This is a genomic window from Streptomyces sp. NPDC005761 (assembly GCF_040630635.1).
In the GTDB taxonomy this organism is placed as follows: domain Bacteria; phylum Actinomycetota; class Actinomycetes; order Streptomycetales; family Streptomycetaceae; genus Streptomyces.
Map to the genome: position 1 here is coordinate 1 of NZ_JBEXXX010000019.1, position 57,671 is coordinate 57,671.

General features: G+C 71.1%; 30 protein-coding genes (1 of these 30 running past the window's edge). 15 read left to right on the forward strand and 15 right to left on the reverse strand.

Annotated features, from left to right (window positions below; genetic code table 11):
• Positions 1-164: 164 nt before the first annotated feature.
• Together ABZ434_RS18955 and ABZ434_RS18960 are read right to left on the reverse strand one after the other, a co-directional pair.
• Entirely contained in the window at positions 165-488 is a 324-nt protein-coding gene (locus tag ABZ434_RS18955; protein WP_359137689.1) for a plasmid stabilization protein, read from the reverse strand.
• Positions 489-564: 76 nt separating this feature from the next.
• On the reverse strand, positions 565-1,680 hold the full coding sequence (locus ABZ434_RS18960) for a chemotaxis protein (RefSeq protein WP_359137692.1): 1,116 nt from the start codon (positions 1,678-1,680) through the stop codon (positions 565-567).
• A 122-nt stretch (positions 1,681-1,802) separates the two neighbouring features.
• On the opposite strand from ABZ434_RS18960, the gene ABZ434_RS18965 reads away from it, so the two are divergent.
• From ABZ434_RS18965 to glsA, 3 genes are all read left to right on the forward strand, one after another.
• Positions 1,803-2,297: a DUF1269 domain-containing protein gene (locus tag ABZ434_RS18965; protein ID WP_359137695.1), complete on the forward strand. Its 495-nt coding sequence runs from the start codon at positions 1,803-1,805 to the stop codon at positions 2,295-2,297.
• A gap of 82 nt (positions 2,298-2,379) precedes the next feature.
• Positions 2,380-2,946, forward strand: a complete 567-nt coding sequence (locus ABZ434_RS18970; RefSeq protein ID WP_359137698.1) for a hypothetical protein — start codon at positions 2,380-2,382, stop codon at positions 2,944-2,946.
• 14 nt (positions 2,947-2,960) lie between these two features.
• Positions 2,961-4,298: a glutaminase A gene (glsA, locus tag ABZ434_RS18975; protein WP_359137701.1), complete on the forward strand. Its 1,338-nt coding sequence runs from the start codon at positions 2,961-2,963 to the stop codon at positions 4,296-4,298.
• A gap of 6 nt (positions 4,299-4,304) precedes the next feature.
• On the opposite strand, the gene ABZ434_RS18980 is transcribed toward glsA, so the two are convergent.
• The 4 genes from ABZ434_RS18980 to ABZ434_RS18995 all read right to left on the reverse strand — a co-directional run bounded on the left by ABZ434_RS18980 (position 4,305) and on the right by ABZ434_RS18995 (position 10,230).
• Positions 4,305-6,113 (reverse strand): SLC13 family permease, encoded by a 1,809-nt coding sequence (locus ABZ434_RS18980; protein ID WP_359137703.1) that lies wholly within the window; start codon positions 6,111-6,113, stop codon positions 4,305-4,307.
• Positions 6,114-6,118: 5 nt separating this feature from the next.
• Positions 6,119-7,771: an AbgT family transporter gene (locus ABZ434_RS18985; protein WP_359137706.1), complete on the reverse strand. Its 1,653-nt coding sequence runs from the start codon at positions 7,769-7,771 to the stop codon at positions 6,119-6,121.
• Between the two features lies 1 nt (position 7,772).
• Positions 7,773-9,284 (reverse strand): leucyl aminopeptidase, encoded by a 1,512-nt coding sequence (locus ABZ434_RS18990; protein ID WP_359137709.1) that lies wholly within the window; start codon positions 9,282-9,284, stop codon positions 7,773-7,775.
• Between the two features lie 121 nt (positions 9,285-9,405).
• Positions 9,406-10,230 (reverse strand): endonuclease, encoded by an 825-nt coding sequence (locus ABZ434_RS18995; protein ID WP_359137712.1) that lies wholly within the window; start codon positions 10,228-10,230, stop codon positions 9,406-9,408.
• Positions 10,231-10,461: 231 nt separating this feature from the next.
• Here ABZ434_RS18995 and ABZ434_RS19000 point away from each other — a divergent pair, with 231 nt between their 5' ends.
• The 12 genes from ABZ434_RS19000 (at position 10,462) to ABZ434_RS19055 (ending at position 46,652) form a co-directional block, all read left to right on the forward strand.
• A complete protein-coding gene (locus ABZ434_RS19000) occupies positions 10,462-10,659 on the forward strand; it encodes a hypothetical protein (protein WP_352124544.1) in 198 nt (65 codons plus the stop codon).
• A gap of 143 nt (positions 10,660-10,802) precedes the next feature.
• Positions 10,803-11,960, forward strand: coding sequence for a methyltransferase (locus ABZ434_RS19005; protein ID WP_359137716.1), 1,158 nt, complete (start codon positions 10,803-10,805; stop codon positions 11,958-11,960).
• A 106-nt stretch (positions 11,961-12,066) separates the two neighbouring features.
• Positions 12,067-13,245 carry an acyl-CoA dehydrogenase family protein gene (locus ABZ434_RS19010; RefSeq protein WP_359137719.1) on the forward strand — a complete coding sequence of 393 codons (1,179 nt, stop codon included), beginning with the start codon at positions 12,067-12,069 and terminating at the stop codon, positions 13,243-13,245.
• A gap of 472 nt (positions 13,246-13,717) precedes the next feature.
• Positions 13,718-24,442, forward strand: a complete 10,725-nt coding sequence (locus ABZ434_RS19015) for an amino acid adenylation domain-containing protein (protein WP_359137722.1) — start codon at positions 13,718-13,720, stop codon at positions 24,440-24,442.
• 24 nt (positions 24,443-24,466) lie between these two features.
• Positions 24,467-28,891: a beta-ketoacyl synthase N-terminal-like domain-containing protein gene (locus tag ABZ434_RS19020; RefSeq protein ID WP_359137725.1), complete on the forward strand. Its 4,425-nt coding sequence runs from the start codon at positions 24,467-24,469 to the stop codon at positions 28,889-28,891.
• Entirely contained in the window at positions 28,884-37,253 is an 8,370-nt protein-coding gene (locus ABZ434_RS19025; RefSeq protein WP_359137728.1) for a type I polyketide synthase, read from the forward strand. The genes ABZ434_RS19020 and ABZ434_RS19025 overlap by 8 nt, the downstream gene beginning before the upstream one ends.
• Positions 37,250-38,314: a ketoacyl-ACP synthase III family protein gene (locus ABZ434_RS19030; RefSeq protein WP_359137731.1), complete on the forward strand. Its 1,065-nt coding sequence runs from the start codon at positions 37,250-37,252 to the stop codon at positions 38,312-38,314. Before ABZ434_RS19025 ends, ABZ434_RS19030 begins: the two co-directional genes overlap by 4 nt.
• A complete protein-coding gene (gene fabD, locus ABZ434_RS19035) occupies positions 38,314-39,561 on the forward strand; it encodes an ACP S-malonyltransferase (protein WP_359137734.1) in 1,248 nt (415 codons plus the stop codon). The genes ABZ434_RS19030 and fabD overlap by 1 nt, the downstream gene beginning before the upstream one ends.
• Positions 39,562-39,902: 341 nt before the next feature.
• Positions 39,903-41,555, forward strand: a complete 1,653-nt coding sequence (locus tag ABZ434_RS19040; RefSeq protein WP_359137737.1) for a sigma-70 family RNA polymerase sigma factor — start codon at positions 39,903-39,905, stop codon at positions 41,553-41,555.
• A gap of 291 nt (positions 41,556-41,846) precedes the next feature.
• Entirely contained in the window at positions 41,847-42,737 is an 891-nt protein-coding gene (locus ABZ434_RS19045) for an oxygenase MpaB family protein (RefSeq protein ID WP_359137740.1), read from the forward strand.
• A gap of 26 nt (positions 42,738-42,763) precedes the next feature.
• Entirely contained in the window at positions 42,764-45,007 is a 2,244-nt protein-coding gene (locus tag ABZ434_RS19050; protein WP_359137743.1) for a serine/threonine-protein kinase, read from the forward strand.
• A gap of 100 nt (positions 45,008-45,107) precedes the next feature.
• Positions 45,108-46,652, forward strand: a complete 1,545-nt coding sequence (locus tag ABZ434_RS19055) for an NAD(P)/FAD-dependent oxidoreductase (RefSeq protein ID WP_359137747.1) — start codon at positions 45,108-45,110, stop codon at positions 46,650-46,652.
• Between the two features lie 10 nt (positions 46,653-46,662).
• On the opposite strand, the gene ABZ434_RS19060 is transcribed toward ABZ434_RS19055, so the two are convergent.
• The 9 genes in view from ABZ434_RS19060 to ABZ434_RS19100 are tightly spaced (at most 45 nt apart) and all read right to left on the reverse strand, a layout consistent with a single transcriptional unit that may run on beyond the window.
• Entirely contained in the window at positions 46,663-47,637 is a 975-nt protein-coding gene (locus ABZ434_RS19060; RefSeq protein WP_359137750.1) for an acetylxylan esterase, read from the reverse strand.
• Between the two features lie 4 nt (positions 47,638-47,641).
• Positions 47,642-50,056, reverse strand: a complete 2,415-nt coding sequence (locus tag ABZ434_RS19065) for a polysaccharide lyase 8 family protein (protein WP_359137753.1) — start codon at positions 50,054-50,056, stop codon at positions 47,642-47,644.
• A gap of 10 nt (positions 50,057-50,066) precedes the next feature.
• Complete coding sequence (locus tag ABZ434_RS19070; protein WP_359137756.1) at positions 50,067-51,218, reverse strand: SGNH/GDSL hydrolase family protein; 1,152 nt, start codon at positions 51,216-51,218, stop codon at positions 50,067-50,069.
• Positions 51,215-52,294: a right-handed parallel beta-helix repeat-containing protein gene (locus ABZ434_RS19075; RefSeq protein WP_359137759.1), complete on the reverse strand. Its 1,080-nt coding sequence runs from the start codon at positions 52,292-52,294 to the stop codon at positions 51,215-51,217. Before ABZ434_RS19075 ends, ABZ434_RS19070 begins: the two co-directional genes overlap by 4 nt.
• The gene (locus ABZ434_RS19080) at positions 52,291-52,893 is read right to left on the reverse strand and encodes a hypothetical protein (protein WP_359137762.1); all 603 of its coding nucleotides are present in this window, start codon (positions 52,891-52,893) and stop codon (positions 52,291-52,293) included. The genes ABZ434_RS19075 and ABZ434_RS19080 overlap by 4 nt, the downstream gene beginning before the upstream one ends.
• A 2-nt stretch (positions 52,894-52,895) precedes the next feature.
• Complete coding sequence (locus ABZ434_RS19085) at positions 52,896-54,875, reverse strand: hypothetical protein (protein ID WP_359137764.1); 1,980 nt, start codon at positions 54,873-54,875, stop codon at positions 52,896-52,898.
• A 3-nt stretch (positions 54,876-54,878) separates the two neighbouring features.
• Entirely contained in the window at positions 54,879-56,666 is a 1,788-nt protein-coding gene (locus tag ABZ434_RS19090; protein ID WP_359137767.1) for a heparinase II/III family protein, read from the reverse strand.
• Positions 56,654-57,418, reverse strand: coding sequence for an SDR family NAD(P)-dependent oxidoreductase (locus tag ABZ434_RS19095; protein WP_219575394.1), 765 nt, complete (start codon positions 57,416-57,418; stop codon positions 56,654-56,656). The genes ABZ434_RS19090 and ABZ434_RS19095 overlap by 13 nt, the downstream gene beginning before the upstream one ends.
• Before the next feature lie 45 nt (positions 57,419-57,463).
• Positions 57,464-57,671: the end of a carbohydrate ABC transporter permease gene (locus ABZ434_RS19100; protein WP_359137770.1), read on the reverse strand. Its footprint extends 716 nt past the window's final position; only the last 208 of its 924 coding nucleotides appear in the window; the start codon falls outside the window, past its right edge — the gene reads right to left on this strand; the stop codon is at positions 57,464-57,466.

Consider the following 57,671-nt stretch of genomic DNA (forward strand, 5'->3'; position numbering starts at 1 on the left):
CGCCCGCGAGGTCTACCGCGCTCTGACCGTCACACCAACAGAACAAGTCACCCAAAACGACCTTGCTCCTGCAGCTTGACGTCTATAGGAGCATCCTGGGAGGGGTGAGCGCGCGCAGTGCGAAGGCCCGGACGGATCACCGTCCGGGCCTGTGTCGTCCGGGGTCAGCGGCCGACCGCTCGGGCCAGTTCGGCCTTGGTCATGGACGAACGCCCCTTGACGTTCTTGTTCTTCGCCTCTTCGTAGAGCTGGTCGCGGGTGGGGCCCGCGGCGCCGCTGTGCGAGCGCAGCCCGCCACGCCGCGAGGACGAGATGTCCTGGAGCGACGTACGGCTCGCGGTCCGCGACTCACCGGCGCGGGCGCGCTCCTTGTTGACCGTCCGGGCGGCGATCTCCTCGGCACGGTCCTCGCCGACGCCGCGCTCCTGGGCGCTCTCCTTGATGTGCTCGTACTGGCGTTCCCGCTTCGGATTCGATCCGCGTGGCATGATGCGTTCTCCTCTCGGAGGCTGCGGCCCGGGACCCCTCCAGTGTGACAAATGAGGCCGGGCCGGAGCCATCCGCTCAGTAGCGCAGTGCCGCGGCGATCCGGCCGTGCTCCTTGAGTGAATCGTCCGCGACGAAGACGACCTCGGCGCCGCTGTCCAGGGCCGCTTCGACCAACTCGTCGACGATGTCCTCACGGACGTTCCCGTCGGCCAGGTCCGCCGCGCCGCCGCTCACCGGTACCAGGTGCTCCTGGTCGACCCGGGCCGTCTGCTGATGGTGCTCCTCCACCGCCACCAGGCCGGCGCGTCCCTCCCGCACGGCGGCCCACACCTCGTCGAGGCCGCCGGCGAACGCACGCCGTCCGCGGGCCTCGTCCAGCTTGCCGTCGATCTCCGCGGCGAACCGCTTCTGCCGGGCGTCCAGCGCGGGCCGCAGTTCCGTCAGCAGATCGCTGGGCGAGGTGTCGGCGGGGGCGCCCTTGGTGACCCGGCCGACCGCGTCCTTGGCGACCTCGCCCACCTCGTCGAGCAGCGCGAGCGCGGGGGCGAGACCCACCAGGTAGAGCGGGCGCGGATCGGTGGCCAGCACCGCGCGCAGCCTCTCGTCCACCGTGCGCATGAACTGCCGGGTCTCCTCGTCGGTGAACGTGCTCGGTGTGTCGCCGATCCGCTCCTCGCGCTGCGGGTTGGGCGCCTCGTGCGGAGCCGTCAGCGGGAAACCGCCGATGTGCTCCTCGTGCGCCGCGTCGGACGTGCCGCTGAACAGGGCGGCGTGGTCCGCCGACACGGTGAGCGCCCAGAACGGCTGTGCCTGCGCCTTCGCGGCGACCAGGTTGCGGGTCAGGTAGGTGTCGCTGAGCACCACCCGTTCGGGTGCGGTGCGGGGCAGCTGCCAGATCTGGAACTCGTCCGCCGTCGCGAGAATCACCAGCGCGTCCAGGGCGCGGCGCGGATCGATCTCGTCGACCGCGCGGTCGAGCTGCTGCTTGACGGCCGTGCGCGCCTCACGGCTGACGTCGGGGTCGGCGTCGAGCCGGCTGCCGGCCGCGGACACCAGGTTCCGCAGGCGTACGGCGTCCTGGGCGTTGTCCGGGGCACGCCGGTGTGTCGGCATGGTCAGGGAAAGGGCCGGATAGGGCTTGGCCGCGCGGAGCTCTTGCAACAGACCGGCCGTCAGGGCATCCGTGTCCATCAGTTCCCTCCCGGGGGACTTGCGCGCACTGCCGTGCGGAGCGGGTGATTCGACGAGTCAATTCATACCTTTTGATCCTAATATGAGCGAGTTGGTCATTCCAGGTTCGGGAGGTATGCGCGATGTCCACGCTCACCGTGTGGAAGTTCCAGTCGGCCGAAGGCGCGGAGGACGTGGAGACGGCGCTGAAGTCCCTTCAGAAGGAGGGACTGATCAAGATCCTCGACGCCGCCGTCGTGAGCTGGCCCGCCGACCGTGCCAAGCCGCGCACGAAGCAGTTGCTCAACCTCGTCGGCGCGGGCGCCCTGAGCGGCACCTTCTGGGGCATGCTCTTCGGGCTGATCTTCCTGATGCCGCTGCTGGGCGCAGCCATCGGGGCGGCCGCCGGGGCGCTCGGCGGCAAGCTGGCCGACGTCGGCATCGACGACGACTTCATCGCCGAGGTCAAGGAGAAGATCACGCCCGGCACTTCGGCCCTGTTCCTGCTCACCATGAACGAGGTGCCCGACCGGATCAGCGAGGCTCTTCCCGGCGGCGGCGCCGAACTGCTCCACAGCAACCTGGACACCCGGAGCGAGGAGCGGCTCCGTGACATCTTCGGCGAGGACGCGGCGTGACCCTCCGGAAACCGGCCCCGCAGCCGGCCGCCACCTCACCGGCCCCCACTTCCCCTGGCACTTCCGAGCAGACGGAGCGTCCGTGAACCAGACCAGCCCCGCGCGGCGCGCCCTCGGCCGCCGCGCAGCCCGCAGCCTGACCCCCGCCGTGCTCGCCGCGGTGATCGTCGCCGGCACCGCGGCCTGCGACAGCGACGACAGCTCGACGCAGGGCACCGCCAGAAGCACCCGTACGGTGTCTCCGGAGCCGGCTGCGTCAGCCACCGCCACCGAGAGCCCGCGTACCCAGGAGGACTTCGCGGCCTCCGTCTCCGCCGATGTGGAACGCAACCGTCAAAAGGCGGCGGCGACGCTCGAGAATGTCGGGGGCAAGGGCAACGCCGTCGACGACGTCTCCGTCAACGGCCTCCCGGTCGCGGCGTCCGAACAGTTCCGCAGCGCTCTCGTACGAGTGACCAACCGCACCGACAAGGCCGCCTTCTACGCGGTGCGGGTGGAGTTCGTGGCCGCGTCCGGCAAGGTCCTCGACTCCGTGGTGCTCGGCTTCGCCGACGCGCCGCCGAACCGGACGGTCAGCCAGCACGCCAACAGCCGTAAGGCCGCCGGCGTCAAGTCGTTCCCCCGGATCGCCCAGGCCGAGCGCGGCTGACGGCCCGAAGCACGGTGAGCGCCGCCACCGGTGCCGTCACGGACGCACTGCGAGAACTGCACACCAGGTACGCCGGGGTCGACGAGGGTGAACTCGCCGAGTACATCCCAAAACTGGCCCACGCCGACCCGGGCGCCTTCGGACTGGCCCTGATCAGCATGGACGGCCACCGGTACAGCACGGGCGAGGCCGATGTGCCGTTCACCGTCCAGTCCGTGTCGAAGCCCTTCGTCTACGCCCTGGCCCTGTCCCTCCTCGGCCTCGACGAGGTGTCCAGATGGGTGAACGCCGAACCCAGTGGCGAGGCGTTCAACGCCATCAGCCTGGAACGGCTCACCGGGCGCCCGGCCAACGCCATGGTCAACGCCGGCGCCATCGTCACCACCGCCCTCATCCCCGACACCCCGGTGGCGCCCAGGTTCGGACTCATCCTCGACTGTCTCAGCCGGTTCGCCGGCCGGAGACTCGACGTGGACGAGGAGGTGTATGCCTCCGAGGCGGCGACCGGGGACCGCAACAGGGCCCTCGCCTACCTCATCCGCAGTACCGGGCCCCTGCCCATGGACCCGGTGGCGGCGGTGGAGACGTACTTCCGCCAGTGCGCAGTACGGGTCACCGCCCTGGATCTTGCCGCGATGGCGGCGACCCTGGCGCACGGCGGGGTCAATCCGCTCACGGGTGACACGGTGGTGTCCGAGCCGGTCGCCGCCCAGGTGCTCGCCGTGATGGCGACCTGCGGCATGTACGACGCCTCGGGCGACTGGCTGCTCAGAGTGGGGCTGCCGGCCAAGAGCGGGGTGTCCGGCGGCCTGATCGCCGCCGGACCCGCGCGGTTCGGACTGGCGACGTACAGCCCGCTGCTCGACCCCGTCGGCACCTCCGTGCGAGGACACCTGGCGATCGGGACGCTCTCGCACCGGCTCGGTCTGCATCTCATGTACAACCCCGCACTGGCGGGATCCACCGTCACCCTGGTCTCGAGCGCCGACGAGCTGCCCGCTGCGCCGGCTGGTAAGCGGGAGCGCGCCCGCCGCGAACGGGTGGCGGTCGCCGCCGCCCAGGGCGCTCTGGACTTCACAGCGGCGGAGCGGGTGCTGTACGCCCTGGACGAGGCCGCATCCGGAGAGACCGGCGCCGTGGTGCTCGACCTGGTGCGGGTGACGGCCGTCGACACCGTGGCCCGGGCGATGCTGCGCAGCGGGCTGGCCCGGCTCACCGCGGACGGCCTGCGCACCGCCGTGGCCGACCCGGACGGCCGTCTCCGGGAGCCGGGCGAAGAGGCCGGGGCCGCACGCTCCTTCGCTTCCCGCGAGGAGGCCGTCGCATGGTGCACGGAGGCGGCCGCCGGCTGAGCCGTCCTACAGGGGCCAGACGAGCGGCACCACGAGCAGAGCCACCGCCATGAACCAGACCAGCACGGGCAGCCCGAACTTCCAGTAGTCGCCGAAGTGGTAGCCGCCCGGACCCATCACCATCAGATTGGCGGGCGTCGCCACCGGTGTGAGCAGTGCGGCCGCCGCGGCGACGGCGACGCACATCAGCACCGGTCGCACGGAGATCCCGACGTCGGCCGCCGCGGAGACGGCGATCGGGATCACGATCAGCGCGGTCGCCATGTTGCTGATCAGCTGCCCGAGCACCGCGGTCACCAGGAACACCCCGGCGAGCAGCGCGTAGCCGTTGCCGCCGGCGGCCGACACCACGAGGTCGGCGATGCGGTCGGCGGCGCCGGACTGCTGGATCGCCGCAGACATCGGGAACATGCCGCCCGCGATGACGAGTGTGGTCCAGGCGACGCCGTCGTACGCGTCCGCCAACGACAGCACCCGCATGAGGATCATGGCGCCGCCCGCGAGCAGCGCCGCCACCGCCGGCGGCACCGCCCCCGACGCCAGGAGCCCCACCATCGCGACGAGCGAGAGGATCGCACGCCGGCCGTCCGCGCCCAGCATCGGCACCTGGCGCCTCATCTCCGCGGGGGAGTCGACCACCAGCACGTCCGAAGACAGCTCGGTGCGGCGCTTCAGCGCCTGCCACGGGCCGCGCAGCAGCAGCGTGTCCCCGGCGGCGAGCACGCACGGTTCCGGCCCGAGGTCGTGACCCTTGCGCTGGACGGCGAGGATGACGAGGTCTCCGCTGTCGGTGGCCATCCCGGGGAAGACTTCCGCGCCGATGAGTGCGGAGCGCGGGCTGATGACCGTCTCCGCCACGCCCAGCTCCTGGTCGACCAGGGCCCCGACCAGATACGGGCGGACGGGACCGGCCAGCGGGTGCAGCCCGAACCGCTCGCCGAACGCTTCGACGGCCTCCGGCGGACCGTGTGCGATCAGCACGTCGTCGGCCCGCAGCGGCACCCCGCCGCGCGGGGAGCCGGAGGCGGTGACCACGCCGACGATGGTCAGCTTCTGAGGTGCGGCCACCGCCAGGGCGTCCGCCGTACTTCCCAGCGCCGGGGACCCGGGGGGCACGAGCAGCCGGACCGCGTCCTGGTCCAGACCGTAGTGACTCACCATCGTCCGGGCGTGCCTGCTGAGGTCGGGCGGCAGACTGCTGGGCGTACGCCGGGGCAGCAGCCGGTCGCCGAACAGGACGGCGACGGCGACCGTGCCCGCCACCAGGGGCACCCCGACCAGGGCGAAGGAGAAGAACCCGAACGCCGCGGCCCCCGCGTCCACCGCCGCCTCCGAGACGAGCACGTTGATCGGCGTCCCCGTCAGGACCAGCAGCGATCCCGCATGGGCGGCGAACGCCAGCGGCATCACCAGGCGGGACGGCGGCACCTTGCTCCGTACCGCGAGCATCACCACCATCGGCAGCAGCGCCGCGACCGCTCCGTTGACCGTGATCAGGGCGGCGATGGCGGCGGACAGCACCATGGTGAGGAGCAGCAGCCGCCGGGGCCCGCTCCCCGCCCGGGCCGCAAGCTGCTGCCCGGCCCAGGTGGTCACCCCGGCCGCCGTCAGCCCCGTACTGACGACGAACAGGCCGGCGATGAACAGCACGACGGGGTCACCGAAGCCGGAGAAGACCTGCTCGGCCGAGATGACCCCGGTCGCGTACAGCGCGATCGCCGAGCCGAGCGCGACGACCTCGACGGGCAGCCGGTTCCACACGAACAGGACGATCACCGCACCCAGGACCGTCAGGGACAGGGTGGCATCGCTCATTCCCGTCAGGTCTCCACCGGCGCGCCCGGCCCCAGCGGAATTCCGAGCAGGTACCAGGCGACGAAGAACAGGATCCAGGCGACGGCGACGATCAGCGTGTACGGCAGCATCAGCGACACCACCGTGCCGATACCGGCCTCCTTCTTGTACTTCTGCACCAGCAGCACGATGAACGGCAGGTACACCATGAGCGGGGTGACGACGTTGACGGGGGAGTCACCGACCCGGTAGGCGGCGAGGACCGTCTGCGGCGCCACGTCGAGCCGGATGAACAGGGGCACGAACACCGGGGCGAAGATGGCCCACTTGGGGATCACGCCCGGAATGATGATGTCGAGTACGAGGGTCACGGCGATCAGCCCGACCAGCAGCCACAGCGGCCCGACGTTCGCGCCCTCCAGCGCGTCGGACATCTTCACGGCCGCGACGGTCGCCATGTTGCTGTAATTGAAGTACGAGATGAACTGGGCGATGATCAACAGCAGGAAGATCAGTCCGCCCAGACCGGAGAAGGTCTTGGTGATGGCTTCCATCGCGGCTGCGCTGCCCCGCAGGGTCCCGGCTCCGTAGCCGTAGCAGAGGCCGGCCACCAGGAAGATCAGCATGATGATGAAGATCAGGCTGTCCATGAACGGCGAGTCGTCGAAGACGCTGCCGGTGTCGGGGTTGCGCAACGGCGCGTCCGGCAGTGCGGTCAGCAGCACGATCAGCAGGGCCACGGCGAAGAAGCCGAGTGCGGCGAACCGCAGTCCCCTGGCCTCGCCCTCCGGGCCACCGTCCGTCGCCTGGGTGTGCTCCTGCTCCACCGTGCCCTCGAACCTGCCGAGCCGGGGTTCGATGATCCTGTCGGAGACGAAGGTGATCACCAGCGCGAGGAAGACCGACGAGCCGATCCCGAAGTAGAGGTTGGCCGTGAGGTCGATCGAGAGATCGGGGTCGATCAGGTGGATGGCCTCGTTGGTGACCTCGGTGACGATGCCGTCGGTCGGGGTGATGAGGAAGTTGACTCCGAAGGTGGCACCGACACCCGCGAAGGCGGCGGCGAGGCCGGCGAGCGGATGCCTGCCCACACTCATGAACGCCACCGCGCCCAGCGGGATGAGCACGAGGTAGCCGGCGTCCGACGCGATGCTGGAGATGATGCCGAGCAGCACGATGATGAAGGTCAGGGCACCCGCGGGGGCCACCTTCACCAGCTTGCGGATCAGCGCGCCGATCAGTCCCGCCTCCTCGGCGAGGCCCACACCGACCATGGCGACGAGGATGACCGCGACCACACCGAAGTTGTTGAAGTTGTCGACGGCCGACGTGAAGATGAACCGGATCCCGTCACCCGTCAGCAGGGATTCGATGCCGGTCGTCTCCGTCTTGACGCTGTAGTCGTGGACGTACAGCTCCGAGGGCGGGTACTCGATCGCCGGCTCGCTCGTCCCGCCGTTGTACGTCTCCTCCGCGACGATCGGTTCCGGGGTGGTGGTCTCGTAGGTGACGGAGACGTCCAGGGCGGACAGGATCGCCGAGAGGACGATGATCAGACCGCACAGGACGAGGAAGATGACGGCCGGGTGCGGGACCTTGTTGCCGACGCGTTCGATGCCGTCGAGGATGCGCTGCGAGCGGGTCCGCTCGACGGCGTCGTGGCCGGAGGCAGTGCTCATGTCAGCTGTTCCTCACCGGGCGGAAGTTGAGCGCCAGCTCGGTGAGCAGCCGCGCGCCGAAGCCGGTGCAGCCGCGGGGCCGCCAGGAGGCCGCCTTGTCGTTCTGCGCGGGACCGGCGATGTCGATGTGGGCCCAGGGGACACCGGCCACGAAGTCCTCCAGGAAGAGGGCCGCGTGGATGGCCGCGCCGTTGGGGCCGCTCATGTTCTTGATGTCGGCGACGTCCGAGTCGAGTTCGGCGCGGTAACGGCGGGCGAGCGGCAGCTGCCAGGCCGGTTCGCCGGTGTCGCGGGCGGCGGCGAGTACCTGGGTCACCAGCGGCTGGTCGTTGCCGAAGACGCCGGCGATCTCGGCGCCCAGGGCTCGCAGGCAGGCTCCCGTCAGGGTGGCGATGTCGACGATGGCATCGGTCGGCTCCTCGGTGGCGAGCACCAGGGCGTCCGCCATCACCAGACGGCCCTCGGCATCGGTGTTGAGCACCTCCACCGTCGTGCCTCCGCGGATGGACAGCACGTCGCCGAGCTTCGTCGCCGTGCCGGACGGCATGTTGTCCGTGCACATCAGATATGCGGTCACGGCCGTGGGGCAGGCCAGCTCGGGCAGGGCGGTCATCGCGGCCAGGATCGCGCCCGCACCCGACATGTCGTTCTTCATCGTTGCGTGAACCGCGTCGCTGGGTTTGAGGCTGATGCCGCCGGAGTCGTACATGATTCCCTTGCCGACCAGCGTCAGACGTGGGGCGTCGGAGTTCGCGGGTGCATAGCTCAGCTTGATCATGCGGGGCGGCTCGCTGCTGCCCGCGTTGACCCCGAGGAGGCCGCCGCAGCCAAGGCCGGTGAGCGCCTCCTCGTCGAACACCTCGATCCCGAATCCGGCCTCGGCGGCCAGGCGGGCCGCGCACTCGGCCATACCGGCGGCGGTGAGCATGTTGGGCGGGGCGTTGGCCAGGTCCCGGGCCAGGGCGGTGGCGCGGGCATAGACGAGGCCCCGCTCCGCTCCCCGCTGCGCAGCTTCGACGGACGCGGCGTCCACCAGCAGTCGCAGGGAACCGACAGGCGTCACGGAGGGCGTGGCCTTGAGCGGCTCGTACCCGTAGCGGGCCAGCAGGACGCCCTCGACGGCGGCCTGCGCCGCCGCTTCGGCCGTGAGCAGCGGCCCCTCGGGCAGCACCAGTTCAAGCCGTGCGGCGTGGGCGGCCTGCGCGTACGCGGCCGCCGCATCGCGCAGGGCGGAGGCGTCCAGCGCGCCCGGGTCGCCGACTCCGTACAGGACGACGGGAGAGCCGGAGGGGTCGGCGCAGACCAGGGTCCGGCCCACCGCTCCGGTCATTCCGAGGGACTGCGCCGTCTGCGCGCCGATGGCCACGTCGTCGGGGAACTCGCCCGACGACGTGACGGGGACTCCGGTCGCAGTCCCGTTTCCGGCCTGTGGCGTGGCCGGCCGCTCCGTCACCTCGATGTCAGGGCGTTGCTGCCTGGACGGTACGGGTGACGGCAGGGCGGAAGGACTCATCTGAAACACGCTCCCCAACGCAGTAGGCAAGACGTTGCGCAGTAAAGCACCCGTTTTGGTGCAACTGTGCAGTTATTGCCGGAGTGTCGGATTTTTGGGGAGCTGTCTCAGAAGGGGCCGTTCACCAGATGGCTTCCACCCACTCGGGGTGGTCTATGAACGGGTTCCGGTTGTGCTGGAACCGGTCGAATATGACGTCGTTGCGCCGTTGTTCGAAGGTGTCCGGCGGGTCCTGCTCGCTCCACGTCTTCAGTACGGAGAGCCGGCCGATGTTCGGTGCGGAGCCGTTCGAGACGCTGTCGTTGGGTTCGAGGTCGGCGAAGGAGTCGTCGCCCTCGTAGCGCACGGCCATGTAGAGGATCATGCGGGCCACGTCGCCCTTGACCGCGTCGCGCGGCTCGAAGGAGTCGCCGTCGGTGTAGTTGCCGGGTGCGTCGCCGAGCTCGGTGCCGCCGTTGTCGAAGTCCTTGTTGCCGCGTGTGGAGTTGACCGAGACGTCCGCCGGGCGCAGATGGTGGATGTCGGTGCCGGGCCCCGTGGCCGTGCCGAAGTCGCCGTGGGACTTGGCCCAGACATGCTCCCGGTTCCACTGGCCGACGTTGCCGCCGTTGTCGCTCTTGGCCTGGGAGCGGCCGGTGTAGAGGAGGATCACGTTCGAGGAGTTGGCCGGGTCCTCGTCGGTGGCCTTGAGTGCGTCCCAGACCTGGCTGTAGCTGAGCTTGGACTGGTCGCTGATGATCGTGTGCAGAGCGCCCTCGAGTGCGGTGCCGGTCTTGCCGAGCGCGTCCTGGTAGTACGTGTCGTCCAGGGCGCCGGGCGGGGCGGCGGATGGCGCCGGGGTCTGTGGGGTCGTGGCCGGTGCGGTGGCGGCGGTGCCGCCGAGCACCGCGAAGGCGGCGAGGGTGGCCAGCAGGGGGCGCCGTTGGAGCAGGTGGCGACGGGACATGTGGGGTGTCCTCTCCGGAAATACGGGCACCGCGGCGCCGCCACGGGGTGGGGGGCGGTTCCGCGGTGGTCGTGTCGCTTGGTGGTCAGCGGGAGCCTTCCACACGCACCGTGACTGACGTGTGAACGCTGCGTACCTATCATGTGCAGGTCAAGTGAGGGCCGCGGTGGGCATCGGATGCGCCCCCGTCGGCGGGGGGCGAGAATTGCCGCAAGGACGAGGAGGCACGGCATGAGCGACGAGCCCGAATCCGTATCCGTGCGGGGCGTGACCCCCGACAGCCTTTTGCACACCGGTGCCAGCGACAATCCGTCGGCGGAGGACGTGGTGCTCGCCTCCGGGCGTGACCTGACACCCCGGAATCTCGAGTGGGCGGAGCGCAGGCTGGCCAGGGAGGGCAGGGCGGCCATCGACAAGCAGCTGCCGTAGTGATCCGCGGCCCCGGCCCGTCGTGGCCACCGGCGCAGAGCCGGTGCTGCGGGGGCGGCGGGCCGCACCGGGAGCGGCCCGCCGCCCCCGGCCACCGCTGTGCGTGCGGGCTTACGGCGCTGCTCGGTTAGCCTGAACGCAATATGAACCGTTTGACGACGTCAGGGGCTGGTTACGACCTCGCCCGATTCCCCGAGAACCCCCGCGACCCGTTCCGAGCCTGGGACGCGGCCGACGAGTACCTGCTGCGGCACCTGGAGGGGGTCGACGGGGCCGAGCCGGTCGGCCTCCACGGACGCGTCGTGATCGTCGGTGACCGCTGGGGCGCGTTGAGTACGGCGCTGGCCGCCCACCGCCCCGTACAGATCACCGATTCCTACCTCGCGCAGCGGGCCACGGCGGCGAACCTGGAACGCAACGGTGCCGACCCCGATGCCGTTCAGCTGCTGTCCGCCCGCGAGGCGCCGCCGGACCGGATCGACGTCCTGCTCGTCCGGGTGCCCAAGAGCCTCGCGCTCCTGGAGGACCAGCTGCACCGGCTCGCCCCGGCCGTCCACGCCGGCACGGTCGTCATCGGTACCGGAATGGTGAAGGAGATCCACACCTCCACCCTCAAACTGTTCGAGCGGATCATCGGCCCCACCCGCACCTCGCTCGCCGTCAAGAAGGCCCGGCTCATCCACTGCACGCCGGACCCCTCCCTCGCCCGCACCCCCAGCCCCTGGCCCTACCACTACGAGCTGCCCGACGACGTCGGGGCCGTCGCCGGCCGCACCGTGGTCAACCACGCCGGGATCTTCTGCGCGGAGCGGCTCGACATCGGCACCCGCTTCTTCCTGAAGCACCTGCCGGTGCGCAGCGGCCCCGACCGGGTCGTCGACCTCGGCTGCGGGAACGGCGTCCTCGGCCTGGCCGCCGCACTGGCCAACCCCGAGGCCGCGCTCACCTTCGTCGACGAGTCCTACCAGGCACTCGCCTCGGCCGAGGCGACCTTCCGGGCCAACGCCGGGCCGGAAGCCGAGGCCCGCTTCGTCGTCGGCGACGGGCTGGCCGGCGCCGAGCCCGGGGGAGCGGACCTCGTCCTCAACAACCCGCCGTTCCACTCGCACCAGGCCACCACGGACGCGACCGCCCGGAACATGTTCCACGGGGCCCGTACCGCGCTGCGTCAAGGCGGCGAACTGTGGGTGGTGGGCAACCGGCATCTCGGCTATCACACGCAGCTGCGCCGGATCTTCGGCAACTGCACGACGGTGGCCGGCGACCCCAAATTCGTCGTGCTGCGCGCCGTCAGACGCTGACGGCCACGACCCTCGGACGCTCGGGCCCCTTCCGGATTCTTGCAACACGTTCTACTGTGTGCGCCGCCGCACACGGGCGACGCGAAGCGAGACTCCTGGAGGGGCCGTGCACCTCGAATACACGCCTGCACAGCAGCAGTTGCGCGCCGAACTGCATACGTACTTCGCCGCCCTGGTCCCCGACAACGCCTATGCGCGCTACGCCGACCCGGCCGCCCAGAAGCGCTTCTACCGCGAGACGATCCGCCGCCTGGGTACCGACGGCTGGCTCGGCGTCGGCTGGCCCACGCGGTACGGCGGACGCGGTCTGTCGCCCATGGAGCAGTTCATCTTCTTCGACGAGGCGGCGCAGGCGGGCGTACCGCTGCCGCTGATGGCGCTCAACACCGTCGGCCCGACGATCATGCAGTTCGGCACCGACGAGCAGAAGGCGTACTTCCTGCCGAAGGTCCTCGCCGGGGAGATCGACTTCGCGATCGGTTACAGCGAACCGGACGCGGGCACCGACCTCGCCGCCCTCAGGACCCGGGCGGTGCGTGAGGGCGACACGTACGTCGTCAACGGGCAGAAGATCTGGACGACCAACGGCGACACCGCCGACTGGGTCTGGCTCGCCGCCCGCACCGATCCGGACGCCCCGCCGCACAAGGGCATCACCATGCTCCTCGTCCCGACGTCCGACCCCGGATACTCCTGCACCCTGATCAACACCCTCGCCTCGCACGACACGACGGCCAGCTACTACGAGGACATCCGCGTCCCCGTCTCCCGCAGGGTCGGTGAGGAGAACAAGGGCTGGCGGCTCATCACCAACCAGCTCAACCACGAACGCGTCACCCTCGCCGCCCACGGCACCATGGCCATCCGCGCCCTGCACAACGTCCGTCGCTGGGCGGCCGGCACGCGCCTCGCCGACGGCCGCCGCGTCATCGACCTCGGCTGGGTGCGTGCCCGCCTCGCGCGCACGCACACCCGGCTCGACGCCATGAAGCTCCTCAACTGGCAGATGGTGTCCGCCGTCCAGAACCACACCCTCACCCCCCAGGATGCCTCCGCCGTCAAGGTCTACGGCTCCGAGGCACGACGTGACGCCTACGCCTGGCTCATGGAGGTCGTCGGCTCGGCCGGGCCCCTCAAGGAGGGCTCCGCGGGCGCCGTACTGCACGGCGAACTCGAACGCGGCTACCGGTCCGCCGTGATCTTCACCTTCGGCGGCGGCAACAACGAGATCCAGCGGGAAATCATCTCCTGGATCGGCCTCGGGATGCCGCGCGTGCGTCGCTGAGCCCCTGTGACGAGTACCGAGCGATCCTCGCCCGACCCCAGGGCATCCTTCATCGCATTTCGCCAGGGGCTCCAAGTGACGTGCCCCACAGCGGAACGAACCTGAAACCACTCAGAGGTCTGCCGGTCATACTGACTGTCATGACACCGACGGCCACATCCGTGTCGTTCGACACCACCGGGTGGGGCCCGGTCGAGGGGCTGTACGTCGGATCACGACACCAAGTGCTCTTCGGCACCCTGAACCCGGAGCCGCTACCGCTGCGGGAGCCGCTCGGGGACGCGGCCTGGTGCAGGGACGCGACGTTCGACCATGATGACCAAGGAACGGTCGTAGTCGGCGGGGTCCACGAGTGGGAGTCGGAAGGCAACTGCAAGCCCGCTCCGTGCGGGCTCGGGCAGAGTCCTTGCGTTTGCTCGCGATCTTCTGCCGCGGCGTCATGCCCGGGTGGTGTGGCAGGAAGGAGTCCGTCATGAACCTTCGTGCGCTCGCCCGCATGTATGCCGACGGCGAGATGTCGACGACGGGGGCCATGGCCGAGCTCGACAGACGCGTGGACATTCCTTTGTCCGAGGGACAGCGCGGCCTGTGGGCGCTTGCCAAGATGGAGCCGGAGACGTACGCGTACAACGTTCCCGTGTGCTTTTCGTTCGCGGACGTGGATACCGCGGTGCTTCAGGCCGCATTCCGCGACACGCTTTACCGCCATCCGCTTCTCTCGGCCGCGGTGCGCGAGACGGATGACGGGCCGCGTCTGTCCCACGGAGATGCGGACGAATTCTCCGTCGAGGACGTGGACATCTCCGATGTGCCGTCCGGTCGAGTGCTGAACCTTTTGCGGGAAAGCGCGAGGCGGCCGTTCGACCTGGCCGGTGGTCCCTTGGCCAGGCTGGCCGTCCTGCGCCGCTCCCCGTCCGAGGCCTACGTTCTGCTGGTCGTTCATCACCTCGTGATCGACGGAGTGTCGGGGCGTCTCGTCATCGACACGCTGTTCGGTTCGTACCGGGCGCGGGCCGAGGGGCGGGACGTGCCGACAGAGGTGGGCTCCGCCTCGTTCGGTGAGTTCGTCGCGTGGGAGCGGGACCTACTCGCCGGCGAGCGCGCCGAGCAGGACCGCGAGTTCTGGGTGCGGGAGCTCGCCGGCGCGGACGTCCTCACGGGGTTACCCTCGCAGGTGGCTCTCCCGCCGGACGCGCCTCATGTGGGCGAGGTATTCACCAGCCGGCTGCCGAGGGATCAGGCCGCCGCCGTCGCGGCCTTCACCGCTTCGCACGAGATCAGCCCGGGGATCTTCTTCCTGGCGGCCTTCCTGACTCTGCTGCACCGGTACACCGGAAGCGGGGACCTCGTCATCGGCATGCCGGTGGCCGGGCGCCCGACGGAACACTTCGACCCGATCGTCGGCTTCTTCGTCAACACACTGCCCGTCCGGAGCAGGCCGGAGGCCTCCGAGGAGTTCACGTCGTTCGCCCGGCGCGTACAGTCCACGGTGCTCGAAGTACTCGAGCACGGGGCCTACCCGTTCCACCGGATCGTGGGCGATCTCGGTGCCAGGGGCGTGAATCCGCGGTCGCCCCTTTATCAAATCGTGTACAACTATCAGGATTCTGCTCTCTCCGGATACCTGGAGGAGCGGGCCCGCGCCACCGGCGAGACGGACTTCGAGCTCGTCGACGGTCTGTACCAGTCGGGTGAGTACGACCTCACGGTGGACGTGGCTCCCGGTGACGGGTTCCTGGTGAACTGGAAATACCACCCCGACGCCTTCTCGGCCCACGCCGTCGCGGGCATGGCAGAACACTTCGCCACCCTGGTGGACAGCATCCTCGCCTCGGACGGGCAGTCGCCGATAGGCACGTTGAACCTGCTTGACGACGAGGAACGGCGCCTCGTCATCGAGGCATGGAACCGCACCGAGGCCGACTTTCCCGCGCATCGGACGTGCTGGGACCTCTTCGCCGAGCAGGCAGAGGCGAACCCGGACGCCCCGGCGGTCACCTGCGGGGAGCGAACCCTCACCTATCGCGAACTCGCGCACCGGAGCTCGGCGCTGGCACATACGCTGACGCGTCAAGGCGTCGGCCCCGGGGACGTCGTAGGGGTCTGCTACGAACGGTCACTCGACCTTGTCGTGGCCCTCCTCGCCGTCATGAGGCTCGGTGCGGTGTACCTGCCCCTGGACGGCCGACTGCCGGCCGAACGCCTCTCCTACATGGTCGAGGACAGCGGTGCGCAACTCGTCATCTGCCATGAGGCGGTGATGGACAGCCTGGCCGCCGTGGGGGCGCCGAGGACGAGGCTGTATCCGACGGACCGTCAGGATGATGAGGTCCCCCACGCATGGGCGGCGGCGGGGGAGACGACCGCCGCCGCGCCGGACTCGCGAGCCTCGACACCCGCAGCCGCCTACATCATCTACACCTCGGGCAGCACGGGGAAGCCCAAGGGCGTCGTGGTCCCGCACGCGGCGCTGACCAATTTCCTGCTGGCCATGGCACACACGCTGGAAGTGACGTCCGACGATCGGCTGTTGGCCATCACCACGCACAGCTTCGACATCGCCGCCTTGGAGCTCTACCTCCCGCTGATCACCGGCGGGCAGGTCTGCATCTCTGATTCGGCCACGGCCGCCGATGCCACGTTGCTGGCAGAAAAGGTCGCCGACTGGCGGCCCACGATCATGCAGGCCACTCCGGCGACCTGGGCCATGCTGGTGCGCGTCGGGTGGCAGAACACCGAGGGCGTCAAGGTGTTGTGTGGCGGTGAGGAGTTACCCGTCGGCCTGAAGGACCAACTCGTGGCGCGCGGCGAGGCCTGGAACCTGTACGGGCCCACGGAGACGACCATCTGGTCAGCGGCCAAGCGGCTGCGCCGCGAGGAGCCGGTGACCATCGGCAGCCCCATCGCGAACACCCAGCTGTACGTCCTCGACCAGAACATGAGTCCCCTGCCTGTCGGCGTGACCGGCGAGCTGCACATCGCGGGCGAAGGGGTCGCCCTGGGCTACCACCGGAAGCCGGAGCTGACGGCCGAGCGCTTCCTGGACAACCCGTTCGTGCCCGGACGGCTGTACCGCACCGGCGACCGCGCGCGCCGACTGCCGAATGGCGAGATCGTCGTCCTGGGCCGGATGGACCACCAGGTCAAACTGCGCGGTCATCGCATCGAACTCGGTGAGATCGAGGCGGTGCTCGATGCCCGCCCGGAGATCGGCCGAAGCGTCGTCCTGCTCGAACATGCCGGCCTGTCGGACAGGCTCACGGCCTACTACACCGGGAACGAGGAAGCGTCGGTCGACGCCGCGTTGCTGCGCGCGGAACTCGCCAAGACCCTCCCCGCCTACATGCTGCCCGCCGCATTCGTGGCCCTGGACGCCTTTCCGCTCACCGCGCACGGCAAGGTCGACCGGGCGAAGCTGGCCGAGGCCGCCCGGACGGCGCCGCTCCCGGCCGCCGGCAGCCCGGCCGCCCTCGACGTCGAGCGGACCGTGCGCGGGATTTTCGAAGAGGTGCTCGGCTCGCGTGACATCGATCGTGCCGCAGGCTTCTTCGACATCGGCGGGGACTCCTTCGCGGCCATCGAAGCGGTGGCGCAGATCAACCGCGAGTTCGGCTGCTCGATGCGACCCACCAGCCTTTTCGCGCACCCGTCCGTCGCGGCGATGGCCCGACACCTGACGGGGCTGCTGCCTGCTGGGCAGGCACCCGTGGCGCAGCCGGTCGAGCCCGAGCGGCACCCTGCTCCGCGCCATGCCACTCCGGCGGCCGACGACGCCTCGCTCGACGATTCGATCGCGGTGATCGGCATCTCCTGCCGGTTCCCGGGAGCCGGGGACCATCGCGCGTTCTGGTCCGTGCTCGTGGAAGGACGCAGCGGCTCCACGGCATGGTCGGTCGAGGAACTGCGCACGCTCGGAGTCCCGGAGGAGCTGATCACCCGACCCGGATACGTGCCGCAGCGGTCGGTCGTGGACGGCAGAGCGGAGTTCGACGCGGCGTTCTTCGACATCTCCCCCCGCGACGCCGAGTTCATGGACCCACAGGCGCGCTTGCTGTTGCAGCACGCGTGGCAGGCGTTGGAGGACGCCGGTTACCGCCCGGAGGACGTTCCCGGGACCAGCGTCACCACGTCGACGAGCTCGAACTTCTACCAGGCCCTGCTCCCGGCTCTGATGGCGAACGCGTCGGGCCCGCGGGTCCTGGCGAACTCCGAGACCTACGCCGCGTGGCTGTTCGCCCAAGGCGGCACGGTGCCCACGATGATTTCCACGAAGCTGGGCCTCCACGGCCCCAGCATGGCGGTGAGCACGAACTGCTCCTCGGCGTTGAGCGCGGTGCACGTCGCCTGTCAGGGACTCCTGGCCGGCGATGCCGACCAGGCGATCGTCGGCGCGGCCAGCCTGTTCTCCGCGGGGGAACTGGGATACGTGCACCAGCCGGGCCTCAACTTCTCGAGCGACGGTCGCAGCCGCGCGTTCGCCGACGCCGCCGACGGCATGTCAGGTGGTGAAGGTGTAGGTGTGGTCGTCCTCAAGCGCGCCAGTGAGGCGATCGCCGCCGGCGATCACATCTACTGCCTGATCCGCGGCGTCGCGGTGAACAACGACGGCGGCGACAAAGCGGGGTTCTACGCGCCCGGCGTGCGCGGCCAGGCCGAGGTGATCCGCAAGGCGCTGGACAAGGCGGACACGGACCCGGCGACGATCAGCTACGTCGAAGCGCACGGCACGGGCACGAGGCTCGGCGACCCCATCGAGGTCGCGGCTCTGACCGAGGCGTACCGCCACTACACGGCACGCAGCCAGTACTGCGGCATCGGCTCGGTCAAGAGCAACATCGGTCACCTGGACGCGGCCGCGGGGATCGCCGGCCTCATCAAGGTGGCCCTGGCCCTGCAGCACGGAGAGGTTCCGCGGACCCTGCACTGCGACGTACCGAGCTCGGAGATCGACTGGGACGAGTCGCCGTTCTTCGTGGCCGACCGGAATCTGCCGCTGGACGGCGACGAGCCCGCGCGGGCGGGGTTGAGCTCCTTCGGGATCGGCGGCACCAACGTGCACGCGGTACTGGAACAGGCGCCGACCGGTGCGCGGGCCGCCGGACGCCCCGGCCCCCAAGCCGTGGTCCTCTCGGCCCGCGACGAGGAGCGGCTCGGCGTCCTCGCGCGGCAGCTTCTGGAGTTCCTGCCGGGATACCGGGACGCGCACGGCGATCTGGCGTCGCTCGCCTACACGCTGCAGGTCGGGCGGCGGGCGATGGCCGAACGAGTGGTCTTCGTCGCGAACGACGTCGACGGGCTGATCGCGACCCTTCAGGACTACGTCGAGCGCGGCACGCGCGGAACGGTGTTCGAAGGTACGGCCCGACGGCCCGGGGACGAGCTGCTCGACCTCTTCGATCGCGTCGGGGAGCTGCGAGACCTTCTCGCCGGGTGGCTCGAACACGGGGAGTGGGACAAGATCGCGCCCCTGTGGGTCAACGGCATCGATGTCGAGTGGCGCATCTACCACGGCGCGAATGCGCCGATGCGGGTGAGTCTGCCGACGTATCCGTTCGCTGCGAAACGGTACTGGCCGGCTGCCGAGGCGGTGTCGGTCCCTCGGGCCGCAGACCCGCTCGACGCGGCATCGCTGCTCGTGGCCGCGGCCAGGCCCGAGAGCGTCGAGACGTTCCTGTCCGGTCGCACGTCCGCCACGGACGAGATGGACAGCCTCTCGCGCCCGCTCGTGCTCGCACAGCTCGTGGCGGCGGGACTCTTCGACGCGCCCGTTCGCCGCGACCTGATCGGGCAGAGGACCACGCCGTCCTTCGCCCAGTGGCTCGACCATACGGTGACCGTGCTGCTGAGCCACGGAGAACTCGTGCGTGAGGGCGAGTTCGTGGTGCCCGGGAGGAGTGCGCCAGGCCTCGACCAGGCGTGGTACGCCTGGCGCGCGTGGAAGGACGTCCGTGCCGACGATCCGGAGCTGGCGGCCAAGACCGGCCTGACCGAGCGCATGATCGAGGCCCTGCCCGCGATCCTGTCCGGGCGGACGAAGGCCACGGCGGTCATGTTCCCGGGCGGCTCGTTCGAGCTGGTCGAACCGGCATACCGGGGAAACGCGACGGCCGACTACTTCAACGACGTGACGGCCGGCGCGGTGCGCGCGGAGGTGGACGCCCGCCGCGACGGGATCCGGCTGCTGGAGATCGGAGCGGGCACCGGCAGCACCAGCGAGCGCGTTTTCGCCCAACTGACGGGACGCGACCTCGCTGAGTACTGCTATACGGACGTTTCGAAGGCGTTCCTGATCGACGCGGAGCGGCGGTTCGCCGGCCGCGTGCCGTACGTGTCCTTCACGACCTTCGACGTGGAGCGGGAGCCCGGCGCGCAGGGACTTGCGGTGGGCGGTTACGACATCGTCATCGCCAACAATGTCCTGCACGCCACCCAGGACATCGTGCAGGCAGTGCGTCATGCCGGAGCACTGCTGCGGCCCGGCGGAGTCCTCGTACTCAACGAACTCGCCCGCAACGACTGGTGGTCGCACCTGACCTTCGGGCTCCTCGAAGGGTGGTGGCGGTTCACGGACGGAAGGCGTATCCAGGGCGGACCGGCGCTGTCCTCGGACTCGTGGCGCGAAGTGTTGCGGGAGTGCGGGTTCGACACGGTCGAACTGCTGGCGGAGCCCGCCCGCGACCTGGGCCAGCAGGTACTGCTGGCGCGCGTCGGTTCGTCCGTCCCGCGCCGGGATCCGCGGCCTGCCGCGTCCGGTTCCCCCGAGGAGCACGTCCGCGCGACCGTCGAGCGGATCCTCGCCGAGACGCTGAAGCTGACTGCGGATGAGCTCGCGGCCGACAAGCCCTTCGCCGACTACGGACTGGACTCGCTCACCGGCGTCTCCCTGGTGCAGCGGCTCAACGACTCGCTGAGCACCGACCTCGATCCGAGCGTGCTGTTCGAGAACCCGTCGATCAGGCGTCTGACGAGATACGTCGTCGAGGAGGAAGGCGCTGCCGTTGGGGCCGCGTTGTCCGGGCCCTCCGCGGTGTCCGAGCTGTCCGAGCCGGCAGCCTTACCCGGGCCGTTCGCGGTCCCTGAGGCGTCCGCCGTATCCGGGCGGTCCGCGGTGTCCGGGCCCTCCGCGGTGTCCGGGCCGGCAGCCTTACCCGGGCCGTTCGCGGTCCCCGAGGCGTCCGCCGTATCCGGGCGGTCCGCGGTGTCCGAGGTGTCGGGCGGTGGCCGGGAGCCCGTCGCCATCGTCGGCATGAGCGGCCGGTTCCCGGGCGCTCGGGATACCGACGAGTTCTGGGACCTGTTGGTCTCCGGCCGGGACGCTGTCTCGAAGGTGTCCCGCTGGGACCTCGCGTCACTGGGCAGCGTCTGCCTGGACGGCGGTCTCCTGGAAGGCGTAGACGAGTTCGACCCGCTCTTCTTCGGGATCTCCGGTGCGGAGGCCGTCTACATGGAGCCGCAGCAGCGGCTGTTCCTTGAGGAGGCGTGGCGTGCGCTCGAGGACGCGGGCCACGCGGGCGAGTCGCTCGACCGCGACCGGTGCGGTATCTACGTGGGCTGCGCCGCGGGCGACTACCTGGATCTGACGGGGCCGTCCGACTACCCGGGCCAGGCACTGTGGGGCAACATGAACTCGCTCGTGCCGTCCCGCATCGCGTACTACCTGGACCTGCACGGGCCGGCGATCGCCGTCGACACCGCGTGCTCCAGCTCGTTGGTCTCCCTCTACCTGGCGTGTCAGGCGCTGTGGGCGGGCGAGGTCACCACGGCGATCGCGGGCGGGGTCTACGTCCAGAACTCGCCGCGGCTGTATCTCGCGGCGTCGCGGGCCGGGATGCTCTCCCCGACGGGCCGGTGCCGTTCGTTCGACCAGTCGGCCGACGGATTCGTGCCCGCCGAGGGAGTCGGTGCGCTGATCCTCAAACGACTCTCGGACGCCGAGGCGGACGGCGACCACATCCACGGCGTGATCCGTGGAATCGGGATCAACCACAACGGCACGACGAACGGGATCGCCGCGCCGAACGGGACCTCGCAGGAACGGCTGATCCGGCAGATCTACCAGGACTTCGACATCGACCCCGCCGGGATCGGGTTGGTCGAGGCGCACGGCACCGGAACCAAGCTCGGCGATCCGGTGGAATTCCGGGCGCTCGACCGCGCATTCCGCGGCTTCACGGACGCCGAGCGGTTCTGCTCGCTCGGCTCGACCAAGGCCTCCATCGGCCACGCGCAGGCGGCGGCCGGAGTGATCGGCGTCATCAAGGCACTGCTGGCGATGAGGCACGAGGTGATCCCGGGTCTGCCCCACCACACCGCGACGAACTCCAGTGTCACGTTGGCCGGCAGCCCGTTCTTCGTGCACACGGAGCCGAGGCGGTGGGCCGTGCCCGACGGCGGCACGCGGCGCGCCGCGGTCACGTCGCTCGGCGCGAGCGGAACCAACGCCCACGCCGTCATCGAGCAGCCGTCCAACCCGTCCGCGCAGCCCGCACCGCCGCGGAGCAGGCAGGACGGGGCCCGGTTGATCGTGCTGTCCGCGGCGACGGAGCACGCCTTGCGTGAACAGGTCGTCCGGCTCGCGCGCCACTGCCGCGAGCACCCGGACCTCGATCCCGGCGACGTGAGCCACACACTTCTGCTCGGCCGCAGGCACCGGCGGTATCGATGGGCGAGTGTGGTCCGGGATATCGCAGAACTGGAAAGCCGGTGCACTGCCTGGCTCTCCGGGCAGGACATTCCGGCGCGGGGTACGGACTCCAGGCTGCGGACACTCGCCCAGCAGTTCCTTGACGGTGAGGCACCGGATTTCGCCGAGTTGTTCCGCGACCGCCGCCACCGCCGCGTACCGCTGCCTGGCTACCCCTTCGAGGGGGAACGCTATGCGCTGCCGGGCCGCGCGACGGCAGACGACGGGCCGCGGCGTGACGGGGGAGTCCTCACCGGCGACGAGTTCTACCTGCGTGAACATCAGGTGCGGGGAACCGGGATCGCCCCGGGGGCCATGTATCTGCAGTGGGTCGCAGCGGCGGCGAGGCGGACCGCGAGCGACGCGGTTCGCTTGCACGACATCGTCTTCCTGCGACCCCTCTCGGCCTCGGAGGCGCCGCGCGCACTGCGGGTGGCGCTTCGCGCGGACGGCGACGTCACCCGGTTCACGGTGTCCTCCACGGGGTCCGCCGGAGACGAGCCCGTTCTCCACTGTCAGGGTGGGGTGTCCGCCGCGGAGCCGACGGCTGCGCGGGCGCTCGATCTGCCCGCGCTCCTTCGGGACTTCCGGTCCACGTCATTCGACCCCCTGCGGTTCTACGCCGAATGGCGGGATCGCGGCATCGCCTACGGCCCCACGTTCCAGGGGGTCGTGGCGGTGCACCGCAGCGACAGCGCGGTGCTCGCCGAACTGCGGCTGCCGGGCACGGCGTCAGGAACCATGGACGGCCTCGGCCCGCACCCGGCGCTGGTGGACTCGGCGATGCAGTGCATGCGATTGCTCGACGGCGACGATCGGGTCGGGCTGGTGTTCGGCATCAAGTCGGCCGAAGTCCTCGCTCCCGGCGCGACCACCATGTGGGCCCTGATACGCCGTGCCGAGGACGCGCGCGGCGCGGACCGGATCGACATCGACCTGGCGACCGACGACGGCACGGTGTGCCTGCGTCTGCGAGGCATCGCAGGCCGTCGAACCGAGCAGACGCCGGACCCGGCGGACGGCGTCGCCACGCTGGTGCCGGTGTGGGATCCCCTTCAGTCGACGGAATCCGTGACGTGGCCGCAGGGTTCCGCATCGGTGGGCGTCATCGCGTCCCCAGGGCAGGCGCGGGACGTCCTCCTCGCGCGTCTGCCGGGCGCGCACGTGGTCGCGGACCCGGCGCAGAGTACGCACGACGACCTGGAGACGTCTCTCCGGTCGGTCCCGGAACTCGACCATCTGATCTGGGTGGCGCCCAGCGCCGTGGACGACCGGTCCGGTGCGGGCGTCGTCGAGGGCCAGTCCAGCGGCTCGCTGCATGCCTTCCGCACGGTGAAGGCACTGCTGGCCGCAGGGTACGGCGATCGCTCACTGGGCCTGACCCTGATCACCGAGCGGGCGCACGCCGTCCATGAGGCCGAGACCGTCGACCCGGCGCACGCCGGTGTCGCCGGCCTGGCGGGGTCGACCGCGAAGGAGTACCCGGACTGGCGGGTGCGGGTGGCGGACGTCGAGGACTACGACGCGCCTTCGCTCGCCGCGGTGCTGGACCTGGCAGCTGACCCGGACGGCAACCTGCGTATCCACCGCGACGGCCGGTGGCACGGGCAGCGGCTGATGACCGTTCAGCCGGCCTCGCCGACGACGTCCCGGCTTCGGCAGGGCGGCACGTACGTCATCATCGGCGGGGCGGGCGCCCTCGGCACGGTCATCAGCGAGTACGTGATCCGCCGGTACCACGCCCAGGTGGTGTGGCTCGGACGAAGGCCGCGGGACGCGCGGGTCGAGGCCGCCATCTCTCAGGCGACCGGCGCGGACGGGCCCGCGCCGCTGTACCTGCGGTCCGACGCCACCGACCTCGCGTCCCTGAGCGCGGCGAAGGACGAGATCGTACGACGTTTCGGCGCGGTGCACGGCGTCATCCACTCGGGCCTCGTGTTCTCGGGGGCGAGCCTGGCCCGGATGAGCGGGGCGCAGTTCGAGGACGTGCTCCGCGGCAAGGTCGACGCGAGCGTCCGGTGCATGGAGGTGTTCGGCGGTGAATCGCTCGATTTCGCCCTGTTCCTGTCCTCGATCAACTCCTACCTCAAAGCCATCAAGCAGGCGAACTACGCGGCCGCCTGCACGTTCCTCGATTCGTTCGCACTGACGGTGCAACGCCGCTACGGCGCTGCCGGCAAGGTGCTGAACCTGGGCTACTGCTTCAACAACGCACCCACCGAGGGAGAGCGGGGCGCAGTGGTCGGAGCGCAGGCGCCGCTCATCCAGCCGGACGAGCTGACGGCGGCGATCGAACGGCTGTGCGCGGGGCCGGTGAGCAGGCTGACGTTGATGAAGTTCAGTGCCGCGCTCAACAACCGGGGCATCGTTCTGGGCGACGACGAAGTCATCCTCCCCACGGCCGTGCCGCCGGACGCTGTGCCCGCCGACGTCCAGGAACCGGCGGCGGCGCCGGGCGGCGAACTGGAGCGGCTACGCGCCCGCACCGCAGAGCTGACCGCGCTCGCGATCTGATCGCGGCCTTCGAAGGGACTGCTCATGAAACAGCTGCTGATCGACTTTCTCTGGTCCCATCTGCGTACGCTCGGCGCGTTCCGTGAATCCGGGCAGACCCCGGAGGCCGCACGGGAGTCGGCAGGCCTCGCACCGGGGTACGGCGCCTGGTTCGACGAGTGCCTGCGCGTCTTCGAGGGGGCCGGCTACCTTGATCGGCGGGACGGCAGGATCCTGTTCGACGATGCAATGCCGCATCGGCCGATCGAGCAACTGTGGCGCGAGTGGGAGACGGAGAAGCCCGCGTGGCGGGGGAATCCCGACCTCGCGGCCACCCACCTCCTGGTGGAGACCACCTTGCGTGCGTTCCCCGAGATCCTCAGCGGACGGCGACCGGCCACCGAGGTCATCTTCCCCGGGGGATCGCTGGAGCTGGTGCAGAACGCCTACGCGACCAACCCGGCGTCAGCGTTCTTCAACCAGGTGTTGGCCGCCGACATGGTGGCGCGGCTGCGACGGCGGCCACGGGCCCTGCCGGTGGATGCCGCGCGGATCCTGGAGATCGGCGCCGGCACGGGTGCCACGAGCGCCGTCGTCCTGGAGGCGCTGCGGTCCGCGCGGCTGGACGTGCGCGAGTACTGCTACACCGACATATCAAGGGCCTTCCTGAATCACGCGGAGCGATCGTTCGGTGCGGAGACCCCTTGGCTGACCTGCGGAATCCTGGACATCGAGCGCCCGGTGGCGGATCAGGGCTTCACCCTCGGCGGGTACGACGTCGTGGTCGCCGCCAACGTCCTGCATGCCACCCGGGACATCCGCCTCACCCTGCGCAACGCCAAGGCGCTTCTCCAGCCCGGCGGACTGCTGGTCCTGAACGAGCTGACCGCGAACAATCTGCTCAGCCAGTTCTCGTTCGGCCTCCTCGACGGATGGTGGCGCTACGAGGACCCGCACCTGCGTATCCAGGGCAGCCCGCTGCTCTCCACGGCGCACTGGCGGCAGGTCCTGACGCAGGAGGGATTCCGGGCGATCGCTCTGCCCGCGCGGGATGCCGAGGATCTGGGACAGCAGATCATCGTGGCCGAGAGCGACGGCGTCATACGGCAGGCGACACCCGTACCGCGCCCGTCCGCGCCGTCCGCGCCGCCGGTGCGCGAGAGTCCGGCGCGGGCCGTGGCCGGTCTCAGCGCAGGGAGTGAGCCCGGAGACGGGCTGCGCGCCCACATCGAGGCAGTCGCGCTCGATGTGCTGGCAGAGGCGTTGGACATCCCGCGGACGAGGATCGGGCGGGGCGAGCCCTTCTCGGACTACGGGCTCGATTCGATCTTCGCGGTGAACGTGGCCCGGACCCTCGGCGCGACGCTCGGTATCGACCTCGACATCACTGTGCTGTTCGAGCACAACACCCTGGCCGAGCTCGGCGAGTTCATCGTCTCCGAATACGCCGATGACCTGCGGGACGTGCTTCCGCCTGAGCCCGCACCGCAGGACCGGGCGCCCGATCCTGCACGGCCTCGACCTCGGCCTGAACTCGACGAGGCCGCCCTCGACGGCATGGCGATCATCGGCATGTCCGCACGCTTCCCCGGGGCCGACGACGTCGACGAGTTCTGGCGGATCGTCGAGCAGGGCAGACGGTGCATCAGCGCACCGCCGGAAAAGCGTGCGGACTGGGCGGGCCACGGCGACGAGGCGGCGGCGCTGCGGGGCGGATTCCTCGACGGGGTGCACGAATTCGATCCCCTCTTCTTCCGCATGTCGATGACCGAGGCGCGCCAGGTGACACCGGAGCTGCGCCTGCTGTTGATGACGTCGTGGAACGCCGTCGAGGACGCGGGCTATCGGCCGGCCGAGCTGCGGACCCGGCCCACGGGCGTCTTCGTCGCCACGACGCAGAGCGAATACCGGCCCGCCGCCATGGACCTGATGAGCCTGCCGTCGCCCGCGATGGTGCCCAACCGGATCTCCTACCTGCTCGACCTCAACGGCCCCAGCGAGCAGTGCGACACGACGTGCTCGTCCTCGTTCGTGGCCCTGCACCGGGCGATCCGGTCCATCCGCGACGGCGAGTGCGAGCAGGCGCTCGTCGGCGGGGTGAACCTGGTGATGTCGCCCGCGGGTTTCGGCGGGATGCAGACCGCGGGGATGCTCAGCCCGAGCGGCGACGTCCGGCCGTTCCAGCAGGGCGCCGACGGTACGGCGCGCGGCGAGGGTGTCGCCGCCGTACTGATCAAACCGCTGCGCCGGGCCATGGAGGACGGGGACTTCGTCCACTGCGTCGTGCGCGGCACCGGCGTGGCCCACGGCGGCAGGGGCGTGTCCTTCACGGCACCGAACATCAGGGGCATGAAGACAGCCGTCGCGCACGCCTACGCCGACGCCGCGATCGATCCGGGCGCCGTGGATTACATCGAGACCCACGGCATGAGCTCGATGCTGGCGGACAGCGCGGAACTGGCGGCGCTCGGCGCCGGACTCCGTAGCGAGGACGACAGCGAGGACGTGACGTACCTGGGCAATGTGAAGCCCTGCATCGGGCACACGGAGGTGGTCTCCGGCCTGGCCGCGCTGGTGAAGACCGCGCAGGCGATGCGGCACGGCGTGATCCCGGCGCTCCCGGGCTTCGGGCGGCTGCACCGCGACCTCTCGCTCAAGGGGACGCGGCTGCGCATCGCCGCGCAGAACCTGCCCTGGCCCGCACGCACCGACGACGCGGGCCGGCCGCTGCCGCGCCGGGCGGGCATGCACAGCTTCGGGATCGGCGGCGTGAACGCGCATGTCGTGCTGGAGCAGCACACCGTCTCCGCGCACCTGGACGACGACCCGGGTGCGCAGGTCCTTGTGCTCTCGGCGCAGAGCGTCGACGCTCTGCGCGAGCGGGCGCGCCGACTTATTCACCGGCTTGCCGAAGCGGATCCGCGCTCCTGGGCGGACATCGCGTACACGTTGCAGGTCGGCCGGGAGGCGATGAGCTGCCGGCTGGCGTTCGTGGCGCAGAGCACGGACGAGGCCGCTCGCATTCTGGACGGTTGGCTGGGCGGCGACCCGGACACGCTAGCCCACGTGGATTTCGACGACGGCGTCGATCCCGCTGCCGGCGCCGAGCACGACGGGAAGCCGACGCAACTCGACCACGTAGCGGGACACTGGGTCGCGGGCACGTCCATCGACTGGGACCTGATGCACCGCGGCGCTCGACGCAGGCGGATCGCGCTGCCCGGGTACCCCTTCGCACGTCTGACCTGTTTCGCCGAGCAGGCGCCGCGGCCGGATCAGGCCTCGCAACCAGACATCGGCCCTGCGGACGGCGAAGCCTTCGTCGCCGACCTCGTCGCCTCGGTGCTGGGCCTGTCGCGCCACGAGATCGACGGCACGAGGTCGCTCGCCGACTACGGTCTCAACTCCCTGCTTCTGGTCGCGATGCTGGGCCGGATCAGCAATGCGTTCCCGGGTTTCCAGCCTGAATGGTGGCAGCCGCACGACACGTTGAACGACGTGGTCGCGAGGCTGCCCGAGGCGGATGCCCGCTCCACGCGCGGGCCGGCCCCGGAGCTGGTGCGGCTCAACGGCGCGACCGAGGGCAGGCCGGTCTTCTGGATCCACGGCGCCCTCGCCGGCGTCGAGTCCTACCGCACGATCGCTGAGCGGATCGACCGCCCGTTCTACGGCATCCAGGCCCGTGGCCTGCTGACCGAGGATGCGCCGATCGAGGGCGTCACGGCCATGGCCGAGTACTACACCGAGGTCATCCGCTCGGTGCAGCCCGAGGGGCCGTACGACGTCGGCGGATTCTGCCTCGGCGGCATCATCGCCTATGAGGTGACCCGGCGGCTGCAGGCACAGGGCCAGGACGTGGCCTCGTTGACGATGGTGGACTCCCCGGACGAGACCGGCCTGGCGAAGTCGAACGCGAACGGGTTCCAGTCGGCGCAGAGCGCGGCTCTGCAGGTCGTCAATTCCCTGCTCTGGCCGGCTGGGGAGAAGGACCCGGCGGTCCTGCGCGCACGTCTCGTCCACCGGGACGAGGTCGCGGAGGACCTGGACGAGGACGCGTTCGTCGTGCGGCTCGCGGAGTTGGCGGCCGAGCGCGGCCTCGCCATGAGACCCGCCCAGATCGCGCGGTTCGTCAGGCGCAACATGGAGATCCAGCTCGCCTACCGGCTCGGCGAACACACCATCGGGCCGCTGCCGCGGCCGGAAGCCGTGGTGTGCGTCTACTTCCGTAACCGGCGCGGGCTCTTCCTGGGCGAGGTCGAACCGTACTTCCAGGTCGCCGGCGAGACCTTCTCCCTCGACCACGTGGATTACCAGCAGGACTGGGGACGTGAGCTGCCAGGCCTTCGCCTGGTGGAGATCGACGCCGCGAACCACATGACGATCCTGAACGACGCGGGGCCGCTCACCGCGATCGAGGAGACATGCCTGGCGCTCTACGCGCCCGACGAGATCGGGGCCTCCCGTGGCTGACCGGACCGCCGCCCGCACGAACGACTGCCACGAGCCGGTGGCGATCGTCGGCATCGGTTGCCGACTGCCGGCACTGATCGAGGATCCGACCGCACTCTGGCAGGCTCTGCTCAAGGGAGTCGACGCGGTGCGTCAGGTGCCGGCCGACCGGTGGAACGCCACCGCATGGGCCGACGCGGAGGCGTCCGGCGCGGCGGCGAACCGTCGAGGCGGATTCCTTGACGACGTCACGGGGTTCGACGCGGAGTACTTCGGCATCTCACCGGCCGAGGCACGGCAGATGGACCCGCAGCAGCGGATCGCCCTGGAGGTGGCGTGCGCCGCGGTCGAGGACGCGCGGCGTTCCACAGCGAGTCTCGCGGGCACACGCACCGGCGTCTTCATGGGCGCGATGTGGCAGGAGTACCCGCTGTTCACCGAGGGCGTCGCCGAGGCGATCCACGCCCACTCGGCCATCGGCTGGGACAACTCGGTGATCCCGTCCCGCATCGCCTACGCGCTGGGGCTGCGCGGTCCCGCGATGGGCGTGGCGACCGCGTCGAGCTCCTCGCTGGTCGCGGTGCACCTCGCCGTGCAGAGCCTGCGCTCCGGCGAGTCGGACTTCGCACTTGCCGGCGGCGTCAACCTGATGCTGCATCCGAACACCTCGGTGGCCTTGACGAAACTCGGCACGCAGAGCCCTGCCGGCCTGTGCCGGGCCTTCGACGGCGACGGCGACGGCTACGCCCGGGGCGAGGGCTGCGCGGTGGTCGTGCTGCGCCGGCTGTCCGACGCGCTCGCCGACGGCGACCGCGTCTATGCGCTGGTGCACGGCAGTGCCGTCAACAACGACGGCGCGACGGACGGACTGACCGCCCCCGGCCACGAGGCGCAGGCGGAGGTGCTGCGGTCGGCGTGGGAGAACGCCGGCGTCGCGCCGTGTGCGGTGTCGTACGTCGAGGCGCACGGCACGGGCACGCCCCTGGGCGACGTGACGGAGGCGGGCGCGCTCGGCACCGTGTTCGGGCCCGACCGGCCCGCGCCGCTGCGCATCGGCTCGGCGAAGACGAACTTCGGCCATCTCGAGCCGGCGGCCGGTGTGCTCGGGCTCGTCAAGGTCGCGCTTGCGGTGCACCACGGTGTCATTCCGCCGAGCCTGCACTTCCGCACACCGAACCCGCGCATCGACTTCTCCGCCGAACGTCTGGAAGTGGTCACCGAGGCAGCTGCGTGGCCGGCCGGGCCGCGGTTCGCGGGGGTGAGCAGCTTCGGATACGGCGGCACCAACGCGCATGTCGCCCTGGGTGAGGCGCCCGAAAGCGCGCCGGTACAGGCCACGGGGGATGCGGGCGGCCCGGTCTGCCTGGCGGTGTCCGGCGCGAGCCCGCACGCGCTCGCGCGTAACGCCGAACGGCTGGCGAGCCACCTCGGGCAGTCGCCAGGGACGAGGCCGGCCGATGTCGCCTACTCGCTGGCGACGACCCGCACGCAGCACCCCACACGCGGCGTGGTGATCGCCGCAACGACGGACGAGGCGGTGGCCGGTCTGCGGGCGATCGCCGCGGACGAGAGCCACGACGCGGTGGTGACGGGCGCGGCTGCCGGTCGCGGCCGCGTCGCGTTCGTCTTCCCCGGCCAGGGCGCCCAGTGGTGGGGGATGGGCCGGTCGCTGTGGGAGCAGAACGACGCGTTCCGCGAGGCCGTGACGGCCTGCGACGAGGCTCTCGTCCCGCACACCGGGTTCTCGGTCGCCGCGATCGTGCGTGGGCAGGACGGGCTCGCGCCGCCCTTCACTCGCACGGACGTGGTGCAGCCTGCGTTGTTCGCGATGTACGTCGGTCTCGCCGCGATGTGGCGGGCCTGGGGGGTCGAGCCCTCGGCGGTCGTCGGCCACAGCCAGGGTGAGGTGGCCGCGGCTGTCGTCAGCGGGGCGTTGAGCCTGGCGGACGGCGCTCGGATCGTGGCGGTGCGCGCTCGGGCCGTGCACGATCATGCGCCTGACGGGGCGATGGGACTCGTGGAGCGCCCGGTGGGCGAAGTCGTCGAGGAGTTGGCGGCCTACGGCGGGGCGCTGTCCGTCGCGGTGGTGAACACCGCGCGATCGACCGTCGTGGCCGGAGACGCCGAGGCGGTGGACCGCTTCCTCGCGCACATGGAGGCCACCGGCGCGTACTGCCAGCGCGTGGACGTGGACTACGCGTCGCACAGCCCGCACATGGATTCGCTGCTGCCCGCGCTGCGCGAGAAGCTCACGGGCCTTGCCCCCGCTGACGCGGGGATCGCCTTCTACTCGAGCGTGACGGGGGAGCGGGCAGCCGGGCCGGAGCTCGACGCGGACTACTGGTGCCGCAACCTGCGCGAGCCGGTGCGCTTCGATCGCGCGCTGGAACGCCTGCGCGCGGACGGGTTCGGGATCTTCGTCGAGGTGAGTCCGCATCCGGTGCTCCAGATAGCCCTGGCGCAAGGGACCGAAGCCGACGGGACGGCCGTCGTGGTGGGCAGCTTGCGCCGCGATCACGGCGGGATCGAACGGGCGCTGCGGGCGCTGGCAGAGCTCCACGTCCAAGGGGTCCCGATCCCCTGGGAGCGTGTGTTCTCGGCCTCGGACACGCGCAGGGCGGACCTTCCGACGTACGCGTTCGGACACCGCAGCTACTGGCTGGACGAACACGACGACGCGATTCCGGTCGCCAACAGTGCTTCGTGGCGCGAGGACGTGATGGCACTGCCCGAACCCGAGCGTCCGGGATCATTGGTCGCCCTCGTCACGGAGGAGGCCTCGGCCCTGCTCGGCCGGCCCGCGGAAGACGTGCGCCCCGACATGACGCTGCGCGACCAGGGTTTCGACTCCCTCATGGTGGTCGAGCTGCGAAACCGGCTCAGCGCACGGACACGGGTCTCGTTGCCCACAGTGCTCGCCTTCGACTACCCCACACCGCGAGCAATCGCGACCCTGCTGCTGACGCACGCCGATGCGCAGTACGAAGCCCCGGAAGTCTCGCCCGCCGTCGCCGCAGCGCCCACGCGGCCCGACGACGACGACCCCGTCGTGATCGTGTCCATGGCCTGTCGGCTTCCGGACGGGATAGACACGCCCGAAGCGTTCTGGGAACTGCTCGTCGACGGCCGCGAAGCCTCCTCCCCGTTCCCACAGCGCTGGGACGGGTGGGATCTCAGCACGATCGAGGAGGCGGAGCGCGCCGCCACCGGCAGGCGCTTCGAGCGCAAGGGCGGCTTCGTACGTGACGTCGAGGACTTCGACGCGGCGTTCTTCGGGCTCAGCCCGCGTGAGGCGCTGTCCCTGGACCCGCAGCAGCGGCTCGTCCTGGAAGTCGTATGGGAGGCCCTCGAGCGGGCCAATCTGCGCACTGCGTCCCTAGAAGGCAGCAACACAGGCGTCTACCTCGGCGCGATGAGTTCGGACTACGACGTCGCTCGGCGCTGGGACGTCGGGAGCAGCGACGGCTACAAGATCACCGGCAACGGGTCGAGCCTGATCTCCGGGCGGGTGGCCTACACACTCGGCCTTTCCGGACCGGCGCTCACCATCGACACCGCGTGCAGCTCGTCGCTCGTCGCCTTGCGCCTGGCGTGCGAGGCGCTGCGCAGCGGCGAGTGCGACCTGGCGTTCGCCGGCGGAGTGACCGTGATGAGCACCCCGCAGATCTTCGTCGAGTTCAGCCGCCTCAGTGGGCTCGCGGCCGACGGCCGCTGCAAGAGCTTCGCCGACGACGCCGACGGGACGAGCTGGGCGGAAGGCTGCGGCGTCCTGGTGCTCAAGCGGCTCTCGGACGCCAGGCGCGACGGTGACCGTGTGCTGGCCGTCGTGCGGGGCACCGCCATGAACCAGGACGGCCGCAGCCAGGGGCTCACCGCGCCGAACGGCCTCGCGCAGCAGCGCGTGCTCCGCAGTGCCCTGGCCGACGGGGGACTGGCCCCGGCCGACATCGATGCTGTCGAAGCGCACGCCACGGGCACCGTGCTCGGCGATCCCATCGAGGCCGGCGCCCTGGCCGCAGTGTTCTCGGGCCGCGTGCGACCCGTGCACCTGGGATCGGCCAAGTCCAACATCGGCCACGCCCAGGCGGCCTCCGGCGTCATCGGCGTCATCAAGATGGTGATGGCGCTCCAGCACGAGTGGCTGCCCCGCACGCTTCACGCGGAAAGGCCGAACACCCGGATCGACTGGACCGGCGGCGAACTGGAACTCCTGCGGCAGCCGAGGAAGTGGCCGCGGACACGGCGGGTGCGTCGCGCCGGCGTCAGCTCATTCGGTATCAGTGGCACAAACACGCACGTCATCATCGAGGAAGCACCGGCGAACGTCGTCGCGGACCGGCCTGGCGACGACCTCGTCCACCCGTTGGTGATCTCAGGCACCGACACGGCCGCCCTGCGTGCGCAGGCCCGGCACTGGGCCGAGTGGCTCGACGCGCGGCCCGCCGCGTCGATGCGGGACATCGGCTACACCTCCGCCGTCGGCCGTACGCACTTCGACGCGCGCGCCGTGGTCTTCGCGGGCAACGCCACGGACGCTGCCGAAGCCTTGCGGGCGGTCGAGCCGGGCTCCGGCACGGCGCCGGGGGAGATCGCCTTCGTATTCGGAAGTCACGACGCGCAGCCGCCAGGGATGAATGGCCAACTGCTGGAGCAGAGCGCAGTGTTCCGCGACACCGTGACGGAGTGCGACGCGGTCCTCTCGCCGTTGACCGGCTGGTCCGTGCTGAAGGTGCTGCGAGGCGAGGAGGACGTGAACGGTCCGGAGGCGCTGCCGTGCACGCTGTTCGCGACACACCTCGGTCTTGCGGCGCTGTGGCGCAGTTGGGGTGTGGAGCCGGCGGCGGTGGTGGGCAACGGGCGGGGCGAGGTCGCCGCCGCCGTGGTGAGCGGGGCGCTGAGCTTGGAGGACGGCGCCCGCGTCGTCGCCCTTCAAGCTCGCGCGCGCACGGGGGCGGCGGTCGGCGGTGCGATTTCAGGGATCGTCCCTGCCCGGACTTCCATCCCCTTCCATTCGCGCCTGACGGGCGAGGTCGTGCCGGGCCCGGAGCTCGGCGGGGACTACTGGTTCCGCGACCTTCCGGAGCCAGAACCCGTGAGGCTCGACCGCGCGCTGGAGCGGCTGCGCGGCGAGGGCTTCGGAGTGTTCGTCGAGGTCGGCCCACCCTCTGAAGGCCCCTGGGGCGGCGTGGACCAGCTCTGGCGAGCGGCCGCCACGTTGTTCGAGCGGGGCCTGCCTCTGGACTGGGAGCGAGTCCTCGGGTCCCGAGGCGCCGGCAAGGTCGACGTCCCGACGTACGCGTTCCAACGCGAACGCTTCTGGCTCGGCGAGCTTCCGGCCGGGCCCGTCGCGGTGACAGCCGGTCAGTTGGCGGAACACCACCCGTGGTTCGATGCGATCACGACGCTCGCCGGCAGCGGCGGTCACCTGTTCACCGGCCGGCTGTCGCTCGACGAGTGCCCGTGGCTGGCCGATCACGTCGTCGGCGGGCAGGTCTACGTGCCGGGCGCGGGCTTGATCGACGCTACGCTGTTCGCAGCCCGGACCGCAGGGGCCTACGCCGTGGCAGACCTGACGCTGCTGGAGCCGGTCGTCCTCCTTCCGGGCCGCGCGCTGCGGATGCAGGCCACCGTCGGCGATCCGGACCCGCACGGGCGACGCCCCTTCGCGTTCTACAGCCAGCCAGAGGACACGGACGATCCGCTGATCTGGCAGCAGCACGTGACCGGAGAGTGCGTGACCCGCGCGTGCGACGGCGGCGCGTTGCCGCCGGACATCCACAACTGGCCGGTGCCCGACGCCCGGGCCCTCGACATCGAAGCCTTCTACGGACGCGCCCTCGCAAACGGGCTCGACTACGGCCCGGCCTTCCGAGGACTGCGCGAACTCGCCTGCCACGACGGCGTCTACTACGCGCGGGTATCCCTTCCAGGCGCCCTGGAGACGGCCGGCCACGGCCTGCATCCGTGCCTGCTCGACGCGGCACTGCAGGTCGTCGTCACCGGTCTGATGGAGGCCGGAGCGGCTCCTGGGCCGATCGTCCCGTTCATCTGGTCGGACGTCGAGCTGTTTCGTGCCGCAGGCAGAGAACTGACCGTGCGAGTGTCGTTCGAATCCGGCGGGGACGAGGACCTCGCGCCGGCCACCGTGTGGATGGCCGACCCGGCAGGCCACCCGGTGGCCCGGATCGGCAGGCTGCAGTTCCAGCACGGCAGACGTCGCGGACACCCGTTCGCCGAGCACCTCTACCGCGTCGGCTTCGAACGCGTACACCCCGTGGCCGAGATCCCCGGCCCTGCGGGCACCCTCGTGGTCGGTGACGCAGAGTTGGGCGCGGGGCTCGGCGCCGACGCCGTACCCGACCTGGACGCCCTCGTGAAGTGGCTCGATGTCCGGGGGGACACGCCTCGGCGACTCCTGTTCGCGCTGCCTGACTGCGCGTCCACCGAGTGGTACGACGCGGAACGGAGCGCCGCCGAAGCGCTGCGGACGCTTCAGGTGTGCTTCGGCGATTCCCGGCTCCAGGGCGCGGAGCTCGTCTGGATCACCCGTGACGCAGTGTCAGCGAGCCCCGGCGATCAGGTGGCGAATTGGGCCCAGGCCGCAGTGTGGGGCATGGTGCGCACGGCCCGCACGGAACAACCTGAGCGCGTCCTGCGCCTGATCGACCTCGATCCCGGTACCCCTGACTTCCGGCTCCTGGCGCGCGTGATCGAGACGGGCGGCGAGCCGGAGTGCGTACTGCGCGGCGAGACCGCCCACGTGCCACGAGCACGGCCGACCGTCGAGGAGGTCGACGCGCTCGTCCTGCCGGACGAGGGCGGCTGGCGCTTGCGCCAGCGGGAAGACGATCAGCTGGACGTCATCGCCGCCACGCACGACGAGGGTGCGCCGGAGCCGGTCGCACCGTCGGAAGTCCGCGTCGAGGTGCGCGCCGCCGGTATGAGCCCGGGGCACGCACAGGTCCTGGAGTTCGCGGGGCTCGTCACGGAGGTCGGCAGCGGCGTCACCTCCGTACACGCGGGGGGCCGGGTCGTGGGCAGTGCGGCAGGCGCGCTCGGCGATCGGATCCGGGTGGACGGTGCCGCCCTCAGGCCGATGCCCGCGAACCTCACCTTCGCGCAGGCGGCCGCTGATCCGTCCGCCTCCGCTTCGCGGCAGGACAAAGGGTCGTTCACTGCCTTCGACGTACGCGACGCGCCGTATGCCCTGCGCCACGCACAGCAGAACGCTGCGCACAGGACCGTGCTGACCTTGCCACGCTCCCTCGACCCGGACGGGACGGTGCTGATCACCGGCGGTCGCGGTGAGCTCGGCAGCGCGCTCGCCGCACATCTGGTGCGCGCGCACGGAGCGCGGCGGCTCGTGCTGCTGTCGCGGCGCGGTGGCAACACCCCCGAAGCCGGCTCGTTCGTGCGGGAGCTCGAAGCCGCGGGCGCCGAGCGGGTGGACCTGGTCGCGGCCGACGTCGCGGACCGGGCCGCAGTGGCTGCGGTACTGGAAGGGATCCACCCGAGCCATCCCCTCACGGCCGTGTTCCACCTCGCCGGCGTGCTCGACGACGGCCTGGTGGAGGGCTTCACCGCAGAGCGGCTGCACCGGGTGATGGCGCCCAAGGTGCAGGGCGCGCGGCTGTTGGACGAGTTGACCGAGCGACTGGACCTGGCCGCGTTCGTACTCTTCTCCTCTGCGGCCGGAACGCTGGGCACCGCAGGACAAAGCGGGTACGCCGCGGCGAACGCGACGTTGGACGCCCTGGCGGCGAGCCGCCGCAAGCGCGGTCTGCCAGGACTCAGTCTCGCTTTCGGGCTCTGGGAACAGGCCGGAGTGGGCATGACCGCCCATCTCGGCAAGGCCGAGCTGGGACGTCTGCGGCGTCAGGGGATCGGTGCCCTGACCTTGGCCGAGGGCCTGAAGGCCCTGGATGTCGCACTTGCGCGGCCCGAGACCCAGCTGATGCCCGTGCATCTGGAACTGGCATCGTTGCGACACGCGCTCGGCGATGCGGAAGCACCTCCCTTGCTGCGCGACTTGCTGCAGCGGACAACTGGACGGCGCCCAGCCGAAGTTCCCGAGACCGCACAGTCGCTCGATACGCGGATGGCGGACGCCTCCGAAGCCGAACGACCGGCTCTGCTGCTGGACCTCGTCCGCAGCGAAGCCGCCGACGTGCTCGGCCTGCCCGGACCCGACAGCGTGCCGGCCGACAGAGCACTGCGTTCCCTCGGGATCGACTCGCTCACCATGGTCCAGTTGCGCAAGCGCCTCGCCAAGCGGCTGAACACCACGCTGCCCGCCACGCTGGTGTTCGACTACCCGACCGCCGAGGCCATCGCCGGGCTCCTCCTCCACGACGCCACCACCCTGAAGGGGAACGAGAAGTGAAGACAGAGGCCCTGTTCATCGCGGGTACCGCAACCTACCTGCCCCCGGCGACCAAGGTCGAACAAGCCGTCGCCGACGGCCGGTTCGACGCCCAGGACGCCGAGGACACGCAGCTCGAGTCGGTCTGCGAGGCCACGGACGAAGCTCCGCCCGAGATGGCAGTGGCCGCTGCCAGAGATGCCCTGGAAAGGTCGGGTCACCGGGCCGAGGACATCGCGCTCCTGCTCCACGCTTGCGTGTACTTCCAGGGCCTCGAGTTCTACCCGACGGCCTCCTACATCCACCGCGAAGTACTCGGGGACCATTCGGCCCTCGCCTTCGAGGTCAAGAATGCTTCCAACGGCTGCATGACCGCGTTGGACATCGCGGCGCGCTCCCTCACGGCCACCGACGACGTGGCGGCGCTGGTGACCACCGCCGACAAGGTCAGTCCGCCGGCGATCGACCGCTGGAACAGCGACATCGGCATCGTCCCCGGCGACGGGGCGTCAGCGATGGTGCTCAGCAAGAGGTCCGGGTTCGCACAGGTGCTGAGCACCTGCACGGTGTCGGATCCCACCCTCGAGGGCCTGCATCGCGGCGACGCGCCCTTTACGCCTCACCACGACCCCACGCTCCCCATCGACCTGCGCCTGCGCAAACTGCAGTACCTGGGAGACGTGGAGCTCGACGAGTTCACCCGCCGATTCCGGGCCGGCCTCAGCGACTGCGTCGATCGAGCCCTGCGCGACGCGGACATCCGTCTGGGCGACGTCGCCCGGTTCGTCGTTCCGCACTTCGGACGCATCGTGCTGCAGCGCGAGGTCCTCGCCGCACTCGATATCGACCTCGATCTCACGACCTGGTCCTGGGGCCGCACCGTCGGCCACCTCGGCGCGGGCGACCAGATCGCCGGACTCGACCACCTCGTGAAGGAGCGCGCCGTAGACGTCGGGGACCTCTGCATGCTGCTCGGCGTCGGCGCCGGCTTCACCTGGACGTGCGCCGTGGTCCGGATCATCGAGCTTCCCGAGTGGCCGACGCCGCCGGCCGGATTCGACCTCGGGGGCGGGCGGATCTGATGCGCTGCTACGTGTTCCCGGGACAGGGCACCCAGAAGAAGGGGATGGGACGAAGCCTGTTCGGAAGGTTTCCCGACCTCCGCAGCCGCGCCGACCGGGTGCTCGGATACCCGATCGAGGAGCTCTGTCTGGAAAACCCGGAACGACGGCTGTCCGAGACCGCGTACGCGCAGCCCGCGATCTACGTCGTCAACGCGCTGCACTGGGCAGCGGCGCAGGAGGACCTGCCACCCGCGGACTTCTTCGCGGGCCACAGCCTCGGCGAGTACAGCGCACTGTTCGCGGCCGGCGCCTTCGACTTCGAAACCGGCCTGACGCTGGTGCAACGCCGTGCGGAACTGATGAGCCAGGTCAGCGGCGGTGCGATGGCCGCAGTCGTCGGTGTCTCCGAGCAGATCGTCGAGGAGACCCTGAAGCAGCACGATGCCACCGGCGTCGTCATCGCCAACTACAACGCGCCCGAGCAGTTCGTGCTCTCCGGCAGCCGCGAGGAACTGGCGCGGATCAAGTTGGTCTTCGAGAATGTGGAGGGTGTCCGGGGCTTCGTCCCGGTCCGAGTCAGCGGACCCTTCCACACGCCGGCGATGGCCCCGGCCGCCGCGCGCTTCCGCTCCCTGCTGGCCTCCGTCGACCTGGGCGAACTGCGGACACCGGTCATCTCCAACGTGACCGGCCGGCCGTTCGGCCCCGATGCGCAGGAAGTCCGCGAATTGCTCGCCGAGCAGATCGCCGAGCCCGTCCGCTGGACCGAGTGCATCCGGTATCTGCGGGACGCGGGCGTGTCGGTCTTCACGGAACTGAGCGAGTCGAAGGTGCTCACCTCGCTCATCGACCGGATCGTCACCGCGCAAGAGCCCGCGCCCAACCTGCGCCGAGACCTGATCGAGCGCATCAAGCGCGAGATCCTCCGGCCGGAGATCGGCGACGAGGCGCTGGGCTTCGACGAGGACGCGTCGTTCCGACAGCTCGGCCTGAACTCCATCATCTACGTGCGTCTGGCCCGCCGGGCCGGGACGGTCCTGGGCATTCCGATCAAGCCGGACGTCATCTTCCAGCACCGTTCCTGCGCCGCCCTGGCGGACTACCTCCTGACCCGCGACGACGTAGCCCCAGCCGCAGCGCCCGAGGCACCACCTGCGCCTTTGCGCGAATACCAGGACGAACGGGTGACGGCCCTGCTGCGTGAATGCGCGAACGGGACCCTCAGCGTGGACCGGACCATCGAGGCGATCCGCGCCCTCGCGTGACGAGCACCGAGCGCCATTGATCCGTCTTGCCGCAGGAGGCGCGCACACGTGGACGCCGTCCCCCTGACCTGCCCGGGTGCCGAGAGTCCCGGCCCCTGCCTCAGTGAGTGACTGTCGCCGGGGCCCCCGTCGGCCACTCGCACCCTGAAGGGATTCGCCGAGGTCCGGCTGGCTCGATCGCGCGGCCTGCCGCGTCCCTCCTTCATCCCTGGCGGAGGCCCTGCGCGACAGCTGCGGCACCGCAGAAAATCCCGTCCGCGGATAACTGATATCCGGGCCGCCCCCTGCGGTCTCCCAGCCATCGGGCATCATCAGCGGTCTACAGGACAGGGAACTTCTTCATGAGCCATCAGCACACGGTGGACCCGGCGGCACTGGTGACCGCCGCCCGCGAGGGGGACGCGGCGGCCAGGGACGCGCTGGCCGGCGCGTACCTGCCGCTCGTCTACAACATCGTGGGCCGGGCACTGAACGGTTCGGCGGATGTGGACGACGTGGTGCAGGACACCATGCTCCGGGCGTTGCACGGGCTCGGCGGTCTGCGGACCCCGGAGAGCTTCCGCTCCTGGCTGGTGGCGATCGCCATGAACCAGGTCCGCGCGTACTGGCAGAGCCGCAACGGCGCGCCGGGCGCACTGGAGGAGGCCGGACAGGTCGCCGATCCCGGAGCCGACTTCGTCGGTCTGACGGTGACGCGTCTGCAACTGTCCGGGCAGCGTCAGGAGACGGCGCGCGCGACGCGGTGGCTGGAGCCGGAGGACCGGGGCCTGCTGTCGCTGTGGTGGCTGGAGTGCGCGGGGGAGCTGACCCGCACCGAGGTCGCCGAGGCCCTGGAACTCTCGCCGCAGTACGCGGCGGTCCGGGTGCAGCGGATGAAGGCGCAGCTGGAGACGGCCCGCATCGTCGTGCGGGCGCTCGACGCGCAGCCGCCGTGCGGGGAACTCCGCAACGTCCTCGCCTCGTGGGACGGGCGGCCGTCGGCCCTGTGGCGCAAGCGCATAGCCCGGCACGCTCGTGACTGTCTCCGTTGTGCCGGACTCCGGAGCGGCCTGATGCCCGCCGAGGGCCTGCTGGCAGGGCTGGCGCTGGTCGCGGTGCCCGTGGCCCTGCTCGCGTTGTGGCCCGCGCGGGACGGGATGGCGCCCGCCGCCGCCTCGTCCCCGCTCGGCGCGACGGCGGGCGACGGGGCGATACCCGCCGGGCCCGGCCGGCACCGTTCCCCGGGCGGCCGGAACGGGGGCGGCCGGGGCACTTCGCGCGCCGAAACACGCAGGCGCCGGCGGACCGTCCGGCGGCGGGCGGTCGGTGGCGCGGTCCTGGCGGCGTGCGTGGCCGGCGGGGGCCTGTGGTACCTGTCGCTCGGGCCCGGTACCGGGAGCGACGACGAAGCGGCGTCGCGCACCTCGGCGGAGCCCGTCACCGATCTCGCGGCCCCCGGGACCCGGCCCACCACGTCACCGTCGCCGTCCGTGTCCCCGTCGCCCTCGCCGTCCGCGAAGAGGAGCGCCTCGGCCACCCCGAGCCGGACGCCGAAGAAGCGCCTCCCACCGGCGCCGAGGAAGACGGCGACACCGCGGGTTCCGAGCGCCTCCGCCTCCCAGCCCGCGCCCATGAGCACCTCCGCCCAGGTCGTCGCCCTGGTCAACAAGGAGCGCGGGGCCGCCGGATGCGGGCCGCTCAAGGAGGACCCGCAGCTCACGGACGCGGCCAGGAGCCACTCCGACGACATGGCGGCCCGGAACTTCTTCGAGCACACCAACCCCGACGGGGCCGACCCCGGACAGCGGGTCACGGAGGCCGGGTACCGCTGGTCGACGTACGGCGAGAACATAGCGCGGGGCCAGCAGACACCGGCGTCGGTGATGGAGTCCTGGATGAACAGCCCCGGCCACCGCGCCAACATCCTCAACTGCGACTTCGAAGACATCGGTATCGGGATCCACCAGGGCCCCGGCGGGCCGTGGTGGACGCAGGACTTCGGCGCGAAGCCGTGACGGGCCGACATCCACGCGCTCACGGCGGACGGCGAAGCAGCGGACTCCCCTGTGTGCCACAGTCTGCTCTTCGACAGGAGCACCTTCGCGGACCTGTCGCAGATGATCTACGACATGCCCGCGGAGCGGGATGCGGGCCTCCTGCGGACCACGATGTCACCGACGGGGAGTTGCGGGGCCGGTGACGGACAGCGGACCCTGGGGGGAGAGCCACTCTCCGGGATCGGGACCGGGCCGGAGCCCCCTTGCGACGAGCGCGCCGGTTCACCGGCGGGCAGGAGGTACCAGTACATGACGGCACCGGACCCCGGGCTCTTCGGGCCCGCATCGGTCACCTGGCAGCTGCACGGTGACCCGATGATGTGGGTCGCCGGCGTGCGTGCCCTGTACCTCCAGGCGCTCCACCCGCGCGCGGTGCGCGGCGTCATGCAGCATTCCGACTTCCGCGAGGACGCATGGGGCCGGCTGATGCGCACGGCGGACTTCGTCGGAACCATCACCTACGGCACCACCGACGCCGCCGAGAAGGCCGGCGCCCGGGTCCGGAAGATCCACCGGCTCCTGAAGGTCACCGACCCGCTGACCGGCGAGACCTACGGAGTCGACGACCCGGACCTCCTGCTGTGGGTGCACTGTGCGGAGGCCGACTCCTACCTCCAGGTCGAGCGGCGCTCCGGCTACCCGCTCACCGGCGCGCAGGCCGACCGGTACGTCGACGAGCACCGCACCAGCGCCAGGCTCGTCGGCCTCGACCCGGCCGGCGTACCCGGGACCGTCGCGCAACTGGCGGCGTACTTCGAGCGGGTCCGGCCCCAACTCGCCCGCTCCCAGGATGCGCTGGACGTCGACGACTTCCTGTGCCGGCCGCCGGTCCACCCCCTGCTGGTCCCGGCGCGCGCCGTGCTGTGGCGTCGCGTCGCGACCCTCGCCTACCAGTCGCTGCCGCCGTTCGCACACGAGTTGTACGGCAGACCCGCACCGCCGGTGGCCGTCGTGGACCGCCGCCTGCGCACCACCGGAACGGTCCTGCGCGCCATTCCCTCGCGGCTGCGCCGGCGACTCCCGCCCGGTCACGTTCTGAAGGCGATGGCACGACTCGGGCCCGGTAGCCGCCCCACCCCGTACACACTGAAAAGGCAGGCAGCCATACTGGACGGGCCGGGGAGGGCGCAGCAACAGTAGGCGGAGCGACGGGGGCGACAGCAGGGATGGCGGAAACCAGGCTGATACAGAGCCGGTACCGACTGCTCGATCTGATCGGGCGTGGCGGCATGGGCGAGGTGTGGCGTGCCCGCGACGAATCACTCGGCCGTCAGGTCGCCGTGAAATGCCTCAAGCCGATGGGCCCGCAGCACGACAAGGACTTCACCCGCATCCTGCGTGAACGCTTCCGCAGGGAGGCCCGCGTCGCCGCCGCCCTCCAGCACCGGGGCGTCACCGTCGTCCATGACTTCGGCGAGCACGAGGGCGTGCTCTATCTGGTGATGGAGCTCCTCGACGGCCGCAACCTCAGCCAGCTCCTGGAGGACAACAAACAGCACCCGCTGCCGGTCGACGACGTCGTCGACATCGCCGAACAGGTCGCGGACGCCCTCGGGTACACCCACCAGCAGGGCATCGTCCACCGGGACCTCAAGCCCGCCAACATCATGCGGCTGGCCGACGGGACGGTGAAGATCTGCGACTTCGGCATCGCCCGGCTGGGCCACGACATCTCGGTCACCTCCCGCCTCACCGGCGTGGGCATCGCCATGGGCACCCCGCACTACATGTCGCCTGAGCAGATCAGCGGTGGCCAGGTCGACCACCGCAGCGACCTCTACTCCCTGGGCTGCGTGCTGTACGAGATCGCCACCGGGGCGCCGCCGTTCGACCTCGACGACGCCTGGGGCGTCCTCGTCGGCCACCGCGACACCCCTCCCGAACCCCTGCGCACCCACCGGGCGGAACTGCCCGGCTTCTTCGACCGCGTCGTCCTGGAACTGCTCGCCAAGACCCCCGAGCAGCGTCCGGTGGACGCCGGTGACCTCCTCCGCCGTATCGCCGTCGGACGCACCGGCGGACAGCCACACCTGGAACCCACCGGCAGGGTGCTGCTCGCGCCGCCGGCCCTCGTGGCCCTTCCCGGCGCCCAGGCCGCCGCCGCACCGCCCCTGCCGGCCTGGACGCACGGCATGACCAGCGGGCACAAGGCGACCGGCGTCGCGCACCTCCCGCCGGAGCCGATCGACCACTCCGCGGGCCTGACCGGCGAATGGACCACCGGCACCGAGCGGCCCGCCGGCGCCGCACGGCCCACGCCGGCGCCGGACCTGCTCTCCACCCTCGCCAACCGCCACAGCGCCGGCCTCAACCTCGGCAGGCTCGGCCACTGGGAGGAGGCGGGAGAGGTTCACCGGGCGGTCGCCGCCGAACGCCGCAAGGCACTGGGCCCCGACCACCCGGACACCCTCTCCAGCCGGTACGAGGTCGGCTTCACCCTCAGCCGCACCGGCCGCGCGGCGGACGCGCTGCGGGAGTTCGGCGTCGTCGCCCAGGGACGCGAACGCACACTCGGCCCCGATCATCCGGAGACCCTCGCGGCCCGCCAGGAGATGGCGTACGTACTGGGCCAGCTCGGCCGCCACTTCGAGGCCCACCAGCTCTACGCCGCCGTGCTCGCCTCCCGGGAACGCTCGATGGGGCCCGACCACCCCGACACCCTGCGCTGCCGCCACAACCTGGCCTTCAACCTCAGCAGGCTCGGGCGGCTGGAGGAGTCGTTCGGCATGGCCCGCGACGTGGCGAACGCACGCGCCCGCCTGCTGGGCGCCAACCACCCCGACACCCTCGTCACCCGTTACGAGGTCGGCTACACCCTGGGCCGGCTCGGCCGCTGGACGGAGGCCCTGCAGACCTACCGGGAAGTCGTCCGGGCCCGGTCGCAGACGCTGGGCGCCGACCATCCCGACACCCTCGCGGCCCGCTACGAGGTCGGCATCAGCCTCGGGCGCCTGGGCCGCAGCGCCGAGGCCCTGGAGCTCTACCGCGCGCTCGTCGGGGACCGCACCCGGGTCAGCGGCCCCGCCGACCCCGAGACGCTCCGGGCCCGCCACGGGCTGGGCGTCAACCTGGGCCGGCTGGCCCGCTGGGAGGAGGCGCTGGCCGAATCCCGCGAGGTCTGCGCAGGCCGCGAACGCGTGCTGGGTCCCGACCATCCCGACACCCTGGTCAGCCGCCGCGAGGTCGCCGTGGGCCTCGGCTGGCTCGGCCGCTGGGCCGACGCCCTGACGGTCTACCGTCAGGTCGCCGAGGCACGGACCCGGGTCCTGGGCGCCGACCATCCCGACACCCTCGCCGGCCGCAACGACGAGGCGCACTGCCTCGAGCAGCTCGGCAGAGGCCCGGAAGCGGTGGACCTCTACCGGCAGGTGGCGGCGCTGCGGCAGCAACGCGGCATCCCGTCGCACTGAACCCGGCCCACCGGCGGGAGCCCCAGGGGCGCCCGCGGTGCGGCGTTCGACGGGCCGGCCACCCCCTGGCCCGGACCGCGCGCCCGTGTTACCAAGGGGCATGCCCGTACGAGACAGCTATGACGCAGTGATCGTGGGCGGCGGCCACAACGGCCTGGTCGCCGCCGCCTACCTCGCCCGCGCCGGACGGTCCGTCCTGGTCCTGGAACGGCTCGGCACCACGGGGGGAGCCGCCGTCTCCACCCGCCCCTTCGCGGGGGTCGACGCCCGGCTGTCGCGCTACTCGTACCTCGTGTCGCTGCTCCCCTCGAAGATCGTCCGCGATCTCGGCCTGGACTTCGCCGTACGCAAACGGACCGTCTCCTCCTACACCCCGGCCGTTCGCGACGGACGTGCCACCGGACTGCTCGTCGCGGGCGACCGCACCCGCGACTCGTTCGCCGCGCTCACCGGGTCGGACCGGGAGTACGAGGCGTGGCAGCGCTTCTACGCACGCACCGGACAGGTCGCCGGGCGGGTATTCCCGACGCTCACCGAGCCGCTGCCCACCCGCGAAGCGCTGCGGGAGCGGATCGGCGACGCGGACGCCTGGCGGATGCTGTTCGAGGAGCCCATCGGCGTCGCCGTCGAGGAGAACTTCGAGGACGACCTCGTCCGTGGTGTCGTCCTCACGGACGCGCTCATCGGCACCTTCGCCGACGCGCACGATCCCTCACTGCTCCAGAACCGCTGTTTCCTCTACCACGTGATCGGCGGCGGAACCGGTGACTGGGACGTCCCCGTCGGCGGCATGGGCGCACTCACGGACGCCCTCGCGGGTGCGGCGCTGGCGGCCGGTGCGGAGATCCGCACCGGGCACGAGGCGATCGGCATCGCCACCGACGGGACGCACGCCGAGGTGACCGTGCGGACGGAGGACGGCGAGTCCACCGTCGGCGCCCGCCGCGTCCTGGTCAACGCCTCGCCGCAGGCGCTCGCCGCACTCCTCGGCGACGAGCCGCCCGTACCGGCCGAAGGCGCCCAGCTGAAGGTGAACATGCTGCTCACCCGGCTGCCCCGGCTCAGGGACCGGTCCGTGGACCCGCGCCAGGCGTTCGCCGGAACCTTCCACATCGCCGAGGGCTACGGGCAACTGGCCGACGCCTACCAGGACGCGGCCGCGGGCCGGCTGCCCGCCGCCCCGCCCTCGGAGATCTACTGCCACTCGCTCACCGACCCCTCGATCCTCGGCGCGGATCTAGCAGCCCGCGGCCATCAGACGCTGACCCTGTTCGGCCTGCACGCCCCGGCCCGCCTCTTCGCCGCGGACAACGAGGCCACCCGCGCCACCCTGCTCGAGGCCACCCTCGCCGAGCTCGACGCCCACCTGCAGGAACCGCTCGCCGACTGCCTGGCGCTCGACGCGAACGGCGCGCCCTGCATCGAGGCGAAGACACCGCTGGATCTCGAACAGGACCTGCGGCTGCCGGGCGGCCACATCTTCCACCGGGACCTCGCCTTCCCTTACGCCACACCGGAGACCGGCCGCTGGGGCGTGGAGACCGCCCACGCCAACGTTCTGCTCTGCGGGGCCGGCGCGGTGCGGGGCGGAGGGGTCAGCGGGGTCCCCGGCCACAACGCCGCGATGGCGGCGCTGGGCCGGTGACCGGAGCCCGTCACCGACCGAACGCGCCTCGCAGCGCGGCGATCTTGCGCGGCAGGTCGTACTCCGCACCGCCCTCGTGCCCGTTGTACGTGAACACCTCGATCTGCGCCGGACCGGCGTAGCGGTGGTACGCGGCGAACACGGTGGACGACGGGCAGATCTTGTCCATCAGTCCCACGGAGAACCACGCAGGAGCACTCGCCCGCGCAGCGAAGTTGACGCCGTCGAAGTAGGACAGGGTCTCCATCGCCTCGTCGATCCGGAAGCGGTGCCCGGACAGCCAGCGGGCGATCTCCGCGTACGGGCCGGCATCCGTGATCTGCGAGGCGCGCCGGTAGTGGCAGAGGAACGGCACATCGGCGACGGCGGCCGTGACGTCGTCGCGCAGTCCCGCCACGGCGAGCGCGAGGCCGCCGCCCTGACTGCCGCCGAGCACCGCGACCCGCGAGGCGTCCACCGCGTCATGGGCCTTCGCCGCGTCGACGGCCCGGACCGCGTCCGTGATCAGCCGGCGGTAGTAGTGCCGGTACGGGTCCTCGATGCCCCGGGTCAGGAAGCCGGGGGAGGAGGAACCGTTGCCGTCGGGGCCGATGTCCACCGTGTCGGCGGTGTTCTTGCCGCCGCCGCCCTGACCGCGGTTGTCCATCACCAGATGGGCGTAGCCGAGGGCGCTCCAGGTGAGCCAGGAGTAGGGGATGCCCCGGCCGCCGTTGTACCCGATGTACTGCACCACGGCGGGCAGCGGCTCCGGGCGTTCCCGGGGGAGCATCAGCCACGCCTTCACCGGCTGGCCGCCCCAGCCGCGGAACGTCACGTCGAACACGTCGACGGTGGCGAACCCGGCGTCGTACGGGACGAACGAGGCGTCCAGGTCGTGGCGGCCCGTCTCGGTGAGCGTCTTCGCCCAGAACGCGTCGAAGTCGGCCGGCTCCTCCGGCTCCGGCCGGTAGTCGCGCAGCCGGTCCAGGGGCATGTCGAACAGCAAGGGTTCAGCTCCTCTTCAGGGTGAGGTCGAGGGTTGCACCGTGGTGTGCGGTGGTGTCCGCGGTGATCCGGATGCCGGTGCCGGTCGGCGCCACGGTGATGCCCGGGTCGGCCGAGACGACGTTCAGATTGCGCCGGGCGAGGTCAAGGACGACGGAGGACCGCAGCTGGGTCGGGTCGGACAGTGAGACGGTCACCGTCTTCCCTTCCGGCCGTACGAGGACGGATGCCGGGCCGTCCGAGGTGAGCTCCTGCACGGATCCGGCGGTCCAGAAGTTCGCGGCGAGCAGCCCGTCAGCGCAGCGGCGTACCGCGTGCACGGCGGTGGAACGGGCGATCAGTTCCACCGGGGGAGCGGCCGAGAACTGCTTCGTCCGCTCGGCGGAGGCGGCCGGGGCCTGGAGCCAGAAGTAGCCGGCCCCGTCCGGTGCGGACCCGTGGTCCTGCCACAGCGTCAGATACGGGCGGGTCACGGAGGTGTCCGTGCCGTACTTGAGGTTGATCTCGCGCCAGGTGGCCGTCCGCTCCTCGCGCAGCCCGTGCAGGGTGACAGGTTCGGGGAAGACATAGCCGCCGGTCCCTGCGAGATGCAGCCACCGCACCTTGTCCAGCTGCGCCGACCACCCGGTGTCCGCCCCGGCGGCCTGACCGTTGACGAGGAGCGCCGCCGCCGGGTCCCGCAGTTTCCGGTTCTCCACGATCGTCTCGGCGGTCCCCTCCTCGGCACTGATCCCGGAGCCGACGCACGCGATGACGTCGTCGAGGCAGAACCAGCTCTTGAGACCGTGCAGCGAACTGCCGAACGCCCGCAGTTCCATGCCGTACGCACCGAGTGTCGTGCCGGGCAGCGCGGCGCCGCCGGCCCAGTCGGCGGTGCTCGTGGTGCGCTGCCCCGCGGCATCGGCGGGCCGGCCCGCGAGGACGGTGGTGCCGGGCAGCCGCGCGGGATCGACGGTCGGCCAGTAGTCCTCGCTGTAGTGGCCGAGGTCGTCCGTGTACAGGAGCACCATGCCGTCGGAGAGGTGCCAGGCGTGCAGGTTCTCGTTCTGGATCGACTCGTAGTTGTAGATCCGCGACGAGTACGCCGAGATCCCGAGGGCGAACGAGGGCCGGTGGTGGGCCGCCTTGTCCATCCGCGGATGCTGCTTGTGGGCGACCAGCGGGCCGCGGGCCGGCACCGGCGAGGCGATGACGTTCCGGGCCGCGACGAGCGAGGCGAGGTCGGTGACGGCGAGGAAGTCGCGGTACGTGTCCTCGGCGATCCACTGCTTGACCAGGGCGGTGAACCGGTCGGCGGTCTCCCCGGGGAAGCTCGGGATCAGCCGCACCACGGCCTCGATGACCGTCTGCGCGGAGGCGTGGCCCTGCTTGCTGGGCCGGGCGATCTCGCGCCCGCAGACCGATGCCATCACATCGCCGCGCGCCAGCAGCGGATCGAAGCCCTCGTCCACCCAGAGCCGTACGTTGTCGAGATCGGGGTCGGTCACCGTCCACGAGGTGCCCGCGAGGAGGTTCAGCAGCCGGGACAGGTTGTTCAGCAGTTCCTTGCCGTAGCCGCCGTTGTACGGGTGCTTGTAGTGCTGGAGGAACGAGCCGTCGGAGTAGAAGCCCTCGCCCGTGCCCTCGGACGCCGCACTCGCGTCGTTGAAGGCGAGGACGCTGTTGGCGCCCGAACCCTCGACGTCCGAAAGAGCGTCACGGACCCGGGCGAGGTCCTCGCCGCTGTCGCGGAGCACCGCGTTCACGGCGACGACGGTCGAGATCCACACCCGGTTGGCGCCGGTCGCGATCTGCCGGTCGGCCCGCCAGAGGTTCGGGTCGGGCGTGTAGCCGCGGACCGCCGCGTTGATCCGGTCCAGCCGCTCCGTACCGAGTACGTCGTACAGCAGCACGGCCGCGTCGTTGAGGGCGAGCGCCGAGCCGATCTCCCAGTCCCAGTCGTTGTCGAACCGCGCGTGCTCCGGCCCGTACCGGTGCGTCAGCATCCAGTCGATGCCGGCCAGGAGCAGGTCGCGGAGCGCGGCGTCGCCGTACTGGACGGTGCCGGGGACGGCCCACGCCGTCGCGACGGTCGCCAGGCGCTTGAACGAAGTCGTCACATGGTTGGAGAGCGTGGTGCTGGTCAGGTCGGGGAACAGCCCGTCGGTACGGGCCGGATCCAGGCCCTTCCCGGACGTCGTCGCGGCCTTGGCGATGCGGGCGACGGCGGCGGCGATCCGCGCGTCCGCGAGGTCGAGACCGGGGCCGCCGGTGAGCAGTGTGTGCCACCGGGCCCGCAGCGAGGCTGCGTCGTCGACCGGGACCGCGGCGCGCGCGGTGCCTGCCGTGAGCGTGAGTGGCAGGGCGGCGGCTGCGCCGAGCGCCGCCGCACCGGCGAGCACAGTGCGGCGGGTGGTGCCTCTGGTGGTGCCTGGATTCATGATGCGGCCCTCACAGAAGGTGTCGGCGGTCGACGGCCGCGGCGAGCGCCGCATGGCCGGAAGGACTGGGGTGGAGCCCGTCGCCGCTGTCGTACGCGGGCAGCATCCGCTCCGGGTGGTCCGGATCGCGCAGGGCCGCGTCGAAGTCGGCGACGGCGTCGAAGACCCGGCCGGTCCGCACGGCGGCGTTGATGTGCTGCCGCACCGTCTCGAGCCCGGGCGTCCAGCGGGTCCAGCCGCCGAACGGGGCGATGGTCGCGCCGACCGCGCGCAGACCGGCGTCCCGGGCACGGAGAACCAGTTGTCGGTAGCCGGCCAGGACGAGTGCGGGGTCCATCTGGCTGGGCGGCTGCTGGAGGTCGTTGACCCCGAGATGGATCAGCACGGTCCGCAGCCCGGGCAGGGACAGCACATCGCGGTCGAACCGGGCCTGTCCGCCCGGCCCGAACCGGGCGTCGTCCAGCAGCACACGGTTGCCGCTGATCCCGAGATCGGCGACCGCGGCCCCGGGCAGGCGCCGGGCCAGTTGGTCGGGCCAGCGCAGATCGGAGTCGTCGGGTGTGCCCACGCCCTCCGCGATGGAGTCGCCCAGCACCGCGACCACCGGGCCGTGTGCGCCCGTCACCTCGACACCTGTCAGCAGGAACACCGAAGTGGTGCGCTCCCCGTCGACGTCGTGCGAGGCATGGGTGTTGCGGTGGAAGGACAACGGGCCGGTGGGGCCCGGCAGTTCGGTGCGAACCGTCAGCAGGGAGCCCTCGGGGGCCCGCAGCCCTCCGACGGCGTCACTGGTGAGCGAGGCGCCCGCGGCGAGCCAGGCCTGCCGCTGCCCGCCGAACGTCACGGATCTGCCGTCCGCGGTCACCGGGCCGATGAGGACCGGCACCGTTCCGAAGGCGTGGCCGTAGCGCAGCCGGACCTGTCCACCGGCCGACAGCCGTACGTGCGCGGTGAAAGTGCCCTGTGTCAGACCGGTACGTGCCACCGTGTCGGTGGGGGTCGGCGCGGTCTGCGCGGTCGCCCACGACGTCGCCCAGCGTGAGCGGCGGGCAGCGCGGCCCGTTCCGTCGGCGGCCTGCGCGCCCGGCGCCGTCGCCACGACCGCGGCCAGCCCGGCCGCCGCCGTCAGTACCCCGCGTCTCGCGGGCCCGGGCCCGCTCACTGGGGGCACGCACCGGTCGGGGCGTACTCACTGCCGTAGGTGCCCACAGCGTCGCCACCGGTGTTCCCGCTCATCGTGTTCGTGCAGACGGGGCCCTGCGGGGTGCGCATGAACTTGATCCCGCCGCCGGCGTTGCCGGTGATCGTGTTGCCGTAGACGCTGGTGTCGATGCCGTCGGTCGCGGTGTCACCGCCGAGCCGGATGCCCGCGCCGACGTTGTCGTGGATGGTGTTGTAGCGGAAGATGTTGCCGCTGCCCCGCGCGTCCAGGCCCCCGGAGCTGGAGTCCTTCTGCTGGCTGCAGTCGTTGTACTCGACGTAGTTGTTGGTCGAGTTCTCCTTCACGTCGACGCACTCGTTGCCGCGCGTCGCGATGGTGTTGTGGTGGATGCGGTTGTTCCTGCTGACGTCGGCGGCCGCGTCGGGGGCGCCGTTCGCGCCCTGCTGCTCGGGGGCCGTGCCGAGGTAGATGCCCTCGCCGTTCTTGCCGCCGCCGCCGAACTTGAAGTCGGCGACGCCGCAGTCGGTGATGGTGTTGCCGGATATGTCGGCGCCGGTCACCAGATAGCGCACCCGCAGGCACTCGTCGGCGGCGTTCCTGAGGGTCATCCCGGTGATGCGCAGGCCGCCCACTCCGTTGCCGGGCGTCGTGCTCATGACATATACGAGCTTGAGGCGGTACCCCGTCACGTCGGTGGACGACCCGTGCAGCCCGTCCACCGTGAAGCCGCTCAGTGTCGTCGAATCGTGCTGCACCTGAATGATCCGGGCGTCGCCCGCCCCCTTCACCACGGCGTTCGCCGGGCCGGTGATCGTGACGCCGGCGCGCTTGGTGACGACATCCTGCTTGTACGTACCGGCGGCGAGGTTCACCACCGCCCCCGTCGGGGCCAGATCGACGGCCTTCTGGATCGTGGCGAGCGGGGAGCCCGCCGACGTACCGGAGTTGCTGTCGCTGCCGGCCGGCGACACGTAGTAGGCGGTGGCGGTGGCGGCTGCCACCGACGGCGGGGGGAGGACGAGCGGGGCGCCGAGGGCGAGTGCGGCGACGAGGGCGGTGCGCAGTGCGTGGCTCATGAGGCGTGCCTCCTGGGGTCGGCGAAGGACAGAGCGAGCAGTACGGGAATGCTCGGGCCGAGCAGCAGCGGCCCCAGCGGTACGACGAGGGAGAGGAGCACGGCGGAGACCACCGCACCGAGCAGGGCGGTGCCGCGGGCGGCCGAACCGAAGCCGAGCGCCAGCGCACCGCGTGTCCAGGCGCTGACCGTGCCGTCCGGCGCCTGGCCCGCCTCGGCGGCGAGCGCCACATGATGGATGACCAGAGCGGCCGCGATGCCCGCCTGCGCGGCGAGCAGGACGAAGCTCCATGGCTCCGAACGGCCCAGCAGATGAACGATGTTGGCGGCCAGCACGCCTCCGGCCGCCGTGGACACGAGGGAGTGCCGCCACAGCGCCCGCCAGTACCGCGGGAACGCCGTGAACGTGTGGACGAAGCAGCGGCTGTCCCCTTCGGCCCGCCACCGCTGGAGCCCGTGGGCCATCGCGGCGAGCGCGGGAAGCCAGGTCACCACTCCGAGCGACAGCACGGCGAACGCGGCCCCGGCGGCGGCCGGGTAGGCCACGAACTCCAGCCGGCGCAGCAGCGTCGGCCAACCGGACGAGAGGGTTGCCTGCATGATCAGCCGACCTTTCCTGTGTACGGCTCCGCCACGTCGAGGAGCGTCCTGCCGTCCAGCTCCAGCCGGGTCGCCGCCACCACCCATGGGGCGCCGCCGTCCGTGAGCAGCACGGCGGCCGCGTCGGCGTGGACACCGGTGCAACGGATCCGCCGGGCGACGGGGGAGAGCAGCACGGTCTCCGTACCGAAGGTCACGCCCTGGCCCTCCGAGCAAGGGACGCGCGAGGCGTCGGTGTCCGTGCCGGGCGCGATCGTGGTGAGGAACAGCCCGTCGGGTGACGGTTTCGACGTCGAACTCAGCGTGTGCAAAATGCGGGTGAGGCGAAGCTCCGGTGTGCTGGAGGTCGGATTGGCCTCCACCTCGGTGACCTTCCCGGTGACGCGGGCATCGGCCGGTGCGAACTGCCGCCACCGTGCCGAGGCGGCCCCGGAGCGGATCAGCCGGCTTCCGTCCTGCTGCGGCTCGGTGGGCCGGTCGGTCTGGAGCAGGAACGTCCACTCCCGTGCGGCGTCCGCCTCGGCGAGGTCCAGCAGGACCAGGCGCCCCGAGGGGGTGAGGACCAGCGTCCGGTCGAGCCGCCGTACCCCCAGCGCGGGGTCGTACATCGCGGCGATCTCGGCCGTGGAGTGCGCCCATCGGCAGTCGGCGGAGACCAGCACATCGCGTTGCCGGGCCTGCCGCTCGAAGGGGATGTCCCGGTACACGTGGTACCGGTCCTCGTCCGCGTACCCCTGCCCGTCCACCAGCAGCAGGTTGTGATGAGCGGCCCGCTTGCGGTTGCTGTATCCCTCGTCCACCGCAAGGAACGCACCCTGCGAGATCAGCACGAACGAACCCGAATCGGGGTGATGGTGCCCCTGGTTGAGAGTGTCCCAGCCCTTCTCCGCCCGGTGTTTCCCGGAGGCCTCCCATGCCCGGTGGCCGCCGCCCGGGCTGGCCTTGAACGACACCAGAGTGGCGTCGTCCTCCCAGCCGGTGCGCGCGGCCAGCAGGCCGAGGTCCGGGAAGAACGCCCGGGTCTCGGTGGGCCGGGCCGACGGCACGGACGGGTCGTACCAGAGGTATTCGAGGTAGGCCTCCGGCAGGATCCCCGGCCGCACCCCACTCTCGGCCGCCTCCTGCCACAGCAGTTCGCCCGATGCCAGATCGCCCATCCACTGGGCCTCGGGGATCGCGTACTGGGCCGCGAGCCGGTAGTAGAGCCCGGCGCTGTGGCCGCTGCGCCGGTCGTGGCAGTCGCCGTGGTCGACGTTGAACGCGAATCCGGGCGCCGTCTGGTGCAGCCGGTAGCGGAACGTACGGGAGAGGAAGCTGCCCCTGTCCCACCAGTCGATGCCTTCCGCCTCCTGCAGAAGATCCAGGTGGACGGCGAGGAAGGGCACACCGTAGCGCCAGTAGACGACGCCCTCGGCATGCGATCCGTCCTCGGGCATCAGGTCCAGGACGGTCCCGAGGTTGTCCTTCGCGCGCTCGGTCCACTCCTCCTTGCCCAGCACGTAGCCTGCCGTGGCCAGCCCCGCGTAACAGATCCAGTTGTGGTTCTGCCAGTACGACGACGACCACCATCTGCCCTCGCTCGCCACCGCGAACTCGTACATCCGCCGCCCCTGGAGCAGCAGTTTGTACCGCAGCAGCGCCTGTACACCCTCCGGCAGGTCGTCGCCGAGCCAGCGGTAGGCGAGGGCCAGGTGGTGCAGCAGCCAGCCGGCGTCCAGGTCGTGGTCCGGCATATGGGCCCTGCCCCAGTGCGGCAGCCGCACCGCGGCCTCGATCCAGCGCAGGCTCTCCGCCAGATGCGCCGGGTCACCGCCGGCCCGGTAGGCCAGGGCCGGGTTGGAGGCGGCGGGGCCGAGCCACGTGATGCTGGCCAGAGGGTGCGTACGGGGCGGGGTCAGCCCGCAATGGCGGGCAGCCTCCTCGTACAGCCGCACCTCCTGCGCGGGACGCGGGCCGGGCGGCGGGGTCGCCGAGAGAAGCAAGGGTCAGTCCTCCGTCCGGAAGGTCGCGGTACTGCCGTCGGCAAGCCGGACCGTCAGCCCGTCCGCGTCCAACTGCACGTCGGTCACCGCAGGCCCGGCCGACGCGGCCTGGTAGACCGAGGCGAAGGTGACCCTGTCGGTGTCGGCGGTGAAGTCCACCCGGGTGCGCATGCGTTGCGGATCGTCCGCCGTGCCGGGGCCCGGCCGGCTCACCGCGCGTACCGGAACGGCCGCCCGGTGCGTGTGCCAGCCGTGCAGCATCTCGTCGCCGTACCAGGTGGTGCGTACCGTGCCCGCTGCCTGGACCTGAACGTCCAGCGCGGAGCCCGGGCGCAGCTGAGCGCTGATGCGACGGGGCTGATCCGCCGCCACGGTGAGCAGGTCCACCAGACAGCCGGGGCCGGCCACGATCCGTCTGACCCCGCGCACACCTTCGTACGCCGTGGTCACCTCGGCGGTGACGGAGAGGCCGTCCGAGGCGAGCAGGGCTCCCGCGCACTCCGCCTGTTCGCGACCGTCCACACGGAACGCCGGATGGGCCTCGGCCGACGCGTACAGATCACGGAACTCGGCGTGGGCGTAGGGCACCTGGCCGGGATCGGGCTGCCACGGCGTGGTGTCGCCGTAGAGGTAGAGAGACAGTTTGTCGCGGTGACCGTGCGATCCGCCGTGCGGGCCGAAGTCCAGCAGGGCGTGGATGCCCGCGACGCGCAGCACCGCATAGCCGGCCGCGCCGAACAGTGTGAGCGCACCGGGCGCCGGGCGCTCCGGGAGCGGCGGCCCGGTGAACCAGCCGCCCAGTTCCCGGTCCAGCCCGTCGTCGCCCGTACCCAGCTCCGCCCTGGCCCGGCCGGCCACCGCGTCCAGCGCGGCTGAGGGCACCAACTGCTGTGCGAGAGCGACAAGTTCGAGCCACTCCGAAGCCAGCGGGTCACGCAGATACGGGCCGTCGTGCAGCGCGGGCAGGATGCCGCCCGGCGTGGCGATCGCCGCCAGCACGTCAGTCATCCTTGCCAGCACGTCCACCACATCCGCCGGGAGGGCCGCGGGATCGGTGCCGCGCAGGGCCAGCAGCGCCGCCCGCAGCACGAACCCGTGGTAGTAGGTGCTGCCTTCCCACTCCCAGCCGTCCTCGGCGACCGCGACCCGCAGATGCGCGTACAGCCCGCTGTCGCCCTCCAGCCACTCCTTGCCGCCGCCCCACTCCTGCCCGCGCACCGCCGCGGCCCCCCGCCCGGCGGCCACGCCCGCGGCGTTCAGCCAGGCGGTGTAGTTGGAGGCGAGCTGCCCCTTGCCGATCAGTACGGCGCGGGCATCGAGCGCCGCCCGCTCCAAGGAGTCCAGCAGCGGCAGCACCCCGGACAGGTCGTCCGTGCCGTCCTCGGCGAGCGTCAGGACGGTGTGCCCGATGTTCACCGCCCAGATCGCGTCGGTCAGTGCCTGGTGGAAGAGCCGGCCGCGCAGCATCCAGCCCTGCGCCTCACCGTGTGCCGCGGTGGCCAGCTCCTCGTACAGAGCGGTGTACTCGACGAGCCGTGCCACCGCCTCTCCGCGCTTTCCGCGGTGGGCGAGCACCCTCAGGTGCCGCGCCCACGCCTGGTGCGACAGCACCAGCCAGGCACCGCGCACCGCCTCGTTGTCCACCCGGCAGCCGTACGCGCACCGCGCGCCGCCCTCCGGGAACACTCCGCCGAGCACATCGCCGTGGTCCAGCTCCACCCCGTGCGCCGGGCAGACGTACGCGTGCCACCAGCCGCCGCGCTCCCGCGCGATCCGCCTCAACGCGGCCATACGCCACCGTCGATGTCCACCGTGGTCGCGGTGAGGAAGCCGGACGAGGGTGAGGCCAGGTGCACCACGGCCGAGGCGACGTCCTCGGGCGTGCCGGCCCGGCCCACCGGGATGCCCGCCTCCATCGCCTCCTGCGCCGCCGGCGCGGTGAACGTGTCGTGGAAAGCGGTGCCCTTGATGAAGCCGGGGGCGACGGTGTTCACCGTGATGCCGCTGCCGCCCAGCTCCTTGGCGAGGCCCTTGGTGAAGCCCCGGATGCCGGCCTTGGCGGCCGCGTAGGCAACCGAGCCGGGGCCGCCGCCGTTGTGCGCGGCCAGCGAAGACATCGTGATGACGCGCCCGGCGGACGACTCCTTCAGATGCGGCAGCGCCGCCCGCACCGTACGGAACGTCGAGGTCAGGTTGGTGTCGATGACCCGGTCGAAGTGGTCGTCGGACATCTCGGCGATGGTCGCCCGCCCGATCAGATGGCCGGCGTTGCAGACCAGGACGTCCAGCCCGCCGAGGAACCCGGTGGCCTCCTCGACCAGGCGGTCCACTTCGGCCGTCACCGTCGCGTCGGCCTGGAACGCCTTGGCCTTGCGGCCGAGCGCCTCGATCGCCGAGACCGTCTTCGCGGCCTCGTCGGCGGAGGAGTGGTAGTGGACGGCGACATCGGCGCCGGCCTCGGCCAGAGCGACGGCGATGGCGCGGCCGATACCGTGGCCGGCCCCGGTCACCAGCGCGCGGGAACCTTGGAGATCAGCAGACATGGGGGGTAACCCTTTCGGTATCCGGCCCTTGAGGACCGGGGCCGGTCACTTGAGACCGGCGGTGGCGAAGCCCTGCACGAAGTAGCGCTGGCCGATCAGGAAGAGAACGACCATGGGCAGGGTGGCGAGCGTGGTGCCCGCCATCAGGAAGTGCCACTGGGGGCCGTTCTCCGTCTTGAAGACGGAGAGCCCCACCTGGATGACCCGCAGACTGTCCGTCCGGGTCACCAGCAGCGGCCACAGGAAGTTGTTC

Coding starts and splice junctions, on each gene's coding strand:
- ABZ434_RS18990 (WP_359137709.1), bottom strand. CDS start 9,284: ATGAGTCCTTCCGCCCTGCCGTCACCCGTACCGTCCAGGCAGCAACGC.
- ABZ434_RS18965 (WP_359137695.1), top strand. CDS start 1,803: ATGTCCACGCTCACCGTGTGGAAGTTCCAGTCGGCCGAAGGCGCGGAG.
- ABZ434_RS19080 (WP_359137762.1), bottom strand. CDS start 52,893: ATGCAGGCAACCCTCTCGTCCGGTTGGCCGACGCTGCTGCGCCGGCTG.
- ABZ434_RS19005 (WP_359137716.1), top strand. CDS start 10,803: ATGAACCGTTTGACGACGTCAGGGGCTGGTTACGACCTCGCCCGATTC.
- fabD (WP_359137734.1), top strand. CDS start 38,314: ATGCGCTGCTACGTGTTCCCGGGACAGGGCACCCAGAAGAAGGGGATG.
- ABZ434_RS19095 (WP_219575394.1), bottom strand. CDS start 57,418: ATGTCTGCTGATCTCCAAGGTTCCCGCGCGCTGGTGACCGGGGCCGGC.
- ABZ434_RS19055 (WP_359137747.1), top strand. CDS start 45,108: ATGCCCGTACGAGACAGCTATGACGCAGTGATCGTGGGCGGCGGCCAC.
- ABZ434_RS19045 (WP_359137740.1), top strand. CDS start 41,847: ATGACGGCACCGGACCCCGGGCTCTTCGGGCCCGCATCGGTCACCTGG.
- ABZ434_RS19075 (WP_359137759.1), bottom strand. CDS start 52,294: ATGAGCCACGCACTGCGCACCGCCCTCGTCGCCGCACTCGCCCTCGGC.
- ABZ434_RS19000 (WP_352124544.1), top strand. CDS start 10,462: ATGAGCGACGAGCCCGAATCCGTATCCGTGCGGGGCGTGACCCCCGAC.
- ABZ434_RS19090 (WP_359137767.1), bottom strand. CDS start 56,666: ATGGCCGCGTTGAGGCGGATCGCGCGGGAGCGCGGCGGCTGGTGGCAC.
- ABZ434_RS18960 (WP_359137692.1), bottom strand. CDS start 1,680: ATGGACACGGATGCCCTGACGGCCGGTCTGTTGCAAGAGCTCCGCGCG.
- ABZ434_RS19065 (WP_359137753.1), bottom strand. CDS start 50,056: ATGAATCCAGGCACCACCAGAGGCACCACCCGCCGCACTGTGCTCGCC.
- ABZ434_RS19040 (WP_359137737.1), top strand. CDS start 39,903: ATGAGCCATCAGCACACGGTGGACCCGGCGGCACTGGTGACCGCCGCC.
- ABZ434_RS18980 (WP_359137703.1), bottom strand. CDS start 6,113: ATGAGCGATGCCACCCTGTCCCTGACGGTCCTGGGTGCGGTGATCGTC.
- ABZ434_RS18985 (WP_359137706.1), bottom strand. CDS start 7,771: ATGAGCACTGCCTCCGGCCACGACGCCGTCGAGCGGACCCGCTCGCAG.
- ABZ434_RS18955 (WP_359137689.1), bottom strand. CDS start 488: ATGCCACGCGGATCGAATCCGAAGCGGGAACGCCAGTACGAGCACATC.
- ABZ434_RS19050 (WP_359137743.1), top strand. CDS start 42,764: ATGGCGGAAACCAGGCTGATACAGAGCCGGTACCGACTGCTCGATCTG.
- ABZ434_RS19015 (WP_359137722.1), top strand. CDS start 13,718: ATGAACCTTCGTGCGCTCGCCCGCATGTATGCCGACGGCGAGATGTCG.
- ABZ434_RS19020 (WP_359137725.1), top strand. CDS start 24,467: ATGAAACAGCTGCTGATCGACTTTCTCTGGTCCCATCTGCGTACGCTC.
- ABZ434_RS18995 (WP_359137712.1), bottom strand. CDS start 10,230: ATGTCCCGTCGCCACCTGCTCCAACGGCGCCCCCTGCTGGCCACCCTC.